Origin of the sequence: Bacillus sp. S14(2024), assembly GCF_050473785.1 — a bacterium.
GTDB classification, from domain to species: Bacteria; Bacillota; Bacilli; order Bacillales; family Bacillaceae_G; genus Bacillus_A; species Bacillus_A yunxiaonensis.
This window is the reverse complement of the sequence record NZ_JBFLUP010000006.1, coordinates 4,617,501-4,673,611: the sequence shown is the minus strand read 5'-3', so window position 1 is coordinate 4,673,611 and position 56,111 is coordinate 4,617,501. Positions and strand designations below refer to the sequence as shown.

At 39.4% G+C, this 56,111-nt stretch carries 70 protein-coding genes, 1 rRNA gene and 2 other annotated features (2 of these 73 cut by a window edge); of the genes, 69 read left to right on the top strand and 2 right to left on the bottom strand.

The window, feature by feature from the left end:
• The 66 genes from clpC to AB1279_RS23325 form a co-directional block, all read left to right on the top strand.
• On the top strand, window positions 1-1,929 hold the 3' portion of the coding sequence (clpC, locus tag AB1279_RS23650; RefSeq protein WP_429754393.1) for an ATP-dependent protease ATP-binding subunit ClpC. It extends 507 nt beyond the left edge of the window; 1,929 of the gene's 2,436 nt are visible here — the last part of the coding sequence; its start codon lies beyond the left edge, outside the window; it ends in the stop codon at window positions 1,927-1,929.
• Between the two features lie 99 nt (window positions 1,930-2,028).
• Window positions 2,029-3,405: a DNA repair protein RadA gene (gene radA / locus AB1279_RS23645; protein WP_253628354.1), complete on the top strand. Its 1,377-nt coding sequence runs from the start codon at window positions 2,029-2,031 to the stop codon at window positions 3,403-3,405.
• Window positions 3,406-3,408: 3 nt separating this feature from the next.
• Window positions 3,409-4,482, top strand: a complete 1,074-nt coding sequence (gene disA / locus AB1279_RS23640) for a DNA integrity scanning diadenylate cyclase DisA (RefSeq protein WP_336484550.1) — start codon at window positions 3,409-3,411, stop codon at window positions 4,480-4,482.
• A gap of 160 nt (window positions 4,483-4,642) precedes the next feature.
• Window positions 4,643-5,743 carry a PIN/TRAM domain-containing protein gene (locus AB1279_RS23635; RefSeq protein ID WP_429761212.1) on the top strand — a complete coding sequence of 367 codons (1,101 nt, stop codon included), beginning with the start codon at window positions 4,643-4,645 and terminating at the stop codon, window positions 5,741-5,743.
• Window positions 5,744-5,759: 16 nt separating this feature from the next.
• Window positions 5,760-6,443 carry a 2-C-methyl-D-erythritol 4-phosphate cytidylyltransferase gene (gene ispD, locus AB1279_RS23630; protein ID WP_429761210.1) on the top strand — a complete coding sequence of 228 codons (684 nt, stop codon included), beginning with the start codon at window positions 5,760-5,762 and terminating at the stop codon, window positions 6,441-6,443.
• Window positions 6,444-6,577: 134 nt separating this feature from the next.
• A complete protein-coding gene (gene ispF, locus AB1279_RS23625) occupies window positions 6,578-7,054 on the top strand; it encodes a 2-C-methyl-D-erythritol 2,4-cyclodiphosphate synthase (protein WP_429761208.1) in 477 nt (158 codons plus the stop codon).
• 89 nt (window positions 7,055-7,143) lie between these two features.
• Window positions 7,144-8,601, top strand: coding sequence for a glutamate--tRNA ligase (gene gltX, locus AB1279_RS23620; protein WP_429761207.1), 1,458 nt, complete (start codon window positions 7,144-7,146; stop codon window positions 8,599-8,601).
• A gap of 48 nt (window positions 8,602-8,649) precedes the next feature.
• Window positions 8,650-8,898 (top strand) — a binding site (T-box leader).
• 181 nt (window positions 8,899-9,079) lie between these two features.
• A complete protein-coding gene (gene cysE / locus AB1279_RS23615; protein ID WP_429761206.1) occupies window positions 9,080-9,745 on the top strand; it encodes a serine O-acetyltransferase in 666 nt (221 codons plus the stop codon).
• Window positions 9,726-11,123: a cysteine--tRNA ligase gene (gene cysS, locus AB1279_RS23610; RefSeq protein WP_429761205.1), complete on the top strand. Its 1,398-nt coding sequence runs from the start codon at window positions 9,726-9,728 to the stop codon at window positions 11,121-11,123. The genes cysE and cysS overlap by 20 nt, the downstream gene beginning before the upstream one ends.
• 2 nt (window positions 11,124-11,125) lie before the next feature.
• Entirely contained in the window at window positions 11,126-11,527 is a 402-nt protein-coding gene (locus AB1279_RS23605) for a Mini-ribonuclease 3 (protein ID WP_429752828.1), read from the top strand.
• Between the two features lie 2 nt (window positions 11,528-11,529).
• Window positions 11,530-12,273 carry a 23S rRNA (guanosine(2251)-2'-O)-methyltransferase RlmB gene (gene rlmB / locus AB1279_RS23600; protein WP_336484558.1) on the top strand — a complete coding sequence of 248 codons (744 nt, stop codon included), beginning with the start codon at window positions 11,530-11,532 and terminating at the stop codon, window positions 12,271-12,273.
• 2 nt (window positions 12,274-12,275) lie between these two features.
• On the top strand, window positions 12,276-12,788 hold the full coding sequence (locus AB1279_RS23595; protein WP_429761204.1) for an NYN domain-containing protein: 513 nt from the start codon (window positions 12,276-12,278) through the stop codon (window positions 12,786-12,788).
• Between the two features lie 67 nt (window positions 12,789-12,855).
• Complete coding sequence (locus tag AB1279_RS23590) at window positions 12,856-13,530, top strand: RNA polymerase factor sigma-70 (RefSeq protein ID WP_429752825.1); 675 nt, start codon at window positions 12,856-12,858, stop codon at window positions 13,528-13,530.
• A 167-nt stretch (window positions 13,531-13,697) separates the two neighbouring features.
• Complete coding sequence (gene rpmG, locus AB1279_RS23585) at window positions 13,698-13,844, top strand: 50S ribosomal protein L33 (RefSeq protein ID WP_429752824.1); 147 nt, start codon at window positions 13,698-13,700, stop codon at window positions 13,842-13,844.
• 32 nt (window positions 13,845-13,876) lie between these two features.
• Window positions 13,877-14,056 carry a preprotein translocase subunit SecE gene (secE, locus tag AB1279_RS23580; RefSeq protein WP_098309988.1) on the top strand — a complete coding sequence of 60 codons (180 nt, stop codon included), beginning with the start codon at window positions 13,877-13,879 and terminating at the stop codon, window positions 14,054-14,056.
• A 126-nt stretch (window positions 14,057-14,182) separates the two neighbouring features.
• A complete protein-coding gene (nusG, locus tag AB1279_RS23575; RefSeq protein ID WP_230576161.1) occupies window positions 14,183-14,716 on the top strand; it encodes a transcription termination/antitermination protein NusG in 534 nt (177 codons plus the stop codon).
• Window positions 14,717-14,885: 169 nt separating this feature from the next.
• A complete protein-coding gene (gene rplK, locus AB1279_RS23570) occupies window positions 14,886-15,311 on the top strand; it encodes a 50S ribosomal protein L11 (protein ID WP_001085872.1) in 426 nt (141 codons plus the stop codon).
• Between the two features lie 181 nt (window positions 15,312-15,492).
• Complete coding sequence (gene rplA, locus AB1279_RS23565; RefSeq protein ID WP_429752823.1) at window positions 15,493-16,185, top strand: 50S ribosomal protein L1; 693 nt, start codon at window positions 15,493-15,495, stop codon at window positions 16,183-16,185.
• Window positions 16,186-16,234: 49 nt separating this feature from the next.
• Window positions 16,235-16,378 (top strand) — a sequence feature (ribosomal protein L10 leader region).
• Between the two features lie 40 nt (window positions 16,379-16,418).
• Window positions 16,419-16,919: a 50S ribosomal protein L10 gene (rplJ, locus tag AB1279_RS23560; RefSeq protein ID WP_429761203.1), complete on the top strand. Its 501-nt coding sequence runs from the start codon at window positions 16,419-16,421 to the stop codon at window positions 16,917-16,919.
• A gap of 67 nt (window positions 16,920-16,986) precedes the next feature.
• Entirely contained in the window at window positions 16,987-17,346 is a 360-nt protein-coding gene (gene rplL / locus AB1279_RS23555; RefSeq protein ID WP_336484564.1) for a 50S ribosomal protein L7/L12, read from the top strand.
• A 76-nt stretch (window positions 17,347-17,422) separates the two neighbouring features.
• Window positions 17,423-18,022, top strand: a complete 600-nt coding sequence (locus AB1279_RS23550; protein ID WP_429752821.1) for a class I SAM-dependent methyltransferase — start codon at window positions 17,423-17,425, stop codon at window positions 18,020-18,022.
• 287 nt (window positions 18,023-18,309) lie between these two features.
• Window positions 18,310-21,843, top strand: coding sequence for a DNA-directed RNA polymerase subunit beta (gene rpoB, locus AB1279_RS23545; RefSeq protein ID WP_429761201.1), 3,534 nt, complete (start codon window positions 18,310-18,312; stop codon window positions 21,841-21,843).
• 37 nt (window positions 21,844-21,880) lie between these two features.
• A complete protein-coding gene (gene rpoC, locus AB1279_RS23540; protein ID WP_429752819.1) occupies window positions 21,881-25,492 on the top strand; it encodes a DNA-directed RNA polymerase subunit beta' in 3,612 nt (1,203 codons plus the stop codon).
• 352 nt (window positions 25,493-25,844) lie between these two features.
• Window positions 25,845-26,267: a 30S ribosomal protein S12 gene (gene rpsL, locus AB1279_RS23535; protein WP_098309996.1), complete on the top strand. Its 423-nt coding sequence runs from the start codon at window positions 25,845-25,847 to the stop codon at window positions 26,265-26,267.
• 29 nt (window positions 26,268-26,296) lie between these two features.
• The gene (gene rpsG, locus AB1279_RS23530) at window positions 26,297-26,767 is read left to right on the top strand and encodes a 30S ribosomal protein S7 (RefSeq protein ID WP_035433720.1); all 471 of its coding nucleotides are present in this window, start codon (window positions 26,297-26,299) and stop codon (window positions 26,765-26,767) included.
• A 208-nt stretch (window positions 26,768-26,975) separates the two neighbouring features.
• A complete protein-coding gene (fusA, locus tag AB1279_RS23525) occupies window positions 26,976-29,054 on the top strand; it encodes an elongation factor G (protein ID WP_429761199.1) in 2,079 nt (692 codons plus the stop codon).
• A gap of 121 nt (window positions 29,055-29,175) precedes the next feature.
• On the top strand, window positions 29,176-30,363 hold the full coding sequence (tuf, locus tag AB1279_RS23520; RefSeq protein ID WP_090918574.1) for an elongation factor Tu: 1,188 nt from the start codon (window positions 29,176-29,178) through the stop codon (window positions 30,361-30,363).
• Between the two features lie 486 nt (window positions 30,364-30,849).
• Window positions 30,850-31,158, top strand: coding sequence for a 30S ribosomal protein S10 (rpsJ, locus tag AB1279_RS23515; RefSeq protein ID WP_001040596.1), 309 nt, complete (start codon window positions 30,850-30,852; stop codon window positions 31,156-31,158).
• Between the two features lie 33 nt (window positions 31,159-31,191).
• On the top strand, window positions 31,192-31,824 hold the full coding sequence (gene rplC, locus AB1279_RS23510) for a 50S ribosomal protein L3 (RefSeq protein WP_230576168.1): 633 nt from the start codon (window positions 31,192-31,194) through the stop codon (window positions 31,822-31,824).
• Between the two features lie 26 nt (window positions 31,825-31,850).
• A complete protein-coding gene (gene rplD / locus AB1279_RS23505; protein WP_154710857.1) occupies window positions 31,851-32,474 on the top strand; it encodes a 50S ribosomal protein L4 in 624 nt (207 codons plus the stop codon).
• Entirely contained in the window at window positions 32,474-32,764 is a 291-nt protein-coding gene (gene rplW, locus AB1279_RS23500) for a 50S ribosomal protein L23 (protein ID WP_020062294.1), read from the top strand. Before rplD ends, rplW begins: the two co-directional genes overlap by 1 nt.
• A gap of 28 nt (window positions 32,765-32,792) precedes the next feature.
• A complete protein-coding gene (gene rplB / locus AB1279_RS23495) occupies window positions 32,793-33,623 on the top strand; it encodes a 50S ribosomal protein L2 (RefSeq protein ID WP_098310002.1) in 831 nt (276 codons plus the stop codon).
• A gap of 60 nt (window positions 33,624-33,683) precedes the next feature.
• Window positions 33,684-33,962: a 30S ribosomal protein S19 gene (gene rpsS, locus AB1279_RS23490; RefSeq protein WP_020062296.1), complete on the top strand. Its 279-nt coding sequence runs from the start codon at window positions 33,684-33,686 to the stop codon at window positions 33,960-33,962.
• Between the two features lie 17 nt (window positions 33,963-33,979).
• Window positions 33,980-34,321: a 50S ribosomal protein L22 gene (rplV, locus tag AB1279_RS23485; RefSeq protein WP_011983250.1), complete on the top strand. Its 342-nt coding sequence runs from the start codon at window positions 33,980-33,982 to the stop codon at window positions 34,319-34,321.
• 3 nt (window positions 34,322-34,324) lie between these two features.
• Window positions 34,325-34,984, top strand: coding sequence for a 30S ribosomal protein S3 (gene rpsC / locus AB1279_RS23480; RefSeq protein WP_429752817.1), 660 nt, complete (start codon window positions 34,325-34,327; stop codon window positions 34,982-34,984).
• Window position 34,985: 1 nt separating this feature from the next.
• On the top strand, window positions 34,986-35,420 hold the full coding sequence (gene rplP, locus AB1279_RS23475; protein WP_020062298.1) for a 50S ribosomal protein L16: 435 nt from the start codon (window positions 34,986-34,988) through the stop codon (window positions 35,418-35,420).
• Window positions 35,410-35,610, top strand: coding sequence for a 50S ribosomal protein L29 (gene rpmC, locus AB1279_RS23470; protein ID WP_000855718.1), 201 nt, complete (start codon window positions 35,410-35,412; stop codon window positions 35,608-35,610). Before rplP ends, rpmC begins: the two co-directional genes overlap by 11 nt.
• Before the next feature lie 20 nt (window positions 35,611-35,630).
• A complete protein-coding gene (gene rpsQ, locus AB1279_RS23465) occupies window positions 35,631-35,894 on the top strand; it encodes a 30S ribosomal protein S17 (protein WP_011983253.1) in 264 nt (87 codons plus the stop codon).
• Between the two features lie 43 nt (window positions 35,895-35,937).
• Entirely contained in the window at window positions 35,938-36,306 is a 369-nt protein-coding gene (rplN, locus tag AB1279_RS23460; RefSeq protein WP_035433708.1) for a 50S ribosomal protein L14, read from the top strand.
• 38 nt (window positions 36,307-36,344) lie between these two features.
• Window positions 36,345-36,656 (top strand): 50S ribosomal protein L24, encoded by a 312-nt coding sequence (gene rplX / locus AB1279_RS23455; protein WP_429761197.1) that lies wholly within the window; start codon window positions 36,345-36,347, stop codon window positions 36,654-36,656.
• A gap of 26 nt (window positions 36,657-36,682) precedes the next feature.
• A complete protein-coding gene (gene rplE / locus AB1279_RS23450; protein WP_020062301.1) occupies window positions 36,683-37,222 on the top strand; it encodes a 50S ribosomal protein L5 in 540 nt (179 codons plus the stop codon).
• Window positions 37,223-37,255: 33 nt separating this feature from the next.
• Entirely contained in the window at window positions 37,256-37,441 is a 186-nt protein-coding gene (rpsN, locus tag AB1279_RS23445) for a 30S ribosomal protein S14 (protein WP_001085700.1), read from the top strand.
• A gap of 29 nt (window positions 37,442-37,470) precedes the next feature.
• A complete protein-coding gene (gene rpsH, locus AB1279_RS23440) occupies window positions 37,471-37,869 on the top strand; it encodes a 30S ribosomal protein S8 (protein ID WP_020062303.1) in 399 nt (132 codons plus the stop codon).
• Between the two features lie 32 nt (window positions 37,870-37,901).
• Window positions 37,902-38,441 carry a 50S ribosomal protein L6 gene (gene rplF / locus AB1279_RS23435; RefSeq protein ID WP_336484570.1) on the top strand — a complete coding sequence of 180 codons (540 nt, stop codon included), beginning with the start codon at window positions 37,902-37,904 and terminating at the stop codon, window positions 38,439-38,441.
• A 31-nt stretch (window positions 38,442-38,472) separates the two neighbouring features.
• Entirely contained in the window at window positions 38,473-38,835 is a 363-nt protein-coding gene (gene rplR / locus AB1279_RS23430; protein WP_336484571.1) for a 50S ribosomal protein L18, read from the top strand.
• A gap of 21 nt (window positions 38,836-38,856) precedes the next feature.
• Window positions 38,857-39,357 (top strand): 30S ribosomal protein S5, encoded by a 501-nt coding sequence (gene rpsE / locus AB1279_RS23425; RefSeq protein ID WP_154710862.1) that lies wholly within the window; start codon window positions 38,857-38,859, stop codon window positions 39,355-39,357.
• A 17-nt stretch (window positions 39,358-39,374) separates the two neighbouring features.
• Window positions 39,375-39,557: a 50S ribosomal protein L30 gene (rpmD, locus tag AB1279_RS23420; protein ID WP_020062307.1), complete on the top strand. Its 183-nt coding sequence runs from the start codon at window positions 39,375-39,377 to the stop codon at window positions 39,555-39,557.
• A 33-nt stretch (window positions 39,558-39,590) separates the two neighbouring features.
• Window positions 39,591-40,031: a 50S ribosomal protein L15 gene (gene rplO, locus AB1279_RS23415; protein WP_098310007.1), complete on the top strand. Its 441-nt coding sequence runs from the start codon at window positions 39,591-39,593 to the stop codon at window positions 40,029-40,031.
• Window positions 40,031-41,329 (top strand): preprotein translocase subunit SecY, encoded by a 1,299-nt coding sequence (secY, locus tag AB1279_RS23410; RefSeq protein WP_336484573.1) that lies wholly within the window; start codon window positions 40,031-40,033, stop codon window positions 41,327-41,329. The genes rplO and secY overlap by 1 nt, the downstream gene beginning before the upstream one ends.
• A 53-nt stretch (window positions 41,330-41,382) precedes the next feature.
• Window positions 41,383-42,033 carry an adenylate kinase gene (locus AB1279_RS23405; protein WP_098310009.1) on the top strand — a complete coding sequence of 217 codons (651 nt, stop codon included), beginning with the start codon at window positions 41,383-41,385 and terminating at the stop codon, window positions 42,031-42,033.
• The gene (map, locus tag AB1279_RS23400) at window positions 42,033-42,779 is read left to right on the top strand and encodes a type I methionyl aminopeptidase (protein WP_336484574.1); all 747 of its coding nucleotides are present in this window, start codon (window positions 42,033-42,035) and stop codon (window positions 42,777-42,779) included. Before AB1279_RS23405 ends, map begins: the two co-directional genes overlap by 1 nt.
• Window positions 42,780-42,846: 67 nt before the next feature.
• Entirely contained in the window at window positions 42,847-43,065 is a 219-nt protein-coding gene (infA, locus tag AB1279_RS23395; RefSeq protein ID WP_020062312.1) for a translation initiation factor IF-1, read from the top strand.
• A 35-nt stretch (window positions 43,066-43,100) separates the two neighbouring features.
• Window positions 43,101-43,214, top strand: coding sequence for a 50S ribosomal protein L36 (rpmJ, locus tag AB1279_RS23390; RefSeq protein ID WP_000868344.1), 114 nt, complete (start codon window positions 43,101-43,103; stop codon window positions 43,212-43,214).
• 21 nt (window positions 43,215-43,235) lie between these two features.
• Window positions 43,236-43,601: a 30S ribosomal protein S13 gene (gene rpsM, locus AB1279_RS23385; RefSeq protein ID WP_035433696.1), complete on the top strand. Its 366-nt coding sequence runs from the start codon at window positions 43,236-43,238 to the stop codon at window positions 43,599-43,601.
• A 24-nt stretch (window positions 43,602-43,625) separates the two neighbouring features.
• Window positions 43,626-44,015, top strand: coding sequence for a 30S ribosomal protein S11 (rpsK, locus tag AB1279_RS23380; RefSeq protein ID WP_154710865.1), 390 nt, complete (start codon window positions 43,626-43,628; stop codon window positions 44,013-44,015).
• 181 nt (window positions 44,016-44,196) lie between these two features.
• Entirely contained in the window at window positions 44,197-45,141 is a 945-nt protein-coding gene (locus tag AB1279_RS23375; protein ID WP_000569645.1) for a DNA-directed RNA polymerase subunit alpha, read from the top strand.
• A gap of 35 nt (window positions 45,142-45,176) precedes the next feature.
• Window positions 45,177-45,539 (top strand): 50S ribosomal protein L17, encoded by a 363-nt coding sequence (gene rplQ, locus AB1279_RS23370; protein ID WP_098310011.1) that lies wholly within the window; start codon window positions 45,177-45,179, stop codon window positions 45,537-45,539.
• Window positions 45,540-45,800: 261 nt separating this feature from the next.
• A complete protein-coding gene (locus AB1279_RS23365; protein ID WP_336484576.1) occupies window positions 45,801-46,643 on the top strand; it encodes an energy-coupling factor ABC transporter ATP-binding protein in 843 nt (280 codons plus the stop codon).
• Complete coding sequence (locus AB1279_RS23360; RefSeq protein ID WP_429761194.1) at window positions 46,619-47,500, top strand: energy-coupling factor ABC transporter ATP-binding protein; 882 nt, start codon at window positions 46,619-46,621, stop codon at window positions 47,498-47,500. Before AB1279_RS23365 ends, AB1279_RS23360 begins: the two co-directional genes overlap by 25 nt.
• Window positions 47,488-48,282 carry an energy-coupling factor transporter transmembrane component T family protein gene (locus tag AB1279_RS23355; RefSeq protein WP_429761192.1) on the top strand — a complete coding sequence of 265 codons (795 nt, stop codon included), beginning with the start codon at window positions 47,488-47,490 and terminating at the stop codon, window positions 48,280-48,282. The genes AB1279_RS23360 and AB1279_RS23355 overlap by 13 nt, the downstream gene beginning before the upstream one ends.
• 14 nt (window positions 48,283-48,296) lie before the next feature.
• Entirely contained in the window at window positions 48,297-49,040 is a 744-nt protein-coding gene (gene truA / locus AB1279_RS23350; RefSeq protein WP_429752811.1) for a tRNA pseudouridine(38-40) synthase TruA, read from the top strand.
• Between the two features lie 155 nt (window positions 49,041-49,195).
• A complete protein-coding gene (gene rplM / locus AB1279_RS23345; protein ID WP_035434682.1) occupies window positions 49,196-49,633 on the top strand; it encodes a 50S ribosomal protein L13 in 438 nt (145 codons plus the stop codon).
• A gap of 21 nt (window positions 49,634-49,654) precedes the next feature.
• On the top strand, window positions 49,655-50,047 hold the full coding sequence (rpsI, locus tag AB1279_RS23340) for a 30S ribosomal protein S9 (protein ID WP_020063209.1): 393 nt from the start codon (window positions 49,655-49,657) through the stop codon (window positions 50,045-50,047).
• Between the two features lie 164 nt (window positions 50,048-50,211).
• A complete protein-coding gene (locus AB1279_RS23335) occupies window positions 50,212-50,640 on the top strand; it encodes a DUF2521 family protein (protein ID WP_429761190.1) in 429 nt (142 codons plus the stop codon).
• Window positions 50,641-50,706: 66 nt separating this feature from the next.
• Window positions 50,707-51,420 (top strand): N-acetylmuramoyl-L-alanine amidase CwlD, encoded by a 714-nt coding sequence (gene cwlD / locus AB1279_RS23330; RefSeq protein ID WP_336484582.1) that lies wholly within the window; start codon window positions 50,707-50,709, stop codon window positions 51,418-51,420.
• A 150-nt stretch (window positions 51,421-51,570) separates the two neighbouring features.
• Window positions 51,571-52,632: a P-loop NTPase gene (locus tag AB1279_RS23325; protein ID WP_429761188.1), complete on the top strand. Its 1,062-nt coding sequence runs from the start codon at window positions 51,571-51,573 to the stop codon at window positions 52,630-52,632.
• A gap of 15 nt (window positions 52,633-52,647) precedes the next feature.
• On the opposite strand, the gene gerD is transcribed toward AB1279_RS23325, so the two are convergent.
• A complete protein-coding gene (gerD, locus tag AB1279_RS23320; RefSeq protein ID WP_336484584.1) occupies window positions 52,648-53,256 on the bottom strand; it encodes a spore germination lipoprotein GerD in 609 nt (202 codons plus the stop codon).
• 135 nt (window positions 53,257-53,391) lie between these two features.
• On the opposite strand from gerD, the gene AB1279_RS23315 reads away from it, so the two are divergent.
• Entirely contained in the window at window positions 53,392-53,994 is a 603-nt protein-coding gene (locus AB1279_RS23315) for a KinB-signaling pathway activation protein (protein WP_429761186.1), read from the top strand.
• Window positions 53,995-54,053: 59 nt separating this feature from the next.
• Here the strand turns inward: AB1279_RS23315 and pdaB are convergent, their stop codons facing one another.
• A complete protein-coding gene (gene pdaB, locus AB1279_RS23310) occupies window positions 54,054-54,818 on the bottom strand; it encodes a polysaccharide deacetylase family sporulation protein PdaB (RefSeq protein ID WP_429761184.1) in 765 nt (254 codons plus the stop codon).
• Window positions 54,819-55,229: 411 nt separating this feature from the next.
• Here pdaB and AB1279_RS23305 point away from each other — a divergent pair, with 411 nt between their 5' ends.
• Window positions 55,230-55,448, top strand: coding sequence for a hypothetical protein (locus AB1279_RS23305; RefSeq protein WP_429761183.1), 219 nt, complete (start codon window positions 55,230-55,232; stop codon window positions 55,446-55,448).
• 217 nt (window positions 55,449-55,665) lie between these two features.
• Window positions 55,666-56,111, top strand: a 16S ribosomal RNA gene (locus AB1279_RS23300) (it continues 1,105 nt past the right edge of the window).

Here is a 56,111-nt window from a genome sequence, read left to right as displayed (position 1 = left end):
GATTTAACAGCTGTAGCACGTGAAGGGCGTTTAGATCCAGTAATTGGTCGTAGCAAAGAGATTCAACGTGTAATTGAAGTATTAAGTAGAAGAACAAAAAATAATCCTGTGTTAATTGGAGAACCCGGTGTTGGTAAAACGGCAATTGCTGAAGGATTAGCACAACAAATTGTAAACAACGAAGTTCCAGAGACTTTACGCGATAAGCGTGTTATGACATTAGATATGGGGACTGTAGTTGCTGGTACGAAATATCGCGGTGAGTTTGAAGACCGTTTAAAGAAAGTCATGGATGAAATTCGTCAAGCTGGTAATATTATTTTATTCATTGATGAGCTTCATACACTAATTGGTGCAGGCGGTGCAGAAGGGGCGATTGACGCATCGAATATTTTAAAGCCATCATTAGCGCGTGGAGAACTACAATGTATTGGGGCGACAACGCTAGATGAGTATCGTAAATATATTGAAAAAGATGCGGCATTAGAGCGACGTTTTCAACCAATTCACGTTGATGAACCGAGCTTAGAAGAATCGATTCAAATTTTAAAAGGATTACGTGACCGTTATGAAGCGCATCACCGTGTTTCTATCTCAGACGATGCAATTGACGCCGCTGTAAAATTATCTGATCGTTACATTACAGATCGTTTCTTACCTGATAAAGCGATTGACTTAATTGATGAAGCAGCTTCAAAGGTTCGTTTACGTTCTTATACAACACCACCAAATTTAAAAGAACTTGAATCGAAGCTAGAAGAAGTAAGAAAAGAAAAAGATGCGGCAGTACAAAGCCAAGAATTTGAGAAAGCAGCTTCTTTACGTGATATGGAACAGCGCCTACGTGAAAAATTAGAAGATACGAAGCGTCAATGGAAAGAGCAGCAAGGTAAAGAGAATTCAGAAGTAACAGTAGAGGATATTGCAAATGTTGTTTCAACATGGACGCGTATTCCGGTTTCTAAGCTAGCTCAAACAGAAACAGACAAACTATTGAACTTAGAAAATATTTTACATGATCGTTTAATTGGGCAAGATGAAGCAGTTATTGCAGTTGCAAAAGCAGTTCGCCGTGCAAGAGCAGGTTTGAAAGATCCAAAACGTCCAATCGGTTCTTTTATTTTCTTAGGACCAACTGGTGTTGGTAAAACGGAACTTGCACGCGCATTAGCAGAATCCATGTTTGGTGACGAAGATGCAATGATTCGTATTGATATGTCGGAGTACATGGAGAAACACTCTACTTCTCGTCTAGTTGGTTCTCCTCCAGGATATGTTGGATATGAAGAAGGCGGCCAGTTAACGGAAAAAGTTCGTCGCAAACCATACTCTGTTGTCTTACTTGACGAGGTGGAAAAGGCGCATCCAGATGTATTCAATATTTTACTGCAAGTGTTAGAAGATGGTCGTTTAACAGATTCAAAGGGTCGTACAGTTGATTTCCGTAATACAATTGTTATTATGACTTCTAACGTAGGTGCAGATGCATTAAAACGAAACAAACATCTTGGATTTAATGTGCAAGATGAAAGTCGTGATTATGCAGATATGAAGGGCAAAGTAATGGATGAGTTGAAAAAAGCATTCCGCCCTGAGTTCTTAAATCGCATTGACGAAATTATTGTTTTCCATACATTAGAGAAGAAACATATTAAAGAAATTGTTACTCTTATGGTAGAGCAGTTGGTTAAACGTTTAAAAGAACAAGATATTGATTTAGAGTTAACGGATGGAGCAATTGAAGCGATTGCTGATAAAGGATTTGATCCAGAATATGGTGCTCGTCCACTACGCCGTGCAATTCAAAAACATGTAGAAGATCGATTATCAGAAGAACTTCTTAAAGGAGTTATTGAGAAAGGTCAAAAAGTTGTTTTTGATGCAGAAGGGGAATCATTTGTCATTCGTAGTGCAGAAAAGGTAAAATAAGTATAGACAAACAAAAGGGGGCTAAACAATAGCCCTCTTTCTTGTACAAAAAAGAAATATTTTTGTTACATATGAAAGCGAAGTGAAGTATAAAAAACGATGGCTAAAAAGAAAACAAAATTTACATGTCAAGAATGTGGTTATCAGTCACCAAAGTATATGGGAAAGTGTCCGGGGTGCGGACAATGGAATACACTGGTGGAAGAGATGGAACCAGTTGTATCATCACGCCGCCTGAACTATGCAAGTGCAATCCAAACTGAATTAACGAAGCCTCGCCGCCTGAAAGAAGTGGAAACGAAAACAGAGGCGCGTATTGAAACAAGTTTTCAAGAATTTAACCGGGTGCTTGGTGGTGGAATTGTAGATGGCTCTCTCGTGCTCATAGGAGGAGATCCTGGTATTGGGAAATCAACATTATTACTGCAAATATCATCACAACTAGCAGATCGTGCGTATGATGTTTTATACATATCAGGGGAGGAATCTGCAAAACAAATTAAACTTAGAGCAGATCGTCTTCATGTAAATGGAGATAATTTATTTGTTGTATCAGAAACAGATTTACAACGAATTGCAGCATATATAGATGAAATGAATCCATCATTTGTAGTAATTGATTCTATTCAAACCATTCATTTACCGGAAGTAACTTCAGCGCCAGGAAGTGTAGCGCAAGTACGTGAATGCACAGCAGAACTTATGAAGCTTGCAAAAACGAAAGGAATCCCTATTTTTATTGTAGGGCATGTAACGAAAGAAGGAGCTATAGCAGGTCCACGTATGTTAGAGCATATGGTGGATGCCGTTCTTTATTTTGAAGGAGATCGTCATCATACATATCGAATTTTACGAGCGGTGAAAAACCGTTTTGGTTCAACTAATGAGATGGGGATTTTTGAGATGAAGGAGCTTGGCCTTTCAGAGGTGTTAAATCCTTCTGAAATTTTTCTGGAAGAAAGACCCGTGGGTGCTGCTGGTTCAACGGTTGTTGCTTCTATGGAAGGAACAAGGCCCGTTTTAGTAGAAATACAAGCATTAATTTCTCCTACAAGTTTTGGGAATCCAAGAAGAATGGCAACAGGAATTGACCATAATCGTGTTTCTCTTATTATGGCGGTACTAGAAAAAAGAGCAGGATTATTGCTTCAAAATCAAGATGCTTATTTAAAAGTTGCCGGGGGAATTAAACTAGATGAACCGGCAGTTGATTTGGCGGTTGCTTTAAGTATTGCATCAAGTTTTCGTGATAAACCGACGTTTCCAGGTGATGCAGTCATTGGTGAAGTTGGTTTAACGGGAGAAGTTCGTCGTGTTTCTCGCATTGAACAGCGTGTACAAGAAGCGGCAAAATTAGGATTTCAGCGTGTTATTATCCCGAGAAAGAATTTAGGTGGATGGACGATTCCAGAAGGAATTGAAGTAGTTGGAGTATCGAATATAGGAGAGGCTCTTCGATTTGCACTAGGAGGATAAGATATGGAAGAAAACAAGCAACGTTCCAAAAGTATTATTAATATTTTACAGCTTGTTGCACCGGGGACACCATTAAGAGAAGGAATTGATAATGTGCTCCGGGCACAAACGGGTGGTCTTATTGTACTCGGATACAACGAACAAATTAAAAGTATTGTTGATGGAGGATTTCATATTAATTGTGCTTTTTCTCCTGCTAGTCTGTATGAACTAGCAAAAATGGATGGGGCTCTTATTTTAAATGAAACGGGAAGTAAAATTTTAATCGCTAATGGACAGCTGGTTCCTGATTCATCTATTGACTCTATTGAAACAGGTATGCGCCATCGAACAGCAGAGCGAGTGGCAAAGCAGACGGGTAGCCTTGTTGTTGCCATTTCACAAAGACGAAATGTAATTACGTTATATCAAGGAAACTTACGTTATACATTAAAAGATATTGGGGTTATTTTAACAAAGGCAAACCAAGCGATTCAAACATTAGAAAAATATAAGGCTGTATGGAATGACGGTATAACAAACCTTGGTATTTTAGAATTTGAAGAAGTGGTTACAATGTCTGAAGTTGTGCATGTACTACATAGCGTTGAAATGATGCTGCGGATTAAAAATGAAATCTTCAGTTACATTCATGAATTAGGAACAGAAGGAAGGCTCATTCGTTTACAATTGACAGAATTGCTTGCTGACGTGGAAGCAGAGGCTGCACTATTAATTAAAGATTACTATCATGAAAAAACCCAAGATCACTATCAAATTTTAAAAAAATTACAAGAGCTTGCGAATGCGCAACTCCTAGAAGATAGCGATTTAGTGAAATTACTTGGATACTCCGGACAAATGAAATTAGAAGAAAGCATTACACCAAGAGGCTATCGAATAGCGAGTAAAATTTCTAGAGTTCCACCTCTTATTATTGAGAACTTAATTAATCGTTTTAAGAACTTACAAGGAATTTGCCGTGCAACTATTGCGGATTTGGATGATGTGGAAGGAATTGGAGAAGTACGGGCGAAAAAGATACGAGAGGGTTTAAAACGAATTCAAGAACACTTGTATATGAGCAGACACAATTAAGAATATTACATTGATTTCACAATATAGCTACACTCAAAGATTTTTTATATATGATATGATATATTGGTAAATAAAACAAATTATAAAAAAACACGTCCACTTTTTCACTCGACGTTTTGAGTGGCGAAGTAATGGTTAATAATGAGTAGGAGGTGGTTGAATGTTAAAACGAATCGTACAGCTTTTCTTTTTAGTTATTGGAGGAGCATTAGGAATTTTTCTCATTCCAAAAGTGATTAATGTTTTGGATATAGGTGCAGTTCCTTGGCTTGAAGGTTCTTATATTCGTGCAATTATTGGTGCAATCATTTTATTTTTAACAACTTTTTGGCTTGTAGATTATATTGTTCAGCTTATTAAACATATTGAGGAAGCGCTTGTAAAAGCACCTGTTACAGATGTGTTATTTGGAACATTAGGATTAATCTCAGGACTAATTGTTGCGTATTTAATTTTGATTCCGATTCGCGAATTTACCATTCCAGTCATTAGTACAGTATTGCAAATCTTTTTCACGCTATTACTTGGTTACTTAGGGTTCCAAGTAGGGTTTAAAAAGAGGAATGAATTGTTAGGGTTGTTTACATTGGCGCAACGCGGAGGAAAGAAAAAAAATACGAATAATGAAAACGAGGAAGTAGAACCGTTAACTTCCGGATGGAAAATACTAGATACCAGTGTTATTATTGATGGACGTATCGCGGATATTTGTCAAACGAAGTTTTTGGAAGGTACAATTGTCATTCCGCAATTTGTGTTAGAGGAACTACAGCATATTGCTGATTCTTCGGATGCATTAAAGCGTAATCGCGGACGAAGAGGCTTGGATATTTTAAATCGTATTCAAAAAGAGTTATCTATTCCAGTAGAAATTTATGAAGGTGATTTTGAAGATATTCAAGAAGTCGATAGTAAGCTTGTGAAGTTAGCAAAATTAACAGGCGGCACTGTTGTTACGAATGATTTTAACTTAAATAAAGTTTCTGAATTGCAAGGTGTGACAGTTTTAAACATTAATGATTTAGCAAATGCTATTAAGCCTGTTGTACTTCCGGGTGAAGAGTTAAGCGTATACGTTGTGAAGGATGGAAAAGAGCAGAATCAAGGCGTTGCTTATTTAGATGACGGTACAATGATCGTAGTCGAAGATGGTAGAGAGCATGTTGGTTCACAGCTTGATGTACTTGTTACAAGTGTACTGCAAACATCTGCGGGCCGAATGATTTTTGCTAAGCGCAAACTGCTAGAGAAAGCGTTATAAGTAGGGGACTATGGTGATGTATACATTAATTATTCCTGCAGCAGGACAAGGTAAGCGTATGGGAGCGGGGAAAAATAAATTATTTTTACAAATTGATTCTGTTCCCATTATCATTCATACATTACGAGCTTTTGAAAAAGATGAGCAATGTAAGCATGTTATTTTAGCGATTAACGAAGAAGAGCGTTCTTACTTTGAGGGACTTCTCCAAACTTATCATATTCAAAAAGACATCCAACTTATTCAAGGTGGATGTGAGCGTCAGGATAGTGTATACAATGCTCTTATGTATGTAAGAGATGTAGAGTATGTACTTATTCACGACGGGGCACGTCCGTTTGTAACGAAAAAGATGATTGAAGATGTATTGCAAATGGCGAAAGAAAAAGGTGCGTCCATTTGTGCAGTACCTGTGAAAGATACAATTAAAAAAGTGACACATGATATTGTTGTTGAAACCGTAGAACGTTCTCATCTGCAAGCAGTTCAAACACCGCAAGGATTTCGTGTTCCCATTCTGTTAGAGGCACATGAAAGTGCAAAACAAGCGGGTTTTCTAGGAACTGACGATGCCAGTCTGGTGGAACGCCTTCCTAAAGAGGTGGGAGTTGTAGGAGGAAGCTATCATAATATAAAGGTGACAACACCTGAAGATTTAGTAATTGCTGAAAGCTTTCTGCGAGTTTTGAAAATACAGTAGCAATGTTATAATAGAAAAGCCCGGTGGCTACCGGGCTTTTCTATATATAGAGCAAAAACTTCAACGGGTGGAGCCTTTATATGCCCGTAAGAATGATATAAGGTTTACTAGTGTAGTTTGAGGAGGAATTGGAAATGTTTCGAATTGGACAAGGTTTTGATGTACATGCATTTGCAGAAGGAAGACCGCTAATTATTGGTGGAATTACAATTCCATATGAAAAAGGATTACTTGGGCATTCTGATGCTGATGTCCTTTTGCATACTATTGCTGATGCTTGTTTAGGGGCGATTGCTGCTGGTGATATCGGTAAACATTTTCCAGATACAGATCCTGCATTTAAAGATGCAGATTCAGCTGTCCTTTTGCAGAAAGTGTGGGAGTTTGTGACAGAGCAAGGGTATGTACTTGGAAACTTAGATTGTACAATTATTGCTCAAAAGCCGAAAATGGCACCGCATATTGAAAGTATGCGTAAGAGAATTAGCGAGCTATTACAAACGAGCATCGAGAATGTCAATGTAAAAGCAACGACGACAGAAAAATTAGGATTTACAGGGCGAGAAGAAGGAATTGCTTCGCAGGCTATTGTATTATTACAGAAAAAATAGTTGTTTTTGATTCGCAAGATGGATAATCGTAATTTTTTGGTGTACAATTAAAGAATCTGTTGACATTAGGAATGGAAGGTGTACCAACTATGGAAAAGCAAGTGAGAGTGCGCTATGCGCCAAGTCCAACAGGACACTTACATATCGGAAATGCACGTACGGCATTATTTAACTATTTATTCGCTCGTAGTCAAAACGGTAAATTTATTATCCGTATTGAAGATACAGACGTAAAGCGTAATATTGCTGGCGGTGAAGAAAGCCAATTAACGTATTTAAAATGGCTTGGCATGGACTGGGATGAAAGCATCGACGTTGGTGGTGAATATGGTCCGTACCGTCAAATGGAGCGTTTAGATATTTATAAAAAGTTATATGAAGATTTATTAGAGCGTGGCTTAGCGTATAAGTGCTATATGACAGAAGAAGAGTTAGAAGCAGAACGTGAAGGACAAATCGCTCGTGGTGAAACACCTCGTTATGCGGGTTGTCACCGTGATTTAACAGATGAGCAAGTAAAACAATTCGAGGCAGAAGGACGCATTCCAAGTATTCGTTTCCGTGTACCTGAAAACCGTGAATATGTATTTAATGATATTGTAAAAGGAGACGTATCTTTCAACTCAAACGATTTCGGTGATTTCGTTATCGTGAAGAAAGATGGCATCCCAACTTACAACTTTGCAGTAGCGGCAGATGATCATTTCATGGAAATCTCACACGTTCTTCGTGGTGATGACCATATTTCTAATACACCAAAACAAATGATGATTTATGAAGCATTTGGTTGGGATATACCACAATTTGGTCATATGACGTTAATTGTAAATGAAAGCCGTAAAAAGTTAAGTAAACGTGATGAATCTATTATTCAATTTATTGAACAATATGAAGCGCTGGGATATCTTCCAGAAGCAATCTTTAACTTTATCGCATTACTAGGTTGGTCACCAGTAGGGGAAGAAGAAATCTTCTCTAAAGATGAGTTTATTGAAATGTTTGATGCAGCTCGTTTATCGAAATCACCAGCATTATTCGATTCTCAAAAATTAAAATGGATGAACAACCAATATATGAAAAAGCAAGACTTAGATCGCGTTGTTGAATTAAGCTTACCGCATTTAGTGAAAGCTGGTCGCGTAAGTGAAAATCCAAGTGAACAAGAGTTAGCTTGGATTCGCGATGTGATTGCTTTATATCATGATCAAATGAGCTTCGGGGCTGAGATTGTTGAGCTATCTGATATGTTCTTTAAAGATCATGTGGATTATGAAGAAGAAGGACAAGAAGTATTAAAAGGCGAACAAGTACCAGAAGTTCTTCGTGCGTTTGCAGCAGAGCTAGAGGCATTAGAGGAAGTAGAACCTGCAGCAATTAAGGCAGCAATTAAAGCTGTTCAAAAACAAACAGGTCAAAAAGGGAAAAATTTATTTATGCCAATTCGCGTTGCGACAACTGGCCAAACACACGGACCAGAACTTCCAAATGCAATTGCACTTCTTGGAAAAGAAAAAGTTTTAAATCGTGTTCGTAAAGTAATTGGTTAACATTTTACGGATTTAGAAATATAATAAGAATACTTTAAAATGAAATAAAAGAAAGCGACGAGAAGGAGAAGTAGAAAATCATGCTTTTCACAGAGAAAACCACCATTTGGCTGGAAGTGGTTTAAAAGCAGGTTTTTGAAGTGCCCCTTTGAGTCTTCTGCTGAACAACGAATATATTTCGAGAAATGTCATGTTGACGCAAAGTAAGCAGAAGCGGTATAAACCGTTATCATGTTTGAGTTTGAGGCTTTTTTAGGCCTAAACAGAGTGGAACCGCGCTAGTAAGGCGTCTCTGTCTATAGACAGAGACGCCTTTTTCTATACCTACAGGTATGGGGGAGAGTTTTTTGGATAAATAATAGTCGGAAAAGCTTTGGAAGGAAGTAGAAATTAAGAACCGGATTGGTTCAACTCACTATTAGTGGTAAAGAGGTCCACTGATGGAAATTTCACTTTAAACAAAAGAGGGGGAACGAAAATGTTTAAGAGGCTTCGGGAGGATATTGAAGTCGTCTTTGAACAGGATCCAGCAGCGAGAAGTTACATCGAAGTAATTTTAACTTACTCTGGATTGCACGCAATTTGGGCGCATCGGATGGCACATGCTTTTTATAAACGAAAATTTTTCTTTTTTGCTCGTATTATCTCACAAATGAGTCGTTTTTTTACGGGTATTGAAATTCATCCAGGGGCAACGATTGGTCGTAAGTTTTTTATTGATCATGGTATGGGAGTTGTAATTGGAGAAACGTGTGAAATTGGAGATAACGTAACAATTTATCAAGGTGTCACGTTAGGCGGTACGGGAAAAGAAAAAGGGAAACGTCATCCAACGATTAAAGATAATGTGTTGATTGCAACAGGTGCGAAAGTGCTTGGATCAATTACGGTTGGAGAAAATTCTAAAATTGGTGCTGGTTCGGTTGTGTTAAAAGAAGTACCTGCACATTCTACAGTTGTAGGTATTCCTGGTCGTGTCGTGATCCAAAATGGGGTGAAAGTAGGTCAAGACTTAAATCATTGTGATCTTCCGGATCCGATTTTTGATAAGTTAAAAGCATTAGAAGGGGAACTTGAACAATTGAAAACAAAAATGGTAGTGAAAACAGAAAGGAAGGATAAAAATGACTATTCACATTTATAATACGTTAACGCGTCAAAAGGAAGCGTTTGTTCCACTAGAAGAAAATAAGGTAAAAATGTATGTGTGCGGTCCTACAGTATACAACTACATCCATATTGGGAATGCAAGACCACCTATGGTATTCGATACAGTACGTCGTTATTTAGAACATAAAGGGTACGATGTACAATATGTTTCTAACTTTACTGATGTAGATGATAAATTAATTAAAGCGGCGAATGAGCTAGGAGAAGACGTTCCAACAATTGCAGATCGCTTTGTTGAAGCATACTTTGAAGATGTAACGGCACTAGGCTGCAAACATGCGACAGTTCACCCTCGTGTAACAGAAAATATGGATATCATTATTGAGTTTATTCAGGAACTTGTAAATAAAGGATATGCATATGAATCTGAAGGCGATGTGTATTACAGAACAAAGGAATTTGAGGGTTACGGTAAATTATCACATCAGCCAATTGCAGACCTGCGTCATGGGGCACGTATTGAAGTTGGAGAAAAGAAACATGATCCACTTGATTTTGCATTATGGAAAGCAGCAAAAGAAGGAGAAATCTTCTGGGAGAGCCCTTGGGGGAAAGGTCGTCCGGGTTGGCATATCGAATGCTCTGCAATGGCACGTAAATATTTAGGTGATACAATTGATATTCATGCTGGTGGTCAAGATTTAACATTCCCGCATCATGAAAATGAGATTGCACAATCAGAGGCTTTGACTGGAAAAACATTTGCACGTTACTGGATGCATAATGGATATATTAATATTAACAATGAAAAGATGTCTAAGTCGTTAGGAAACTTTATTTTAGTTCACGATATTATTAAACAGTATGATCCACAGTTAATCCGATTCTTTATGTTATCTGTACACTATCGTCATCCAATCAACTTTAGTGAAGAGTTACTGCAAAGTACGAATAATGGATTAGAGAGAATTAAAACGGCTTATGGAAACTTAAAACATCGCATGGAAAGCAGTACGGATTTAACGGACCATAATGAGAAATGGTTAACTGAAATGGATAAATTCCAAGCGGCATTTGAAGAAGCGATGGATGATGACTTCAATACAGCAAATGCAATAACTGAGTTATATAATTTAGCAAATCATGCGAATCAATATTTATTAGAAGAGCATACGTCAAAAGTTGTCATTGAAGCGTATGTAAAACAACTTGAAACATTGTTTGGCATTTTAGGATTAGAATTAACAAAAGAAGAATTGCTTGATGAAGAAATTGAAGCACTAATCCAAAAGCGTATTGAGGCTCGTAAAAATCGTGATTTTGCACTGTCTGATCAAATTCGCGATGAATTGAAAGAGCGTAACATTATTTTAGAAGATACACCACAAGGTACAAGATGGAAAAGAGGCTAAACATGATTGATGCAAAGCAATTGAATAGCTTAGCGTTAGCATATATGGGTGATGCGGTATACGAACAATATATCCGCTATCACCTGCTTCAAAAAGGAACAGTTCGTCCAAATCAATTACATCGTTTGGGGACAAGCTTTGTTTCTGCAAAAGCGCAAGCGAAAGTTGTTCATCATTTACTAGAGACAGCATTTCTTAGTGAAGAAGAGGAAGCAGTATTAAGAAGAGGGCGCAATGCAAAATCAGGTTCTGTTCCGAAAAATACAGATGTACAAACATATCGATATAGTACTGCTTTTGAGGCACTGATTGGATATCATTATTTATTGAATGAACAAACACGAATAGAAGAGATTGTATTTGAAGCAATTCGTGTATTAGAGGATAAGGAAGGAGGCGCGTGAGCGTGAACAGTGAATATATTATTGGACGTAACCCTGTAATTGAAGCGTTGAGAGCAGGTCGTGATATTAATAAAATTTGGATTGCAGAAGGTGCTGCGAAAGGGCAAGTGCAAATTGTACTAGCATTAGCGAAAGAAAATAAAATTTTAGTGCAGAATTCACCGAAGAAAAAATTAGATCAACTTGTAGAGGGGAATCATCAAGGTGTAATCGCACAAGTGGCGGCATATGAATATGCGGACTTAGAGGATTTATTTGCGTTGGCAGCTAAGCGCAATGAGGATCCATTTTTCTTAATTCTGGATGAGATTGAAGATCCGCACAATCTAGGCTCTATTATGCGTACGGCAGATGCAGTAGGGGCGCATGGTATTATTATTCCAAAGCGCAGAGCGGTTGGTTTAACAGCGGCAGTTGCAAAGGCTTCTACGGGCGCGATTGAGTATGTTCCTGTAGCTCGCGTTACAAATCTATCAAGAACGATTGATGAATTGAAAGAGCGCGGGCTTTGGATTGCCGGTACAGATGCAAAAGGGAAAGATGACTATCGTAATTTAGATGGAAAGATGCCAATTGGTTTAGTGATTGGAAGTGAAGGGAAAGGCATGAGCCGCCTTATCGGCGAGAAATGTGACTTCTTGATTCATTTACCGATGGCTGGTAAAGTTACCTCCTTAAATGCTTCAGTTGCTGCTAGCTTGTTAATGTATGAAGTGTATCGGAAACGTCACCCAATCGGTGAATAAAAATGAATGATATTTTAATCGTTGACGGTTACAATATTATTGGAGCTTGGGCAGACTTGAAAAAGCTAAGGGATGTAGACTTACAAGCTTCACGAGATTTGCTTATTGACAAAATGGCAGATTATCAAGGATATACAGGCACGAAAGTAATGATTGTTTTTGATGCATATTCTGTTTATGGAATTGAAAAGAAGATGAAGCAAGCGCGTGTAGATGTAATCTTTACAAGGAAAAACCAAACGGCGGATGAAAAAATTGAGCAGCTCGCAATTGAGCTGCGTAATATTAATACACGGATTTATGTTGCGACGTCTGATTACACAGAGCAGTGGGCCATTTTTGGGCAGGGTGCTCTGCGTAAATCAGCGCGTGAGTTAGAGATAGAAGTTCAGGCGATGGAACGAAGAGTGCGTCGTGAAACGAAGAAAACAAAAGAAGAACAACCGGCGATGCGGACGATATTTAGTGAAGAAGTTACAGAAAAGTTAGAAAAATTAAGACGAGGAGGGCGTTGAAACATTGACGCTCTTCAAGTGCTTACTGTATAATATTGCTAAATAACTAGCGGTCGGAGGGATCAGATTGGAAACAGACTTCGTAAGCGGCAACAATGTTACATTTAGTAGTTTAGAGGATGAAGAGATAGTTGAATTAGTACGACAAGGTAATGTTGATGCGCTAGAGTATTTAATTCATAAGTACAAAAATTTTGTTCGTGCAAAATCAAGATCTTACTTTTTGGTTGGCGCTGATCGTGAAGATATTATCCAAGAAGGTATGATTGGATTATTTAAGGCGATTCGTGATTATAAAGAGGACAAGCTGTCTTCCTTTAAAGCTTTTGCGGAATTGTGTATTACACGTCAAATTATCACCGCGATTAAAACAGCGACAAGACAAAAACATATCCCTTTAAATTCATATGTTTCTTTAGATAAACCAATTTATGATGAAGAATCCGATCGAACTCTGTTAGATGTTATATCTGAAGCGAAGATGACGGATCCTGAAGAAATGATTATTAGTCAGGAAGAGTATGTTGACATAGAATTAAAAATATCTGAATTATTAAGCGATTTAGAAAGAAAGGTGCTTTCTTTATATTTAGACGGAAGATCGTATCAAGAGATTTCAGAGCAATTGAATCGTCATGTGAAATCCATTGATAATGCCCTGCAGCGAGTGAAACGGAAGCTTGAGCGTTATATGGAAATGAGAGAAACAGCAGCTGTTCACTCACCTTCACTTAAACGTTAAGGTGTTTAAGTTTGAGAGTTAAAAATATATTAGGTTAATAGAGAAATATAAAAGAGAGGTTTTTTCCTCTCCTTTTCTTTTTGCAGTAGGGGGGAAGCGTCATTGACATTGCCTTTTATTGTATGATACATTTTTAAGGAAATAATGTTACAAGGCTGGTGTAACAGGTGAGAAAAAAAGTTGTACTTGCATGTGAAAAATGCAATAATCGAAACTATTCAACAATGAAAGATACAAGCTCAGTAGAGCGTCTTGAGATAAAGAAATTTTGTAAAATGTGTAATGCGCATATGGTTCATAAGGAAACAAAATAAATAATTGTAATTATGCACTGGAGGTCCCGGAAATGCGTTTGACGAACTTTTTTGGCGATGTAGGTCGCGAAATGAAAAAAGTAAGCTGGCCGAAAAAAGATGAATTAATCCGTTCGACACTTACTGTAATTGCAACAGTTGCTTTCTGTGCAATTTTCTTTGCGGTAGTGGATATGGGGATTTCTTCTTTAATTCGTTTAATTCTTGAATAAGAAGCGCTTATACATGATATAATGTTAATGTTATTTATACGAACTGTGTAAAAGCCCGGTGAACGGGTTTTTTCATTTGCACAAAAAAATGTACGTCAGGGAGGGAAGGACGGTCGTCCTAAATTAATGGAAAAACGTTGGTATGTTGTCCATACTTATTCTGGATATGAAAATAAAGTAAAAACAAACTTAGAGAAACGCGTAGAATCAATGGCTATGCAAGATAAAATTTTCCGTGTTATTGTTCCAGAGGAAACAGAAGTAGAAATGAAAAACGGAAAAGAAAAAATAACAAAGAGGAAAGTGTTTCCTGGCTATGTGTTGGTAGAAATCATCATGACAGATGATTCTTGGTATGTTGTTCGTAATACACCAGGTGTAACAGGATTTGTTGGATCTTCTGGGTCAGGTTCGAAGCCATCTCCGTTATTAGAAGAAGAAGTAGTTACAATCTTAAAACACATGGGAATGGAAAATGAAGTAGTTGACTTTGACTTTGAACTTCATGAGACTGTACGTGTGAACGAAGGCCCATTTGCGAATTACACAGGTGCTATTAATGAAATTGATCTAGAAAAACAAAGAGTAACAGTACTTGTTGATATGTTTGGTCGTGAAACTTCAGTTGAACTAGATTTCCACCAAATTGAAAAATTATAAAATGAAACTTGAAATGAATTGTAAAAAGTGATAATATCTTTTAAGTCAGTACGTCTTCGGAAACGGAGACGTTTTTTGAGAAAGATTTTATCGCTAAAGATAAAATATGAAGTGGGAGGGCAAATCACTGCCCAATTGACCACATCACGGACTTAAGGAGGTGTGTCTCGTGGCTAAAAAGGTAATTAAAATGGTAAAACTTCAAATTCCTGCAGGTAAAGCTAACCCAGCTCCACCAGTTGGTCCAGCATTAGGACAAGCGGGTGTTAACATTATGGGCTTCTGTAAAGAGTTCAACGCTCGTACAGCAGATCAAGCTGGTCTAATCATTCCTGTTGAAATTACAGTATTTGAAGACCGTTCATTCACTTTCATTACTAAAACTCCTCCTGCTGCTGTTCTTCTTAAGAAAGTAGCTGGTATCGAGTCTGGTTCTGGTGAACCAAACCGTAATAAAGTGGCAACTGTTAAGCGTGATAAAGTTCGCGAAATCGCTGAAACTAAAATGCCTGACCTAAACGCTGCTAGCGTAGAAGCTGCAATGCGTATGGTTGAAGGTACTGCACGCAGTATGGGCATTGTTATCGAAGACTAATTCGATTTGTTTTTTTTGTAAAAGAGGTTGCGGGTCTGGAATTCCAATTCGCAACCTTTATTATCGTAAATGAATGTTGTTTTTTAAATAAAGGGATGGGCGCACATCCTCGATTGTATCGGAAAGAAGGCGTAAACGTGGGAGGTTATTCCGCTAAAACCACATTGAGGAGGAAATAAAAATGGCTAAAAGAGGTAAAAAGTACGTAGAAGCTGCGAAGCTTGTTGATCGTACAACTGCTTACTCTGCAACAGAGGCAGTAGAATTAGTAAAGAAAACAAACACAGCTAAATTTGATGCGACTGTAGAAGCTGCATTTCGTTTAGGTGTTGACCCTAAGAAAGCTGACCAACAAATTCGTGGTGCAGTTGTTCTTCCACACGGTACTGGTAAAGTACAACGTGTATTAGTATTCGCTAAAGGCGAAAAACTAAAAGAAGCTGAAGCTGCTGGAGCAGACTTCGTAGGTGATGCAGACTACATCAACAAAATCCAACAAGGTTGGTTTGACTTTGACGTAGTAGTAGCAACTCCTGACATGATGGGTGAAGTTGGTAAACTTGGTCGTGTATTAGGACCTAAAGGTTTAATGCCAAACCCTAAAACTGGAACAGTTACTTTCGACGTAACAAAAGCAGTTAACGAAATCAAAGCTGGTAAAGTAGAATACCGCGTTGATAAAGCTGGTAACATTCATGTGCCAATCGGTAAAGTATCTTTCGAAGATGCTAAATTAGTTGAAAACTTAGAGACAGTTGCTGATGCTCTTCTAAAAGCTAAGCCAGCTGCTGCAAAAGGTACTTACATGAAGAACGTAACAGTTGCTTCTACAATGGGACCTGGCGTACGCGTTGAAGTTTCTACTATCGCGTAAAATTTGGAAGTTGACTTCGTGAAGAAGTTTTAATATAATCATTTATGTTGTGAATTTAAATAGTGTACCGTAGACAGTAGGCGCCAATGTGGCTTAATTTCCTACCTAGGTGTGAATATACGAAACGGAATTTTTTTCTGTGACTATATGCCTCCATGTCTACAATTGGGCATGGAGGTTTTTTAGTGCACTTTCGGTACATCTTCTATATAATCTACAGGAGGTGTAATAACATGACTAAAGCAATCGAAGCAAAACAACATGTTGTAACTGAAATCGCTGCTAAACTTAGCGAAAGTAAATCAACAATCGTTGTTGACTACCGTGGTTTAACAGTATCTGAAGTAACAGAATTACGTAAAGCATTACGTGAAGCTGGCGTTGAGTTCAAAGTTTACAAAAACTCTTTAACTCGTCGTGCTGCAGAAGCTGCTGAACTAGCTGAGTTAAACGAATTCTTAACAGGACCAAACGCAATCGCGTTCAGTAACGAGGATGTAATTGCTCCTGCGAAAGTATTAAACGACTTCGCTAAAGATCATGAAGCTTTAGAAATTAAAGCAGGCGTAATCGAAGGTAAACTTGTATCACTTGATGAGGTTAAAGCTATCGCTACTCTTCCATCACGTGAAGGCTTACTTTCTATGCTTCTTAGCGTTCTTCAAGCTCCAATGCGCGGTCTTGCAATCGCTACTAAAGCAGTTGCAGATCAAAAAGAAGAGCAAGGCGCTTAATTTTTTAAAAGATAATTATGTGTTATCGATAAAACAATACAAACCTATTTAAGGGAGGATATTTACAATGACTAAAGAACAAATCATTGAAGCAGTTAAATCTATGACTGTATTAGAACTTAACGACTTAGTAAAAGCTATCGAGGAAGAATTCGGCGTAACTGCTGCTGCTCCTGTAGCTGTAGCTGGTGGCGCTGCTGAAGCTGCTGCTGAGAAAACTGAATTTGATGTAGTACTTGCTAATGCAGGCGCTCAAAAAATCAAAGTTATCAAAGTTGTTCGTGAAATCACTGGTCTTGGCTTAAAAGAAGCTAAAGAATTAGCTGACAACACTCCAAAAGCAGTTAAAGAAGGCGTTTCTAAAGAAGAAGCTGAAGAAATCAAAGCTAAACTTGAAGAAGTTGGCGCTGCTGTAGAAGTTAAGTAATTAACTTTTGAAGCTTTAAAAAAAGCTCGCTCTCATGCGGGCTTTTTTTTTAACTGTAAAGAAAAGAGGTGGCCATATGGCAGACCATTATTTTTCTAACGATCCCTCTAGCAAAAGTGATCGTAAACGTTGGGAATATAAGTTGAGAGGATCTCAATTTGTTTTCTTATCTGACCACGGGGTGTTTTCGAAAAATGAAGTGGACTTTGGTTCTCGTCTTTTAATCGAAGCATTTCAGATGCCGGATGTCCAAGGGGATGTGTTAGATGTCGGGTGCGGATATGGTCCAATTGGTTTATCTTTAGCAAAGGAGTTTCAAGAGCGTACAGTTCATATGGTGGATGTGAATGAAAGAGCACTTGAGCTTGCGAAAGAAAATGCCGCTAATAATAGAATTGGGAATGTCCAGATTTATCAAAGTAGTGTATATGAAAATGTAAGTGGGCAATATGCTGCTATTTTATCTAATCCGCCAATTCGTGCAGGGAAACAAGTAGTACATGAGATTCTAGAAAAAGCCGTGGATTATCTTGTGCCAGGCGGTGAGCTTTGGATTGTGATTCAAAAGAAACAAGGTGCACCATCCGCGATGAAAAAGTTAGAAGAAGCGTTCGACTTTGTGGAAGTTGTAGAAAAGAAAAAAGGATATTATATCATAAAATCAAAAAAACGTTGACGGTTTTTTTGGTTTGTGTTAGCATTATAAGATGCCAATATATGATTTTCTGCGTTGAGAACGATGTATATTTTTGCTTCTCTTGGAAAAGATAGTAAAATCAGCAGATTATGAAACAGAATGATGGTTTTCTTATAGAAGCCATTTTTCTTTTTGAGCAGTTAGAAATACTCAACGTGTCTATCTTTGTAGAGAAAAAGGCTACGCAATTTGTGTTAGCCGTATTTAGTTGTGATTTTGCACATTTTTGTGCATTTATAATACTCATGATTTGAGGGGTGAAGCAGTTGACAGGTCAACTAGTTCAATACGGACGCCACCGCCAACGAAGAAGTTATGCCCGTATTAGTGAGGTATTAGAATTACCAAATCTTATCGAAATTCAAACCTCTTCTTATCAGTGGTTTCTTGATGAGGGTTTGCGAGAAATGTTCCAAGACATTTCTCCGATTGAAGACTTTACGGGAAATCTATCGCTTGAGTTTATCGACTACAGTTTAGGCGAACCGAAATATTCTGTAGAAGAATGTAAAGAGCGTGATGTGACGTATGCAGCACCACTTCGTGTAAAAGTGCGTCTAATCAATAAAGAAACTGGCGAAGTGAAAGAACAAGATGTGTTCATGGGGGATTTCCCACTCATGACAGAGACAGGAACATTCGTAATTAACGGTGCAGAACGCGTTATTGTTTCTCAGTTAGTTCGTTCACCAAGTGTATACTACAGCGGCAAGGTGGACAAAAACGGAAAACGCGGATTTACTGCTACTGTAATTCCAAACCGCGGAGCTTGGTTAGAGTATGAAACAGACGCTAAGGATGTTGTTTATGTGCGTATCGACCGTACGCGCAAACTACCTGTAACTGTTTTGTTACGCGCATTAGGGTTTGGCTCTGATCAAGAAATCACCGAGCTTATAGGTGATAACGAGTACTTAAGCAATACGCTAGAAAAAGATAACACGGATAGCACAGAAAAAGCATTGCTTGAAATTTATGAGCGTCTACGTCCAGGTGAACCACCAACAGTAGAAAATGCGAAGAGCTTGCTTGTTTCTCGCTTCTTTGATCCAAAGCGTTATGATCTAGCAAATGTAGGTCGTTACAAAATTAATAAGAAGTTACACATTAAAAACAGATTGTTTAACCAACGCTTAGCTGAAACATTGGTGGATCCTGAAACAGGCGAAATTTTAGCGGCAGAAGGAACAATCTTAGATCGTCGTACATTAGATCGTATTTTACCTTACTTAGAAAAGAACATTGGCTTTAAAACTGCGAAGCCGATAGGCGGAGTGGTAGAAGGCAATGTTGAATTGCAATCTATTAAGATTTATGCTCCGGATGCAGATGGAGAGCGTTCTATCAATATTATTGGTAATGCGAACATTGATCGCGATGTAAAACATATTACACCAGGCGATATTATTGCATCTATTAGCTATTTCTTTAACCTTCTATATAAAGTAGGAGACACGGATGATATTGACCATTTAGGAAACCGTCGTCTACGTTCTGTAGGGGAATTGTTACAAAACCAATTCCGTATCGGTCTTTCTCGTATGGAGCGTGTTGTTCGTGAGAGAATGTCGATTCAAGATACAAATGCAATTACGCCGCAAGCATTAATTAATATTCGTCCGGTTATTGCATCTATTAAAGAGTTCTTCGGCAGCTCGCAGTTATCTCAGTTTATGGATCAAACAAACCCATTAGCGGAGTTAACGCATAAACGAAGACTATCTGCTTTAGGACCTGGTGGTTTAACGCGTGAGCGCGCAGGCTTTGAAGTGCGTGACGTTCACTACTCTCACTATGGTCGTATGTGTCCGATTGAAACGCCAGAGGGACCAAACATTGGTTTGATTAACTCTTTATCTTCATTTGCAAAAGTAAATGAATTTGGTTTCATTGAAACACCATACCGTCGTGTTGATCCAGAAACTGGACGTGTAACAACGCGTGTGGATTATTTAACAGCTGATGAACAAGACAACTATGTTGTTGCCCAAGCAAATGCACGTTTATCTGAAGAAGGGGACTTCCTTGATGAAGATGTTGTAGCGCGTTTCCGTGACGAGAACGTTGTAGTAAAACGCGAACGCATAGACTACATGGATATCTCTCCAAAACAGGTTGTGTCTGCTGCGACAGCTTGTATTCCGTTCTTAGAAAACGATGACTCGAACCGTGCGCTAATGGGTGCGAACATGCAACGTCAAGCAGTTCCACTTATGAACCCAGAATCTCCAATTGTAGGTACTGGTATGGAGTACGTATCAGCGAAAGACTCAGGAGCTGCAGTGATCTGTAAACACCCTGGTATCGTTGAACGCGTAGAAGCTCGCGAAGTTTGGGTACGTCGTTACATCGAAGTAGACGGCCAAAAAGTAAAAGGTGATTTAGATCGCTATAAAATGTTAAAATTCGTCCGTTCTAACCAAGGAACTTGTTACAACCAGCGCCCAATCGTAAGTGTTGGAGATGAAGTTGTAAAAGGTGAAATTCTTGCAGACGGTCCTTCTATGGAAAAAGGTGAACTTGCACTTGGTCGTAACGTGCTTGTTGGCTTTATGACATGGGATGGTTATAACTACGAGGATGCGATCATTATGAGTGAGCGCCTTGTAAAAGATGACGTGTATACTTCTATTCATATTGAAGAATATGAATCTGAAGCTCGTGATACAAAACTAGGACCAGAAGAAATTACACGAGACATTCCAAACGTAGGGGAAGATGCGCTTCGCAATCTTGATGAGCGCGGTATTATTCGCATCGGTGCAGAAGTAAAAGACGGAGACCTTCTTGTTGGTAAAGTAACGCCAAAAGGTGTAACGGAATTAACAGCAGAAGAGCGTCTATTACATGCAATCTTCGGTGAGAAAGCTCGTGAAGTACGTGATACATCACTACGTGTACCACACGGCGGCGGCGGTATTATCTTAGACGTAAAAGTATTCAACCGTGAAGATGGCGATGAATTACCACCAGGCGTGAATCAACTTGTACGTGCATATATCGTTCAAAAACGTAAAATTTCTGAAGGTGACAAGATGGCCGGTCGTCACGGTAACAAAGGTGTTATCTCCCGTATTTTACCGGAAGAAGATATGCCTTACTTACCAGATGGCACACCAATCGATATCATGTTAAACCCATTAGGGGTACCATCTCGTATGAATATCGGTCAGGTGCTAGAGCTTCATCTTGGTATGGCAGCAAGATATCTTGGTATCCACGTTGCAACACCAGTATTCGATGGCGCTCGCGAGGAAGATGTGTGGGGAACAATCGAAGAAGCTGGTATGGCACGTGATGCAAAGACAATTCTATACGATGGACGCACTGGTGAACCATTCGACAACCGTGTATCTGTTGGTGTCATGTACATGATTAAACTTGCACACATGGTTGATGATAAACTTCATGCTCGTTCTACTGGACCATACTCACTTGTAACGCAACAGCCTCTTGGAGGTAAAGCACAGTTCGGTGGACAACGTTTCGGTGAGATGGAGGTTTGGGCACTTGAAGCTTACGGTGCTGCTTATACTCTTCAAGAAATCTTAACAGTTAAGTCGGATGATGTTGTTGGTCGTGTGAAAACGTATGAATCGATTGTAAAAGGCGAAAACGTTCCAGAACCAGGTGTTCCTGAATCATTCAAAGTATTGATTAAGGAATTACAAAGCTTAGGTATGGATGTTAAGATGATGTCTAGCGACGATACTGAAATTGAAATGCGTGATACTGATGACGATGATGATCATCAATCTGCAGATAAATTAAATGTCGAAGTTGAGACAACGAAGGAATAATTGGGATAACCTGTAGACTAAAAGGGAGGTAGGCCCCTTGATAGATGTAAACAACTTTGAATATATGAAGATTGGACTTGCATCACCAGACAAAATTCGCTCTTGGTCATATGGGGAAGTAAAAAAACCCGAGACGATTAACTATCGTACATTGAAACCAGAGAAAGACGGTTTGTTCTGTGAGCGTATTTTCGGTCCAACAAAAGACTGGGAATGTCATTGTGGTAAATATAAACGTGTCCGTTATAAAGGTGTAGTTTGTGATCGATGCGGCGTTGAAGTAACGCGTGCGAAAGTTCGTCGTGAACGTATGGGTCATATCGAATTAGCTGCTCCTGTATCTCATATTTGGTATTTCAAAGGTATCCCAAGCCGCATGGGACTTGTCTTAGACATGTCCCCTCGCGCGCTTGAAGAAGTAATTTATTTCGCTTCTTATGTAGTAACAGAAAGCGGTGATACACCGCTTGATAAGAAGCAACTTCTTTCGGAGAAGGAATACCGTGCGTATCGCGATAGATACGGAAACTCTTTCCAAGCTTCTATGGGCGCAGAGGCAATTAAGAAGTTATTACAAGATATCGATTTAGATAAAGAAGTAGACTTCTTAAAGGAAGAGTTAAAAACAGCACAAGGACAACGTCGTACTCGTGCTATTAAACGTCTAGAAGTATTAGAAGCATTCCGTAACTCTGGAAACGAACCATCTTGGATGATTCTAGATGTTCTTCCAGTTATCCCACCAGAGCTTCGTCCAATGGTACAGCTAGATGGTGGGCGTTTTGCAACTTCTGACTTAAACGACTTATACCGTCGTGTAATTAACCGTAACAATCGTTTAAAACGTTTATTAGACTTAGGTGCACCAAGCATCATCGTCCAAAACGAAAAGCGTATGTTACAAGAAGCAGTAGATGCTTTAATCGATAATGGTCGTCGTGGCCGTCCAGTTACTGGACCTGGTAACCGTCCATTAAAATCTCTTTCTCATATGTTAAAAGGTAAGCAAGGACGCTTCCGTCAAAACTTATTAGGTAAACGTGTTGACTACTCTGGTCGTTCCGTTATCGTTGTAGGACCGAACTTAAAAATGTACCAATGCGGTCTGCCAAAAGAAATGGCGCTTGAATTGTTCAAACCTTTTGTAATGAAAGAGTTGGTAGGAAAAGGATTAGCACACAACATTAAGAGTGCTAAACGTAAAATTGAGCGAGTACAGCCTGAAGTTTGGGATGTTTTAGAGTCTGTAATTAAAGAACACCCTGTACTTCTAAACCGTGCTCCAACGCTTCACCGTCTTGGTATTCAAGCGTTTGAACCTACATTAGTAGAAGGTCGTGCAATTCGTCTTCATCCACTTGTATGTACTGCATACAACGCGGACTTTGACGGTGACCAAATGGCGGTTCACGTTCCGTTATCATCAGAAGCGCAAGCAGAAGCTCGTCTTCTTATGTTAGCTGCACAAAATATCTTGAACCCGAAAGACGGAAAACCAGTTGTTACACCATCTCAGGATATGGTATTAGGTAACTACTACCTAACGCTTGAACGTGCAGGTGCAATTGGTGAAGGTATGATTTTCAAAGATACGAACGAAGCATTAATTGCATACCAAAACGGATATGTACACTTGCATACTCGTGTTGCTGTTGCAGCAAGCTCTGTAAACAACGAAACGTTTACAGAAGAGCAAAACAGCAAACTGTTGTTAACAACAGTTGGTAAGTTAATATTCAATGAAATCTTACCGAAATCTTTCCCTTACATTAACGAACCAACAAGAACAAACTTGGAGAAAGAAACTCCAGTGGAATACTTTGTTGAAAAAGGCGCTAACGTAAGAGAAATTATTGCTAGTCGCGAAGAAGTGGCACCATTTAGCAAGAAAATTCTTGGTAATATCATTGCTGAAGTATTTAAACGTTTCAAAATTACTGAAACATCTCGCATGCTTGACCGCATGAAAAATCTAGGATTTAAATACTCTACAAAAGCTGGTATTACAGTTGGTGTGGCGGATATCCTTGTATTAGGTGAAAAAGAAGAAATCTTGCATGAGGCGCAAGCAAAAGTAGATACAGTAATTAAGCAATTCCGTCGCGGTTTAATTACAGAGGAAGAACGTTATGATCGTGTTATCTCTATTTGGAGTAATGCAAAAGATGTTATCCAAGGAAAACTGATGAAAACCTTAGATAAGCGCAACCCGATCTTCATGATGAGTGACTCTGGTGCCCGTGGTAACGCATCGAACTTCACTCAGCTTGCTGGTATGCGTGGTTTGATGGCTAACCCATCTGGTCGTATTATCGAACTTCCAATCAAATCAAGTTTCCGCGAAGGTTTAACGGTACTCGAGTACTTCATCTCTACACATGGTGCGCGTAAAGGTCTTGCCGATACAGCACTTAAGACTGCGGATTCTGGTTACTTAACTCGTCGTCTTGTTGACGTTGCACAAGATGTTATCGTTCGTGAAGACGATTGTGGAACAGACCGCGGCTTATTAATTGGCGCAATTAAAGAAGGAAACGAAATTATCGAGTCCTTATACGATCGTCTTGTAGGACGTTTCGCAAGAAAAACTGTGAAGCATCCAGAAACAGGCGAAGTGTTAGTTCGCGAAAATGAATTAATTACAGAAGATATCGCTCATATCATTGAAAAAGCAGGCGTTGAACAATTGTACATCCGTTCTGCATTTACATGTAACACACGCCACGGCGTATGTAAGAAATGTTACGGTCGCAACTTAGCTACTGGTACAGATGTAGAAGTAGGCGAAGCGGTTGGTATTATCGCAGCTCAATCTATCGGTGAGCCAGGTACACAGTTAACGATGCGTACATTCCATACAGGTGGGGTTGCTGGAGACGATATCACACAAGGTTTACCGCGTATTCAAGAGATTTTCGAAGCGCGTAATCCGAAAGGTCAAGCGGTTATCAGTGAAATCGACGGTGTCGTTGCAGCGATTAACGATGTGAAAGATCGCCAAGAGGTTGTTGTACAAGGTGATGTAGAAGCTCGTACGTATGTAATTCCTTATGGCGCTCGTCTAAAAGTAGCTCCAGGACACCGCATTGAACACGGTAAAGAACTTACAGAAGGTTCTATCGATCCGAAAGAATTACTGAAAGTAACAGATATTACAGCAGTCCAAGAATACCTGCTTCGTGAAGTACAAAAGGTATACCGTATGCAAGGGGTAGAAATTGGAGATAAACACGTTGAAGTAATGGTTCGTCAAATGCTTCGCAAAGTTCGTGTAATCGATGCTGGTGAAACAGATGTATTACCAGGAACATTACTGGATATTCATCAGTTCACAGATGCAAATGCGAAAGTGTTGCTTAAAGGTAAACAACCAGCAACAGCACGTCCAATCCTTCTTGGTATTACAAAGGCTTCACTTGAAACAGATTCATTCTTATCTGCAGCATCATTCCAGGAAACAACTCGTGTGTTAACTGATGCGGCAATTAAAGGTAAGCGCGATGAACTTCTTGGTCTGAAAGAAAATGTTATTATTGGTAAACTTGTTCCGGCTGGTACAGGTATGAATCGTTACCGCAGAGTAGATCTTGTAAAAACAGCAAAAGAAGAAATAAATGTAGAAAATGACGAGGTTTACGTAGAAAACTAAAATTTTCCGTCGTAAATTTTGTATAAAAACAGATAATCCTAGTTGACATTATGCAATGCGAAATGTTAATATAAGCAAGGTTGCTCCTAAATAAACGTTGAATGTAATTCAACACGGTATAGTTAGAACGTTGCGATAGCTTTTGCAGTGCAACATAACGTACTTTTTAAAAACTGGATCTCAGCATGAAAATGAATGAGATGCGGTAGGAGCTTCAGCGATAGGAATAACAAGTTAAAACTGTTTTTGTGAGGAGAGAGCATTCGCTCTCCCTTGCAAAAACTTTGTTTTCAACTAATAATGAACCACCTGGATATGTGGTCATACAAACGTGCGAAGGGAGGATAAAATAATGCCTACTATTAACCAATTAGTGAGAAATGGACGTACTGATAAAGTATGGAAATCTAAATCACCTGCGTTAAACAAAGGTTTCAACTCTTTAAAGAAAAAAGCAACTGATATCTCTGCACCTCAAAAACGTGGTGTATGTACTCGTGTTGGTACAATGACTCCAAAGAAACCGAACTCAGCGTTACGTAAATACGCTCGTGTACGTTTAACAAATGGTATCGAGGTTACTGCTTACATCCCAGGTATCGGTCATAACCTACAAGAACACAGCGTAGTATTAATTCGCGGTGGTCGTGTAAAAGACTTACCAGGGGTACGTTACCACATCGTTCGTGGTGCGCTTGACACTGCTGGTGTTGACAAACGTATGCAAGGACGTTCTAAATATGGTACTAAGAGACCAAAAGCTGCTAAGAAATAATAAAACTGAACTGAAAGGAGGAACTCAATATGCCTCGTAAAGGACCTGTTGCGAAACGTGACGTGTTACCAGATCCAATGTACAATTCTAAACTTGTAACACGCCTAATCAACAAAATGATGGTTGACGGTAAAAAAGGTAAATCTCAAACAATTCTTTATAATGCGTTCGATATCGTTCGTGAACGTACTGGTAACGAACCAATGGAAGTATTCGAGCAAGCTCTTAAGAACATCATGCCTGTTCTTGAAGTACGCGCTCGTCGTGTTGGTGGTGCTAACTACCAAGTTCCAGTTGAGGTTCGTCCAGAACGCCGTACAACTTTAGGTCTTCGTTGGTTAGTAAACTATGCTCGTCTTCGTGGTGAAAAAACTATGGAAGAGCGTTTAGCTTACGAAATCTTAGATGCTGCTAACAACAGTGGTGCATCTGTTAAGAAACGTGAAGACACTCACAAAATGGCAGAAGCTAACAAAGCATTTGCTCATTACCGTTGGTAGGATTCAACGAAAAATAGCTATAAGCATAAACCGCTTTATTTGTCGCTTATGGAAGTGTGGAGAGGGAGAGTACCTCTCCCTTTCAATGGGCGCTCGTTTTACATAATGAGGGTACTAGACATACTGACATATGTAACAAAATAAAGTGGCTTTTTTGCTACTTAAAATAAAAAAATCCAATCCGTATTAGGAAGGAGAAAGACACCAAATGACTAGAGAGTTCTCCTTAGAAAACACTCGTAATATTGGTATCATGGCTCACATCGATGCTGGTAAAACAACAGCAACTGAGCGTATCCTGTACTACACAGGCCGCATTCACAAAATCGGTGAAACTCACGAAGGTGCATCTCAGATGGACTGGATGGAGCAAGAGCAAGAGCGTGGTATCACAATTACTTCTGCAGCAACTACTGCTCAATGGAAGGGTCACCGTGTAAACATCATTGACACTCCAGGACACGTAGACTTCACTGTAGAAGTAGAACGTTCTTTACGCGTACTTGACGGTGCTGTAGCAGTACTTGACGCGCAATCTGGTGTAGAACCACAAACAGAAACTGTTTGGCGTCAGGCTACTACTTACGGTGTACCACGTATCGTGTTCGTTAACAAAATGGACAAGATCGGTGCAGACTTCTTATACTCTGTAGGAACAATTCATGACCGTTTACAAGCAAACGCTCATCCAATTCAGTTACCAATCGGTGCTGAAGATCAATTTACGGGAATTATCGACCTAGTAGAAGAGTGTGCATACATGTACACAAACGACTTAGGAACAGATATCCAACGTGTTGAAATTCCTGCAGAACATAAAGAATTAGCTGATGAATACCGCGGAAAACTTATCGAAGCGGTAGCAGAGCTTGATGAAGAAATGATGATGAAGTACCTAGAAGGTGAAGAAATCACTGTAGAAGAGCTTAAAGCTGGTATCCGTAAGGCTACAACTTCTGTTGAATTCTTCCCAGTAATCTGTGGTTCTGCATTCAAAAACAAAGGTGTTCAAATTCTGTTAGATGCAGTTATCGACTACCTTCCATCTCCACTTGACGTACCTGCTATTAAAGGTATTGTTCCGGATACAGATGAAGAAGTAGAACGTAAATCTAGCGATGAAGAGCCATTCGCAGCTCTAGCGTTCAAAATTATGACTGACCCTTATGTTGGTAAATTAACGTTCTTCCGTGTGTACTCTGGTACATTAAACTCTGGATCTTACGTGAAAAACTCAACTAAAGGTAAGCGTGAGCGTGTAGGTCGTATCCTACAAATGCACGCAAACAGCCGTGAAGAGATTTCAACAGTTTATGCTGGTGACATCGCTGCTGCTGTAGGGTTAAAAGATACTACAACTGGTGATACTCTTTGTGACGAGAAGAGCCTTGTTATCCTTGAGTCTATGGAATTCCCAGAGCCAGTTATCTCTGTAGCTATCGAACCAAAATCTAAAGCTGACCAAGATAAAATGGGTACAGCATTATCTAAGCTTTCTGAAGAAGATCCAACATTCCGTGCTCACACTGACCAAGAAACTGGCCAAACAATCATCGCTGGTATGGGTGAACTTCACCTTGATATCATCGTTGACCGTATGCGCCGTGAATTCAAAGTGGAAGCAAACGTTGGTGCTCCTCAGGTAGCATACCGTGAGACTTTCCGCGCTTCTGCGAAAGTTGAAGGTAAGTTCGCTCGTCAATCTGGTGGTCGTGGACAATTCGGTCACGTTTGGATTGAGTTTGAACCTAACGAAGAAGGTAAAGGATTCGAATTCCAAAACAAGATCGTCGGTGGTGTAGTTCCACGTGAATACATCCCAGCTGTAGGAGCAGGTCTTGAAGATGCGCTTAAAAATGGTGTACTTGCAGGATATCCTGTAGTAGACATTAAAGCTGCATTAGTTGACGGATCTTACCATGATGTTGACTCCTCTGAGATGGCGTTCAAAATCGCTGCATCTATGGCCCTTAAAGCTGCGGTTTCTAAATGTAGCCCAGTAATTCTTGAGCCAATGATGAAAGTTGAAGTTGTAATTCCTGAAGAGTACATGGGTGACATTATGGGTGACGTTACATCTCGTCGTGGACGTGTAGAAGGTATGGAAGCTCGCGGTAACGCACAAGTTGTTCGCGCTATGGTTCCACTTTCTGAAATGTTCGGTTATGCAACGGCATTACGTTCTAACACTCAAGGACGCGGAACATTCTCAATGACATTTGATCATTATGAAGAAGTACCGAAGTCTGTTTCAGAAGAAATTATTAAAAAAAATAAAGGTGAATAATTGATTTTTATCGATTGTTCAAGTATAACTACTTATGTAAGCTTAGAAAGCAGCGGGGCTTAGGCCCCTTACTTTCTAGTCTGAATATAAAATAACCTATATAACTAAGGAGGAATTTAGAATGGGAAAAGCTAAATTCGAACGTTCTAAACCACATGTTAACATTGGTACAATCGGCCACGTTGACCATGGTAAAACTACATTAACTGCTGCTATCACTACAGTTCTTGCAAAAGCTGGTGGTGCTGAAGCGAAAGGTTACGACCAAATCGATGCTGCTCCAGAAGAAAGAGAGCGCGGTATCACAATCTCAACTGCACACGTTGAGTACGAAACTGAAACTCGTCACTATGCACACGTTGACTGCCCAGGTCACGCTGACTATGTTAAAAACATGATCACTGGTGCTGCTCAAATGGACGGCGGTATCTTAGTAGTATCTGCTGCTGATGGCCCAATGCCTCAAACTCGTGAGCACATCCTTCTTTCTCGTCAAGTAGGTGTTCCTTACATCGTTGTATTCTTAAACAAATGCGACATGGTTGACGACGAAGAGTTATTAGAATTAGTAGAAATGGAAGTTCGCGATCTATTATCTGAATACGACTTCCCAGGCGATGACATCCCTGTAATTAAAGGTTCTGCTCTTAAAGCTCTTCAAGGAGATGCTGAGTGGGAAGCAAAAATCATTGAATTAATGAACGAAGTTGATGCTTACATCCCAACTCCAGAACGTGACACTGAAAAAGCATTCTTAATGCCTGTTGAGGACGTATTCTCTATCACAGGTCGTGGTACAGTTGCTACTGGTCGCGTAGAGCGCGGTATCGTTAAAGTTGGTGACGTAGTAGAAATCATCGGTTTCACTGAAGAAAACAAATCTACAACTGTAACTGGTGTAGAAATGTTCCGTAAGCTTCTTGACCAAGCTCAAGCTGGAGACAACATCGGTGCTCTACTTCGTGGGGTTGCTCGTGAAGAGATCCAACGTGGACAAGTTCTTGCTAAAACTGGCTCTGTAAAAGCTCACGCTAAATTCAAAGCTGAAGTTTTCGTTTTATCTAAAGAAGAAGGTGGACGTCACACTCCATTCTTCGCTAACTACCGCCCACAATTCTATTTCCGTACAACTGACGTAACTGGTATCATCCAATTACCAGAAGGTACTGAAATGGTAATGCCTGGTGACAACATCGAAATGACTATCGAACTTATCGCTCCAATCGCGATCGAAGAGGGAACTAAGTTCTCTATTCGTGAAGGTGGACGTACTGTAGGTTACGGTGTAGTTGCAACTATCGTTGAGTAATCTTAACTGATATATGAAACCCAAGGGATTTTCCCTTGGGTTTTTTATTTATCCGGCTATTTGTGAGTAGTAAGCCCTCACCTCAAAATTGAGAGAGAAGTGAGGAAGACGGGCAGAGGAAGAAAGCCTACTGATGGAAGTTTCAATTTATAATAGATAAAGATCTATTTTTAAGCTTTGACGAGTTTCTTCTATAATATATAAACCACAAAATCATTCAACCAAAAACTGTAAAAAGAATTACAACAGATGAAAACTTGAAATTCTTTAAAGTGCCATGTATAATAGCAAAAGTAGAGAAAAGCAGATGCAAACAAAAAATGCTTGCATCTGGACGAATAACATTGTATAATAAACAATGTTGGTCTTTGACTGCGATGAAGTGGAAGGTTGCTGACACACCCGGCCGCTTTGCCATGGCGAGTGTGTGGAAATTTCCATGGAGAATGTCTATTTTTAAAATAGGCGAACGAAGGAGGGAAAATAATGGCAAAAGAAAAAATTCGTATTCGTTTAAAAGCTTACGATCACCGTATTCTTGATCAGTCAGCTGAGAAAATTGTAGAAACAGCTAAGCGTTCTGGGGCGACAGTTTCTGGTCCAATCCCATTACCAACTGAAAAAACTGTTTACACGATTCTTCGTGCGGTTCATAAATACAAAGATTCTCGTGAGCAATTCGAAATGCGCACGCACAAACGTCTAATCGACATCGTGAGCCCTACTCCACAAACAGTAGACTCTTTAATGCGTTTAGACTTACCATCTGGTGTAGATATCGAAATCAAACTATAATTTATATAAGTTAAAATGTAGGAGGTGTAACTCATGACCAAAGGAATCTTAGGAAAAAAGATCGGTATGACTCAAGTATTTGCTGAAAACGGCGAGCTAATTCCTGTAACTGTTATCGAAGCAACTCCAAACGTTGTTCTTCAAAAGAAAACTGTTGAAACTGATGGCTACAATGCAATTCAGTTAGGTTTTGCTGACAAGCGCGAAAAATTAGCTAACAAACCTGAACAAGGTCACGTTGCTAAAGCAACTACTGCTCCTAAGCGCTTCATTCGCGAACTTCGCGATGCGGACGTGGAAGGACAAGAAGTTGGTCAAGAGGTAAAAGTAGAAGTTTTCGCTGCAGGTGAAACTGTAGATGTAACAGGTATTTCTAAAGGTAAAGGTTTCCAAGGTGCTATCAAACGCCACGGACAATCTCGCGGACCTATGTCTCACGGATCTCGTTATCACCGTCGTCCTGGTTCAATGGGCCCTGTTGCTCCGAACCGTGTATTTAAAGGCAAAAAGCTTGCTGGACGTATGGGTGGAGACCAAGTCACTATTCAAAATTTAGAAATCGTTCAAGTTGACGTAGAACGCAACTTACTGTTAGTAAAAGGCAACGTTCCTGGCGCTAAGAAATCTCTTGTAGTTGTTCGTAGTGCTGTTAAGGCTAGCAAATAATTTTCTATAAGAAAGGAGGAACCCCAATGCCAAAAGTAAAGTTATTTAACCAAACTGGTTCTGAAGTTGGTGAAATCCAATTAGCTGAAACTGTTTTCGGTATCGAACCAAATGAAGCTGTACTTTTTGAAGCAGTAATGATGCAACGTGCATCTTTACGTCAAGGTACACATAAAGTAAAAACTCGCTCTGAAGTGCGCGGTGGAGGTCGCAAACCATGGCGTCAAAAAGGAACTGGACGTGCTCGTCAAGGTTCTATCCGCTCTCCTCAATGGCGTGGTGGTGGTACGGTATTCGGACCTACACCAAGAAGCTATGCATACAAACTACCTAAAAAAGTTCGTCGCTTAGCTATTAAATCTGCATTAGCTACTAAAGTAGTTGAGAACAACATCGTAGTTCTTGAAGACTTAGTGTTAAATGCACCAAAAACAAAAGACATGGTAGCAGTTCTTAAAGGATTAACTGTTGAGAAGAAAGCTCTTATCGTAACTGCTGATGTAAACGAAGCTGTTGAGTTATCTGCTCGCAATATTCCTGGAGTAACAGTAATCACTGCTGATGGCGTAAACGTTTTAGACGTGCTTCATCATGATAAGCTAATCATGACAAAAGCGGCAGTGGAAAAAGTAGAGGAGGTGCTTGCATAATGAAAGATCCTCGTGATATCATTAAGCGCCCAGTTATCACTGAACGTTCTATGGAAATGATGGCTGAAAAAAAATACACGTTCGATGTGGACGTTAAAGCTAATAAAACGGAAGTTAAAGATGCTGTAGAAGCTATCTTTGGTGTTGAAGTTGATAAAGTAAATATCATGAACTACAAACCAAAAGCAAAACGTGTTGGTCGTCACGCTGGTTTCACTAACCGTCGTCGTAAAGCAATCGTTAAGCTTACTGCTGACAGCAAAGAAATCGAGATCTTCCAAGGAGTTTAATTCTTACTAAAGAAGGAGGGAAAATCAGATGGCAATCAAAAAGTATAATCCAACTACTAACGGTCGTCGTAACATGACTACGAATGATTTCGCTGAAATCACGACTGATAGACCGGAAAAATCATTACTTGCGCCTTTAAGCAAAAAGGCTGGACGTAATAACCAAGGTAAAATCACTGTACGTCACCAAGGTGGCGGACACAAGCGTCAATACCGTATCATCGACTTCAAACGTAACAAAGATGGAATTCCTGGACGCGTTGCTACGATCGAATACGATCCAAACCGCTCTGCGAATATCGCATTAATTAACTACGTTGACGGTGAAAAACGTTACATCCTTGCTCCTAAAAACTTAGAAGTAGGTATGGAAATCATGTCTGGCCCAGAAGCAGACATTAAAATCGGTAATGCATTACCATTAATCAACATTCCAGTAGGTACAGTTGTTCATAACATCGAGCTTAAACCAGGCCGTGGTGGACAATTAGTTCGTTCTGCTGGTACATCTGCTCAAGTACTTGGTAAAGAAGGTAAATACGTACTTGTACGTTTAACTTCTGGTGAAGTACGCTTAGTGCTAGCTACTTGCCGCGCTACAGTAGGTCAAGTAGGTAACGAGCACCATGAGCTTATTAAAATCGGTAAAGCGGGTCGTTCTCGCTGGTTAGGCAAGCGCCCAACTGTTCGTGGTTCTGTAATGAACCCAGTTGATCACCCACACGGTGGTGGTGAAGGTCGCTCACCAATCGGACGTAAGTCTCCAATGTCTCCATGGGGTAAACCAACTCTTGGATTCAAAACTCGTAAGAAAAATAAAGCGTCTGACAAATTCATCGTTCGTCGTCGTAAAAAATAATGGGGTTGTAGTACGGTTCATCTCTAGAACCGTACGGCAATCACGAAGGGAGGCACCAAAATGGCTCGTAGCTTGAAAAAAGGACCATTTGTTGATGATCATTTAATGAACAAAATTGCAAAGTTAAATGAAACTGAGCAAAAGCAAGTTGTAAAAACTTGGTCTCGTCGTTCAACGATCTTCCCACAGTTTATTGGTCATACAATCGCTGTATATGACGGTCGTAAACACGTTCCTGTATACGTAACTGAAGATATGGTAGGTCACAAATTAGGTGAGTTCGCACCAACTCGTACGTACAAAGGTCATGATGCTGACGATAAGAAAACTAGAAGATAATGAGAGGAGGCACTTCAATGCAAGCTAAAGCAGTAGCGAGAACAGTTCGTATTGCTCCTCGTAAAGTTCGTTTAGTAGTAGACTTAATCCGAGGTAAGCAAGTGGGTGAAGCGATTGCTATCCTTAACCACACACCAAAAACTGCTTCTCCAGTTGTAGAGAAAGTTTTAAAATCTGCAATTGCAAATGCAGAACATAACTATGAAATGGATGTAAACAACTTAGTTGTTGAAAAAGTTTTCGTTGACGAAGGTCCAACGTTAAAACGTTTCCGTCCACGTGCAATGGGTCGTGCAAGCCAAATTAACAAACGCACAAGCCACATCACAGTTGTGGTATCAGAAAAGAAGGAGGGATAATCGATGGGTCAAAAGGTTAGTCCAGTTGGTCTTCGTGTCGGTGTCATTCGTGATTGGGAATCTCGCTGGTACGCTGAAAAAGATTATGCTACATTCTTACATGAAGACATCAAAATTCGTGAATACATCAACGTTCGCTTAAAAGATTCTGCTGTTTCTAAAGTAGAAATCGAGCGTGCAGCAAATCGTGTAAATGTTACAATTCACACTGCAAAGCCTGGTATGGTAATTGGTAAAGGTGGTACAGAAGTTGAAGCACTTCGTAAAGCTCTTAACCAATTAACAGGTAAACGTGTACACATCAACATTTTAGAAGTTAAGAGAGCTGATCTTGACGCTAAATTAGTAGGCGAAAACATCGCTCGTCAATTAGAAAACCGTGTATCTTTCCGTCGTGCACAAAAGCAAGCAATTCAACGTGCTATGCGTGCAGGAGCTAAAGGTATTAAAACACAGGTTTCTGGTCGTCTTGGCGGAGCTGATATCGCTCGTGCAGAATCTTACAGTGAAGGAACTGTTCCACTTCATACACTTCGCGCTGATATTGACTATGCAACAGCTGAAGCTGATACAACGTACGGTAAATTAGGCGTAAAAGTATGGATCTACCGTGGAGAAGTCCTTCCTACAAAAAAGAAAGCTTCTGAGGAAGGAGGAAAATAATATGTTAATGCCTAAACGCGTAAAATATCGTAGAGAGCATCGTGGTAAAATGCGTGGTCGTGCAAAAGGTGGCGCTGAAGTACATTTTGGTGAGTTTGGTTTACAATCTCAAGAGGCTTCTTGGATTACAAACCGTCAAATCGAAGCAGCTCGTCGTGCAATGACTCGTTATATGAAACGTGGCGGTAAAGTTTGGATTAAAATTTTCCCTTCTAAACCTTACACTGCTAAACCTCTAGAAGTACGTATGGGTTCCGGTAAAGGGGCTCCAGAAGGTTGGGTAGCAGTAGTAAAACCTGGAAAGGTTATGTTTGAAATCGCGGGTGTATCTGAAGAGGTAGCACGCGAAGCATTACGTCTTGCAGCTCACAAGTTACCAGTGAAATGTAAATTCGTAAAACGTGAAGAAAATGGTGGTGAATCTAATGAAAACTAATGATATTCGTGAATTAACCACTGCCGAAATCGAAACAAAAGTTAAAGCGTTAAAGGAAGAGTTGTTTAATCTTCGCTTCCAGCTTGCTACAGGACAATTAGAGAATCCAACACGCATCCGTGAAGTGCGTAAAGCGATTGCTCGTATGAAAACTGTAGTTCGTGAAAGAGAGATCGGAATTAATCGATAAATTGAGGGGAGGTTTGCAAAGTGAGCGAACGTAACCAACGCAAAGTTTATACTGGTCGTGTTGTTTCTGACAAAATGGACAAAACGATTACAGTTTTAGTTGAAACTTACAAAACTCATTCCTTGTACGGAAAACGCGTTAAGTATTCTAAGAAGTACAAAGCGCATGATGAGCAAAACCAAGCAAAAGTTGGCGATATCGTAAAAATCATGGAAACTCGCCCGCTTTCTGCTACTAAGCGTTTCCGTTTAGTTGAAATCGTTGAAGAAGCGGTTATTATCTAAATAGACGAATCGGAATTTTAAGTCCGAAGGGAGGTTTCATAACATGATCCAACAAGAATCTCGTTTGAAAGTAGCTGACAACTCTGGCGCACGTGAACTTTTAACAATTAAAGTATTAGGCGGCTCTGGTCGTAAATACGCAAACATCGGTGATATTATCGTTGCTACGGTAAAACAAGCAACACCAGGTGGCGTTGTTAAAAAAGGTGACGTTGTTAAAGCAGTAGTAGTACGTACGAAGAGCGGTGCTCGTCGTCCAGACGGTTCTTATATCAAATTTGATGAAAACGCAGCGGTTATCATTAAAGACGATAAGAGCCCACGTGGTACTCGTATCTTCGGACCAGTAGCTCGTGAATTACGTGATAACAACTTCATGAAGATCGTTTCTTTAGCTCCAGAAGTTCTATAATTTAAGGTCTTGCCTTGCTAAGGAGGTGCAGAAGTAAGATGCATGTAAAAAAAGGTGATAAAGTACAGGTAATCAGTGGTAAAGACAAAGGAAAACAAGGTGTTATCCTTGCAGCTTTCCCAAAAGAAAACCGTGTTATCGTTGAGGGTGTTAACGTTGTTAAGAAGCACTCTAAGCCATCTCAGTTAAATCCACAAGGTGGAATTATCACGAAAGAAGCACCTATCCACGTATCTAATGTTATGCCATTAGATCCTAAAACAGGTGTACCTACTCGCGTAGGTTACAAAGTGGAAGATGGTAAAAAAGTTCGTGTTGCAAAAAAATCTGGTGAATTATTAGATAAATAAGTTCTATATGAAAGGAGGTCCCTTCATTGAATCGCCTTAAAGAGAAATTCCAAAAAGAAATTACTCCTGCTCTTATGAGCAAGTTTAACTATAAATCTGTAATGGAAGTACCGAAAATCGAAAAGATCGTAATCAACACTGGTGTTGGTGACGCGGTATCCAATTCTAAAGCATTAGACAGTGCTGTAGAAGAATTAACACAAATCGCAGGTCAAAAGCCTGTTGTAACTCGCGCTAAAAAATCTATCGCAGGTTTCCGTCTTCGTGAGGGTATGCCTATCGGTGCAAAGGTTACTTTACGCGGCGAGCAAATGTATGAGTTCTTCGACAAATTAGTATCAGTTTCTTTACCACGTGTACGTGATTTCCGTGGTGTTTCTAAGAAATCTTTCGATGGTCGTGGTAACTACACATTAGGTGTTAAAGAGCAATTAATTTTCCCTGAGATTGATTATGATAAAGTAAGCAAAGTTCGTGGTATGGACATCGTAATCGTTACTACAGCGAAAACTGATGAAGAAGCTCGTGAACTTTTAACACAATTCGGTATGCCATTCCAAAAATAATGGAAGCCAACGCTAAGTAGAGGAGGCGAAAACGTGGCTAAAAAATCTATGATTGCGAAACAAAAGCGTACTCCTAAGTTTAAAGTGCAAGAATATACACGTTGCGAGCGCTGCGGTCGTCCGCATTCTGTATACCGCAAATTTAAACTTTGCCGTATTTGTTTCCGTGAACTTGCATATAAAGGTCAAATTCCTGGTGTTAAAAAAGCTAGTTGGTAATACCCACAAATGGGAAGGAGGTAAAACACATGGTGATGACAGATCCAATTGCAGATATGCTTACTCGCATCCGTAATGCGAACATGGTACGTCATGAGAAATTAGAAGTTCCTGCTTCTAAAATCAAAAAAGAAATCGCTGAAATCCTAAAGCGTGAAGGTTTCATTCGTGATGTGGAATACATCGAGGATAACAAACAAGGTATCCTTCGTATTTTCCTAAAATACGGTGTAAACAATGAGCGTGTAATCACTGGATTAAAGCGTATCAGTAAGCCTGGCTTACGCGTTTATGCAAAAGCTGATGAAGTACCACGTGTACTTAACGGATTAGGTATTGCACTTGTTTCTACATCTAAGGGCGTAATGACTGACAAAGATGCTCGTCAATTACAAACTGGTGGAGAAGTAGTAGCATACGTTTGGTAATATAATATTTAAACGAACGGAGGTGTGACCACATGTCTCGTATTGGTAAAAAGATTCTTGAAATCCCTGCAGGTGTTACAGTTACAGTAGCAGAAAATAATACTGTAACTGTAAAAGGCCCTAAAGGTGAATTAACTCGTACTTTCAATGCTGATATGGTTATCAAAATTGAAGAAAATATCTTAACAGTAGAACGTCCTTCTGAACAGAAGGAACACCGTGCATTACACGGAACAACTCGTGCTCTTCTTGGAAACATGGTTGAAGGTGTAACAGCAGGTTTCGCTCGCGGACTTGAATTAATCGGTGTAGGTTACCGTGCACAAAAACAAGGTGACAAACTTGTATTAAACGTAGGTTACTCTCACCCAGTTGAGATGACTCCAGAAGCTGGTCTTGAAGTTGAAGTTCCTGCTCCTACAAAGATCGTAATCAAAGGTATCGACAAGCAACGTGTTGGCGAATTCGCTGCTAACGTTCGCGCTGTACGTGCTCCAGAGCCATATAAAGGCAAAGGTATTCGTTACGAAGGCGAAGTTGTACGTCGTAAAGAAGGTAAAACTGCTAAGTAAACCCGTTAGGTGAAAGAAAGGAGTGACAAGAATGATCACTAAACCTGATAAAAATGCGGTTCGTAAGAAAAGACACGCACGTGTACGTGCAAAGCTTGCTGGTACTGCTGAGCGTCCACGTTTAAACGTGTTCCGTTCTAATCAACACATTTACGCTCAAGTAATTGATGATGTAAACGGTGTAACATTAGCAAGCGCGTCTACTCTTGATAAAGAACTTACTCTTAACGGTACAGGCAACACTGATGCTGCTACTAAAGTTGGCGAATTAGTTGCTAAACGTGCTGTAGAGAAAGGCGTTAAAGAAGTAGTATTTGATCGCGGCGGTTACTTATACCATGGTCGTGTTAAAGCTTTAGCTGAAGCTGCTCGTGAGGCTGGCTTACAATTTTAATGGTCAAAGGAGGGAAAATAGATGCGTCGCATTGACCCAAGTAAATTTGAACTTGAAGAGCGTGTAGTTACGATAAATCGTGTTGCGAAAGTTGTTAAGGGTGGTCGTCGTTTCCGCTTCGCTGCACTGGTTGTAGTTGGTGATAAAAACGGTCATGTTGGATTCGGTACTGGTAAAGCGCAAGAGGTACCAGATGCAATCCGCAAGGCTATCGAAGATGCTAAGAAAAACTTAATCGAAGTACCATTAGTTGGTACAACAATTCCACACGAAATCATCGGTCAATTTGGAGCGGGTGAAGTATTCTTAAAACCTGCTGCAGAAGGTACTGGAGTTATCGCTGGTGGTCCAGTTCGTGCGGTTCTTGAATTAGCTGGTGTACAAGATATTCTTTCTAAATCTCTTGGTTCTAACACACCAATTAACATGATCCGTGCTACTGTAAATGGATTAAAAGATCTTAAGCGTGCTGAAGATGTTGCAAAATTACGCGGTAAATCTGTAGAAGAGCTACTAGGTTAAGAAGGAGGGAAAACATAATGGCGAAAAAGTTAGAAATTACCCTCACTCGTAGTGTAATTGGTCGTCCACAAGATCAACGTGCGACTGTAGAAGCTTTAGGTCTTAAAAAGTTGAATTCAACTGTAGTTAAGGAAGAAACTCCTGCTATTCGCGGTATGATCAACAAAGTTTCTCACCTTGTAACTGTAAAAGAAGCTTAATGATAACTCATTAATATAAGGAGGTGCCTGGGAATGAAACTTCATGAATTACAACCTGCAGAAGGTTCTCGTAAAGTTCGTAACCGTGTAGGTCGTGGTATCGGTTCTGGTAATGGTAAAACTGCTGGAAAAGGCCATAAGGGACAAAACGCACGTTCTGGTGGCGGTGTTCGTCTTGGTTTTGAAGGTGGTCAAACTCCATTATTCCGTCGTTTACCAAAACGCGGCTTCACAAACATTAACCGTAAAGAGTTTGCTATCGTTAACTTAACAACGTTAAATCGTTTTGAAGACGGTACAGAAGTAACACCTGAATTATTGCTTGAGACTGGCGTTATCAGCAAATTAAATGACGGTGTTAAAATTCTTGCAAACGGTGCAGTAGAGAAAAAGCTTACTGTTAAAGCTCACAAGTTCTCTTCAACTGCAAAAGAAGCGATTGAAGCGGCTGGCGGAACAGTTGAGGTGATCTAATGTTTCGCACAATCTCCAACTTTATGCGCGTTGCTGAGATAAGAAATAAAATATTGTTCACTTTAGCGATGTTAATCGTGTTTCGGATTGGCACGTTCATCCCAGTGCCTCATACAAATGCAGATGTACTGAGAGCGCAAGACCAGTTGAATGTATTGGGTATTCTGAATACATTTGGCGGCGGAGCCTTGAAAAAATTCTCCATCTTTGCGATGGGAATCATGCCGTACATTACAGCATCCATCATCGTGCAATTATTGCAGATGGATGTTGTTCCTAAATTTACGGAATGGTCAAAACAAGGGGAAATGGGCCGTCGTAAGTTAAATCAGTTTACCCGCTACTTTACAATTGTTCTTGCTTTTATTCAAGCACTTGGTATGTCAATCGGTTTTAACGGTATGGCAGGTGGACAGTTAATTACGGATCCTAGCTGGTCAACATACTTATATATTGCTACGGTGCTGACTGCCGGAACTGCATTTCTAATGTGGTTAGGTGAGCAGATTACTGCAAAGGGAGTAGGAAACGGTATTTCTATTATTATCTTTGCAGGTATTACCGCAGCTATCCCAAATACTATAAGTCAAGTGTATGCACAGCAGTTCCAAAATGCCGGAGAAGACTTGTTCATCCGTATCGTAAAAGTTGGTTTAATTTTGTTAGCTGTGTTAGCGGTTATTGTTGGTGTTATTTACATTCAACAAGCTGTTAGAAAAATCCCGATTCAATATGCGAAGCGCGTAACTGGAAATGGTGGTTATACTGGAGCACAAAACACTCATTTACCACTTAAGGTAAATAGTGCTGGTGTTATTCCAGTAATTTTTGCTGTTTCATTCTTGATTACGCCTCCGACTATTGCACAGTTTTTCCCGAAATATGAAATATCGCAGTGGATTATTAAGAACTTTAACTATACTCATCCAGTGGGTATGATCATATATGTTACACTAATTATTGCCTTTGCATATTTCTATGCATTTGTTCAAGTGAATCCTGAACAGATGGCTGAAAACTTAAATAAACAAGGTGGATATGTTCCTGGTATTCGTCCGGGTAAGAATACAGAACAATATCTAACAAAGATCTTGTATCGTTTGACCTTTGTAGGTGCAATTTTCTTAGCGGCAATTGCAATTCTACCTGTTTTATTTATTCAAATTGCAAATCTGCCACAATCTGCTCAGATTGGTGGAACGAGTTTACTGATTGTTGTCGGTGTTGCTTTAGAGACAATGAAACAGCTCGAAAGTCAATTAGTAAAACGCCATTACAAAGGGTTTATCAAACAGTGAGTAAGTGGGAAGAGGCATCTTCCCTACATGCTCATTGATGAGGGGGAATACAGATGAACTTAATTCTAATGGGGCTTCCAGGTGCTGGTAAAGGCACACAAGCCGAAAAGATTGTTGCCAAGTATGACATCCCTCACATTTCAACAGGAGATATGTTCCGTGCTGCTATGAAAGATGAAACTGAACTTGGTTTACAAGCGAAGTCCTTTATTGATAAAGGAGCACTTGTACCAGATGAAGTTACAATCGGAATCGTGCGTGAGCGTTTAAGCCAAGAAGACTGCGTAAAAGGCTTCTTATTAGATGGCTTTCCACGAACAGTTGCACAAGCGTCAGCTCTTGAAGAAATCATGAAAGATCTTGGCAAAAAGATCAATTATGTTTTAAACATTAATGTGGATTCAGGATTGCTGTTAAAACGTTTAACAGGCCGTCGCATTTGTAAAGAGTGCGGTGCGACTTACCACTTAGAATTCAATCCGCCAGCAAAAGAGGGCGTATGTGATAAATGTGGTGGCGAGTTATATCAGCGTTCTGATGACAACGAAGAAACTGTAGCAAATCGTTTAGAAGTGAATATTAAGCAAACAAAGCCGTTGCTTGATTTCTACGAAGAGCTTGGTTACTTAAAAAGCATTAATGGTGAGCAAGATATCGATAAAGTATTTGCTGATGTCGATCTTCTCATCGGAGGCTTAGCGTAATGATTATTTGCAAAACTCCTCGCGAAATCGAGATTATGCGAGAAGCTGGCAAGATTGTTGCTTTAACTCATCAAGAGTTAAAAAAGCATATTGCCCCAGGAATTACAACGAAAGAGCTCGATCAAATAGCGGAAAAAACGATTCTAAAATATGGCGCCACGCCATCTTTTAAAGGATACAACGGATTTCCGGGAAGCATTTGTGCTTCGGTAAACGAAGAGCTTGTACACGGGATTCCAGGAAAGCGCAAGCTCCAAGAAGGCGATATTATTAGTATCGATATTGGTGCGAAATATAATGGATACCATGGAGATTCTGCATGGACGTATCCAGTAGGAAACATTTCCGAATCTGTTCAAAAGCTACTTGATGTCACAGAAAAATCGTTGTATCTTGGTCTAGAACACGCAAAACCGGGCGAACGATTATCTAATGTTTCACATGCGATTCAAACGTATGTTGAAGATAATGGATTCTCGATCGTTAGGGAGTATGTCGGTCACGGAATCGGGCAAGACTTACATGAAGACCCACAAATCCCACACTATGGTCCACCGAATCAAGGCCCTAGATTAAAACCGGGAATGGTCATTTGTGTTGAGCCGATGGTGAACCAAGGAAGACGATATGTAAAAACACTATCTGATGACTGGACAGTGGTAACGGTAGATGGTAAATGGTGTGCACATTTTGAGCACACGATTGCTCTTACAGAAGCAGGATACGAAATCCTTACCACTTTATAGGTAGCTGGCTCTCCGGAATTTCAGAACAGTGTAGAATGTTACTGATTTGAAGAAGGGAGAACATTGAATGGCTAAAGATGATGTAATTGAAGTCGAAGGTACCGTTATTGAAACGTTGCCAAATGCTATGTTCAAAGTAGAATTAGAGAATGGGCATGTTGTATTGGCTCACGTTTCTGGTAAAATCCGTATGAACTTCATTCGTATTTTACCAGGAGATAAAGTTACGGTAGAATTATCTCCGTATGATTTAAATCGTGGTCGTATCACGTACCGCTTTAAATAATATAGCACTCCGTAATCTTTAAGGAGGTTCGAGACATGAAAGTAAGACCGTCAGTTAAGCCGATCTGCGAAAAATGTAAAGTTATTCGTAGACGTGGAAAAGTAATGGTTATTTGTGAAAACCCTAAACATAAACAAAAACAAGGTTAATCAGAAGGAGGTGCATTCGGAATGGCACGTATCGCAGGTGTAGATATTCCTCGTGACAAACGCGTTGTTATTTCTTTAACTTACGTATTCGGCATTGGTCGCACAACTGCTGAAAAAATTCTTGCTGAAGCTGGTGTTTCTGAAGAAACACGAGTTCGCGATTTAACTGAAGACGAATTAGGACGTATCCGTGATATCGTCGATCGTATCAAAGTTGAAGGAGACCTTCGTCGTGAAGTTTCTCTTAACATTAAACGTCTAATGGAGATCGGTTCTTACCGTGGTCTTCGTCACCGTCGTGGTTTACCAGTTCGTGGTCAAAACTCTAAAAACAATGCTCGTACACGTAAAGGTCCACGTCGTACAGTAGCAAATAAAAAGAAATAATAAGTAAAGGAGGTTGAACTAACAATGGCACGTAAAACAAACACTCGTAAAAAACGTGTGAAAAAGAATATTGAAGCTGGTATCGCTCATATTCGTTCTACTTTCAACAACACAATCGTAACTCTTACAGATACTCATGGTAACGCGCTTTCTTGGTCTAGTGCTGGTGCACTTGGTTTCCGTGGGTCTCGTAAATCTACTCCATTCGCTGCACAAATGGCTGCTGAAACTGCTGCTAAAGTTGCAATGGAGCATGGTTTAAAAACTTTAGAGGTTACTGTAAAAGGCCCTGGTGCTGGTCGTGAGGCTGCAATTCGTGCGCTTCAAGCTGCAGGTCTAGAAGTAACAGCAATTAAAGATGTTACTCCAGTACCTCATAATGGATGTCGTCCGCCAAAACGTCGTCGTGTATAATTTTTCTGTATAGATTTTTCCCTATTGTCTATAATGGATATGATGCATTATCGAGAAATTTCGTACAGAAACATCGCTTGTTGTGCACAATCGGGAACTGCCTAAGGGGGACTTTCGGTTAGATAGAGGTGATTTCCTATGTCTAACCGAGGTTTCGACGTTTTGAAGGAGGGTTTAATAAATGATTGAAATTGAAAAACCAAAAATCGAAACGGTTGAGCTTAACGAAGATGCTAAGTATGGTAAATTCGTTATTGAACCGCTTGAGCGTGGATATGGTACTACTTTGGGTAACTCCTTACGTCGTATCCTTTTATCCTCACTCCCTGGTGCCGCTGTTACTGCCATCCAAATCGATGGCGTATTACACGAGTTTTCGACAGTTGAGGGTGTAGTAGAAGACGTTACAACGATCATCTTAAACTTGAAAAAGTTAGCTCTCAAAATCTACTCTGAAGAAGAGAAGACGCTCGAAATCGATGTACAGGGCGAAGGTATTGTCACAGCTGCTGATATTACTCATGATAGTGATGTTGAAATCTTAAATCCGGATTTATACATTGCAACGTTAGCAAAGGATGCGCATTTCCGCGTGCGTTTAACTGCAAAGCGTGGCCGTGGGTATACGCCAGCTGATGCAAATAAGAGCGAGGATCAACCAATAGGTGTAATTCCTATTGATTCTATTTATACTCCAGTATCACGTGTGACTTACCAAGTGGAAAAGACGCGTGTTGGACAAGTGGCAAATTATGATAAGCTTACGCTTGATGTATGGACGGATGGAAGCATCGGGCCAAAAGAAGCTATCTCTTTAGGTGCCAAAATCTTAACAGAGCATTTAAACATCTTTGTTGGTTTAACTGATGAAGCGCAAAATGCTGAGATTATGGTCGAAAAGGAAGAAGATCAAAAAGAAAAAGTTCTAGAAATGACAATTGAAGAACTTGATCTTTCTGTTCGTTCTTATAATTGCTTAAAACGTGCAGGTATTAACACTGTACAAGAGCTTGCGAACAAAACAGAAGAAGATATGATGAAAGTTCGTAACTTAGGACGTAAATCCTTAGAAGAAGTTAAGCATAAACTAGAAGAACTAGGTTTAGGCTTACGTAAAGACGACTGAGGATTTAAACTCATCAACAAAGGAGGGAACTACGAATGGCATACAGAAAATTAGGCCGTACAAGTGCGCAACGTAAAGCTATGTTACGTGACTTAGCTACTGATTTAATTATCAACGAGCGCATCCAAACGACAGAAACTCGTGCAAAAGAACTTCGTTCTGTAGTGGAAAAAATGATCACTTTAGGTAAACGCGGAGATCTTCATGCTCGTCGTCAAGCAGCTTCTTACATTCGTAATGAAGTTGCTAATGCTGAGACTGGTCAAGATGCATTACAAAAATTATTCGCTGATGTAGCTCCACGCTATGCTGAGCGTCAAGGCGGATACACTCGTATTGCAAAAATTGGTCCACGTCGCGGTGACGCTGCACCAATGGTAATTATCGAGTTAGTATAATGACAAGCAAAAGGGCAGGACAGTACTTTTTAAGTAACTGGTCATGGCCCTTTTTTTTTAAGTATAGAAGAAAACGTTTATGCCGCTATTTGCGGGCAGTTAGACTCCCACTTCAAGATTCAGAGAGAAGCGGGGAAGTTAGGTGGGAGATAACTGCCCGTAAAAGTCCGATTGGTGAGAGCTTTCCATCAGTGCGGGATGAAAAAACACTGATGGAAGTTTTATTTTATTTGGCTGAATAATGGAAGAGGGTGCCCACGAGTGAAAAAAGAGAAGCTTCGTGCTGAGAACATATCATTTCAATATCCTCAAGCTGCTTCTTACGCCCTGCGTGACGTTTCATTCTCTTTATATGAAGGAGAATGGGTATCTGTTATTGGGCAAAACGGGTCAGGAAAATCCACGCTTGCAAAGTTATTAAATGGCTTGTTCTTACCATCAGCAGGAACAATTACTGTAAATGAAACTCTTGTTTTATCTGAAGAAACTGTATGGGATATTCGGAAACAGATTGGAATGGTCTTTCAAAATCCAGATAATCAATTTGTTGGAACAACTGTACAGGATGACGTTGTCTTTGGACTTGAAAATATAGGAATGCCCAGGGAACTGATGATAGAGCGTATGAAGCACGCTTTGGAGCTCGTTCGAATGGAAGAGTTTCAAAATGAAGAACCTCATTATTTATCAGGTGGGCAAAAGCAACGCGTTGCAATTGCGGGCGTATTGGCACTTCAGCCGTCTATTTTAGTATTAGATGAAGCAACATCTATGCTTGACCCACAAGGCCGTAGAGAAGTGGTAGAAACAGTAAGAGATCTTGTTCGTACGAAAGGGGTTACAGTTCTTTCAATTACTCACGATTTAGAGGAAGCAGCGCAGTCGGATCGTATTATTATTTTAAATCGTGGAGAAATATTAGAAGAAGGAACGCCTGAGCATATTTTTCGATCACCGAAAATGCTGAAAGAAATCGGTTTAGACGTACCATTTTCTGTGAAAATGGCAGAATTGTTGAAAAGCAATGAAATTCCTTTACAATCAATGCATCTTACAATGGAAAGTTTGGTGAACGAACTTTGGAGATTACATTCCAAAAAGTAGAGCATCGTTATCAATATAAAACCCCATTTGAAAAACGAGCCCTTTACGACATAGATATTGCGTTTCCTAGTGGTGGATATTATGCGATTATCGGTCATACGGGTTCGGGTAAGTCAACGATGATCCAACATTTAAATGGTTTATTACAACCAACGAGTGGAACTGTTCGCATTGGAGAGTATACAATATCTTCTCAAAAGAAAGTAAAAAAATTAAAACCTCTTCGAAAAAAAGTTGGGGTTGTTTTTCAATTTCCAGAGCATCAGTTATTTGAAGAAACAGTGGAAAAAGATATCTGTTTTGGTCCTTTAAATTTTGGTGTGTCTAAGTATGAAGCGAAACAAAAGGCAAAAGATGCTATTCGATTGGTTGGGCTATCAGAAGAACTATTAGAACGATCTCCGTTTGAATTAAGCGGAGGACAAATGAGACGTGTTGCTATAGCCGGTGTATTAGCGATGGAGCCTGAGGTATTAGTATTAGATGAACCAACGGCAGGACTTGATCCAAAGGGCCAGAATGAGCTTATGGAGATGTTTTATCATCTTCACCAGCAAAAAGACCTTACGGTGATTCTTGTGACACATAATATGGAGGATGCTGCAAAATATGCAGAAAGCATTGTTGTCATGCATAAAGGAACGGTCTTTTTGCAAGGAACATCAGAGGAAGTCTTTACGCATGCAGACGAACTTGAACAAATTGGTGTGTCTCTTCCGATGTCGCTGAAGTATAAGCGGGAAATTGAAGAGAAATTTGGCATTTCTATACCAAAAGCCACCTTGTCTTTAGAAGATTTAGCAGATGAAGTCATACAACTGTTTAGAAAAGGTGGGGATTCATTATGCAGCAGCTGATTATCGGAAGATATATTCCGGGAGAATCTGCTATTCATAGACTGGATCCTCGTGCAAAACTGTTAATTGTTTTTTTATATGTATTTGTTGTATTTTTAGCAAATAATGCAATTTCATATGGCTTGCTATTTTTGTATGCACTCATTGCTTTGTTTTTTGCAAAAGTGCCGATTCGTTATATTCTGTCTGGATTAAAGCCTATTTTATGGATTTTTTTATTCACATTCTTTCTGCATATTTTTACAACAAAAGAAGGTGCTGTACTCGTTCAATTTGGATGGTTTTCTATATATGAAAAAGGGTTGGAGCAGGGAATTTATATTTCCATTCGTTTTTTGGTCATTATTTTACTGACCACTCTCTTAACATTAACAACAACACCAATTGAAATTACAGATGGCATGGAGACACTATTGCATCCTTTAAAACGTTTAAAAGTCCCTGTTCATGAAATTGCACTTATGATGTCTATTTCGTTGCGCTTTATTCCGACTTTGATGGATGAAACGAGTAAAATTATGAAAGCACAAGCTTCTCGTGGTATAGACTTTGCAGGTGGTCCAATAAAAGATAGGTTGAAAGCGATTATCTCGTTACTTGTACCACTATTTATTAGTGCGTTTAAACGTGCAGAGGACTTAGCGATTGCTATGGAAGCACGAGGTTATCAAAGTAATGGATACCGTACGAAATTCCGGCAATTAGAATGGAAATGGCTTGATACATTAACACTCTTGAGTCTATGTGGTTTAGCTTGTATTTTAATTTTAGTTCGATCGTAATGGAGAGTATGAATATGCAAAGAATAAAATGCACAGTCGCGTATGATGGAATGAATTTTTGTGGATACCAAATTCAACCGAATCACCGTACTGTTCAACAAGAAATAGAGAAAGCCTTGCAAAAGGTGCATAAAGGAGAGCCTGTTCGTGTACAAGCGTCAGGAAGAACAGATTCCACTGTCCATGCCAAAGGGCAAGTCATTCATTTTGATACACCGTTATCATTAACAGGAGAGCAATGGATGGCTGCTTTAAATACAATGCTTCCAGATGATATTGTTGTGCAGCAGGCTGAGAAAAAAACTTTAGACTTTCATGCACGATATGGTGTTGTAAAAAAAGAATATCGCTATCGTGTATTGTTATCTAAAAAAGCAGATGTATTTCGTAGACATTATGTATATCAATATCCATATGCATTACAAATAGAATCCATTCGAAAAGCGATTCCTTATTTTATTGGAACGCATGATTTTACTTCATTTTGTTCGGCAAAAACTGATAAAAAGGATAAAGTGCGAACAATTTATGAAATAGATTTAATAGAACAAGGTGATGAGCTAGTCTTTCGCTTTGTTGGAAATGGTTTTTTGTATAACATGGTTCGAATTATTGTCGGTACGCTGCTTAGCGTTGGTCAAGGAAAAATTTCTCCTGAAAGTATTCCTGATATTTTAAAAAAACAAGACCGTCGTTTTGCAGGGAAGATGGTACCGGGGCAAGGCCTGTATTTATGGGAGGTAAACTATAACAACTAATCCTGGTGTAACATTTGCTTGACATTAGAAACTCAAAAGGATATCATAACATATGGTATTGTTTCTAAAACCACGATTAGCCCCGGAAGGAAATCGTGTTTAAGATAAACAATAGATTTTTTCTATGGAAAAGATAACGAGTAGGAGGGAAACAAATGCGTACGACTTTTATGGCAAAAGCTAACGAAGTTGAGCGTAAATGGTATGTGATTGACGCTGAAGGTCAAACTTTAGGTCGTCTTTCTAGTGAAGTAGCATCCATTTTACGTGGTAAAAACAAACCAACATTTACACCACACGTTGACACTGGTGATCATGTAATTATTATTAACGCAGAGAAAATTCACTTAACAGGTAATAAATTAAACGATAAAATTTACTACCGTCACACTAACCACCCAGGTGGACTTAAGCAAAGAACAGCTCTAGAAATGCGTACAAACTACCCTGTACAAATGTTAGAGCTTGCTATTAAAGGCATGCTTCCAAAAGGACGTTTAGGACGTCAAATGTCTAAAAAATTAAATGTGTATGCTGGATCTGAGCATCCACACCAAGCACAAAAACCAGAAGTTTACGAACTTCGCGGATAATTAATTAAAGGAGGGCTTACTTTGGCACAGGTACAATACAATGGTACTGGACGTCGTAAGAGTTCAGTAGCACGCGTACGCCTAGTTCCAGGCGAAGGACGCGTTATCATTAACGGTCGTGATTTTGAAAACTATATCCCATTTGCTGCATTACGTGAAGTAGTGAAACAACCTCTAGTTGCAACAGAAACTTTAGGTAACTACGATGTACTTGTAAACGTACATGGCGGTGGATACACTGGTCAAGCTGGTGCTATCCGTCACGGTATTTCTCGCGCTTTATTAAAAGCTGATCCAGAATACCGTTTAACATTAAAACGTGCAGGTCTATTAACTCGTGACGCACGTATGAAAGAGCGTAAAAAATACGGTCTTAAAGGTGCTCGTCGTGCACCTCAGTTCTCAAAACGTTAATTTTTGCGAACTTCAAACCTCAGCCTTTTGGCTGGGGTTTTTTTATGTTCTTAAACATCTTCTGTTAGCATCTCCTTCTTTGGAATATTTTAGTGCTATCTTCTTGTGTATGCTTCCTACTGAGAAGTTTAGACTAATACGTACATAGGGAGGTTTTAAGTACTATGAATGTTATTGTGAGCCTGAAAGAAAAACAAAGAGAAAAGCAGCTGAAGTATGAACGTAACATACTGCGTGAATTATCATTACAAAAACTCAGAGAAAATATTCGGGATTGCTTTTGTATGGATACATTTCATCGTCATTATGAAGATTATTGTATAGAGTTAGGTATTGAATCTTATCTATTAGGAGCCAGGTATAGTAAGTTTGGCTATTATGGAGAATCACTTTTAGATGTGAAAAATAGATCGTCTCATGAGGAAATTCAATTAACAGAAATGCTATTTTATTTTTTAACAAGCGTTCCTTTGCATACTTTAGAAGAAAACGAAGATGATCACTTATATACATTATGTCAGCACTTTATTAGTGCTTGGTGGCAACAAGGATATGAAAAGGGTGAGAAAAGATATCGCATGAAGCTGCATTAAGAAAATCATAAACTTTCCTCTTGTCCCATATAAGTAAGTAGAGGGACTAGCTAGAGGGGGAAAGGTATGAAAAGAATTCGAATTATTTCTTTTATGTTAGCGGCGGTTGTACTCTTTTTCTTGGCGAAGCAGGATTTTCAAATTACAAAATCATGGAGAGCTTGGAATTTGCCTTTGTCTGGAAAAATTATTGTACTAGATGCTGGTCATGGTGGCCCGGATGGAGGGGCGGTTGGCGGAGAAGATATTGTTGAAAAAGATATTACATTGGAAATTACAAAAAAAGTACGAGATTATTTACAAGAACAAGGAGCGCTCGTTATTTTAACGCGCAATGGAGATTATGATTTAGCAGACAAAAGTACAAAGGGATATAGTCGCCGCAAAGCGGAGGACTTAAAAAAACGTGTTGATATCATTAATAAGTCTGATATTGACTTTTTTGTCAGTGTGCATTTGAATGCCCTCCCAAGTGGCGATTCGAAAGGGGCACAAACATTTTATTATCGTTCTTTAGTAGAAAATGAGCGGGCAGCAAAATTTATTCAAGCTGAACTACGAACAAGTCTCGAAAATACGAAACGTTCTGCAAAGACAATTTCTCATGTGTATTTATTAAAGCATGCAAAAACACCTGGTGCGTTAGTTGAAGCTGGCTTTTTATCTAATGTAAATGAAAGATATTTATTAAACTCAGAGAAATATCAGCAAAAAGTTGCTGCTGCTATTTATCGCGGGGTCCTGCGATATTTTACTGAGAAAGGAAACCCTCCCGATTAAGGAGGGTTCTTCTTTGTAACGGAGTTTTCCGAAAATATGCTATACTTACAATGAAAACGCATTTATTTCGTTCGGCTGAGCTATTACATGCTCGTAAGAACTTAGTTTGAATTATTTCATCTTATTTTTGTACAGGGGGCGGGACAGATTATGGTAACGAAAGAACAAGTAGTGGAAGCACTTGAAGGGATTGTAGATCCTTTTCTAAATAAAACATTAAAAGAAACAAATGCTATTAAAGAAGTCGCTGTGAAATCGGAGAAAGAACATGTGAGCATTAAAATTGCGATTGTGAAAACAGGAACAGCGGAACAAATGCAGTTGCAAGGGACAATTGTGAAATTAGTGAAAGAATTAGGAGCAGCAACAGTTGGTCTGCGTTTTACAGAATTTACGGAAGAAGAACAATTACAATTTGCTCCACAAGAAGAGCAGGGTGAATCTTTGTTATCACCGCATTCAAAAACAACTTTCCTAGCAGTAGCAAGTGGAAAAGGAGGCGTTGGAAAATCGACGGTTTCTGTAAATTTAGCGATTTCTCTTGCTAGATTAGGGAAAAAAGTTGGAATCGTTGATGCTGATATATATGGATTTAGTGTACCGGATATGATGGGAATTGAAAAACGTCCTATTGTACGAGGTGATAAAATTATCCCAGTGGAGCGTTTGGGTGTGAAAGTTATTTCTATGGGCTTTTTCGTAGAAGACAATGCGCCTGTTATTTGGAGAGGACCAATGCTTGGGAAAATGTTAAATCATTTCTTCACAGAAGTAGAGTGGGGTGATTTAGATTACTTAGTATTGGACTTACCTCCTGGTACAGGTGATGTAGCATTGGATGTACATTCTATGCTTCCATCTTGTAAGGAAATCATTGTGACAACGCCTCATCCAACAGCAGCTTTTGTAGCAGCTAGAGCTGGTGCAATGGCACTTCGAACAGAGCATGAGATTATTGGTGTTGTGGAAAATATGTCTTATTTCGAAAGTAAAGTAACTGGTGAAAAAGAATATGTTTTTGGAAAAGGTGGAGGAGAAAAGCTAGCAGAAGAACTTCGTACAGTAGTACTTGGACAAATCCCTCTCCAGCAGCCAGATTGGAATACAGAAGAATTTGCTCCATCTGTATACGATGAGGAGCATCGAGTTGGCGTAATTTATAAACAAATTGCTAAGCAAGTAATTGAGAGAGCGGCGATTGAACAAAAATAACCCTCAGTACGAGGGTTATTTTTGTGCTTTTTTTCCTTCGCCTGCTCCGCCTTCTTTTTTCTGCTCACCGCCACTTTTCTGAGCCTTTTCAACACCTTTACTAATAATATCAATCATTTTTGTTTGAAATAGTGGGCTTTCGGCAGTTTCGGTTATGACTTGCTGTAAATATTGACGATACTCTTTACTTTTCATTGTTTGCATCATGATTTTCCCAACTTCTGGATTTTTCATGATTTCTATAACACCTGCTTGATACTCAGGATCTTTTAATAATGTTTTCATTAAATTTGTTTGCTCTTTCTCAATGCTTTTTGCAAATTTAGCGGCGAACTCAGGATCTTTAAATGCTTTTTCCCAAAATTGTTGCCCTTTGTCTGATACCATAGTATCTTCGATCGTTTTTTTTACTACAGATTCATCTAAAATAAGAGCTTGTTTCATTTTTTCATCGGTTAGTACATCTTGGATTGCTTTTTTCCCCTGATCCGTTTTTAAAATATCAATAATCATTTTTTTCGTTTGATCATAGTCTAATTGGGATTTTGCTTCTTTTTGTGGTGCACATGCAACTATTCCGATAAAAAGGATGAAAGAGACCAAAATGAGCAGATTCCGTTTCATCAGCCGGGGCTCCTTTCACATATTTCTCTTTTTAATATAAATATCTTGAAGGAATTTATACATATTGATGGCTAGCTTTTTAAAAATGACATTGTTACAATTTAATTAGAAATATATATATTGGGGGATATGTATGTGAATAGCCGAAAATGGGTACGACTTTTTGGGACGACGTTGATTCTTGGGGGAAGCAGTACAATTTTTATCGGTTTTCTTTTAGAGTGGGACAAGTACAATAAGTTTTTTCAAAATTTCGACGGAAAAGAAATTTTAATAGTTTCTTTTTGGTTGCTTGGGGTAGGGTTTATTTTTAGTGTCATTAGTCAAATGGGTTTCTTTGCGTATTTAACAATTCATCGATTTGGACTAGGGATGTTCCGCTCCCCATCTCTTTGGAATGCAATACAAATTTTCTTAATTGCATTTGTATTATTTGATTTTGTATACTTGCGCTCTGTATTGATTGCAAATGGGAATGCATCACTTGGTGTGAATATTTTTGTTGCTGGGGCTCTGTTTGTATTTGGGGCAATTGTCGCCTACATAAAAAGTAAAGAAACGAATAAGAAAGCTTTTGTCCCGGCCCTGTTCTTTATGATTGTTGTGACTGTTATTGAATGGGTTCCAGCGCTGCGGATCAATGATACAAATTGGTTATACTTAATGGTTGTTCCGCTGTTGCTGTGCAATGCATATCAGGTCCTAATGTTACATCGTTTAATAGGACAAAAAAGCTGATTCCTATATTGGAATCAGCTTTTGTTTTATCCTGCTATTCGCGGACAGTAGGTGCAAGCTCAATCTATGTCTTTGCTTTTAGCTTTTGTATTAGAGATGAGCTGAGAGACAGGGATGTTTTCCAATCCATCCGTTTTTAATTTTTGAAGCAGCATTGGTAATGCTTGATTTGTCTGTAGTGCTGAGTCAGAAGCGTGAAGTAGAATGATATCTCCTTCGCGTAGATTTTTTGAAACGGTGGTAACAATTTTATTGACGCCAGGATTTTTCCAGTCGTTTGAATTATTACTCCAGTGTACAACCGTATATCCTAGAGAATCCGCAATTTTTAATACCGTTTTGTTAAAGTTGCCATTAGGAGGACGTAGGAGTTGAACTTGTTTCACTTGAAGTTTGGTAAATACGTCCTGTGCCTTTAAGAGATCCCTTCGGATTTCATTTGCTTCTAATGAAGTGTAGTCTTTGTAATTGTATCCCATACTTCCAATTTCATGACCATCTTTTATAATACGCTCTACAATATCAGGGTGGCGTTCTGCCCATGCTGCCGAAAGAAAGAATGTGGCGTTTGTAATCTTTTTTTCTTTTAATGTATCTAGTATAGGTAATGCTTTCTCATCCCCCCAACTAATATCGAACGTTAAAGCAACTTGTTTTTTGGTCGTATCTCCTTTATAAATTGCCTTCGGACCAGTAGTTGTTGAAAAAACTGATTGATGAGAATATGTCTTTAAAAAGAGCAGCCATGCTGTAAAAAGGGAAAGCACAATAATAAGACTAATTTGTTTAAACTTATGTTTACTTGTTATAAAGAAGAAGAACATCGTTTCTCCGCCCCTTTGTCCAATCCTTTTCAGTTACTTATATGCAGAAGAAGAAGAAAAGAGAACTAAACGATTAACATCATAAGAAAAGGATATACTGAACTATAATGATTTATATAATTTATCCCGCTACTTTTGGGCAATAAGGTCTCTACCTCGGGATTTGGAGAAAGCGAAGAAGGTAGATGGTGGATAACTCCCGATTGGTAAGAGCCTTTCGTCAGTGGGGAGGAAAAAACCAAATGATAGAAGTTTCATTTTATCCTGTCTTGATATTTAGAGAAATAGATTGATGAGATTAGTGTATGAAGTAGAACAAGATACTTGATTCCAAGTATAAAAAATAACTTTAGTTAATTTTACATATATTAGGGAAGTGCTATGTGGATAAGAAATGGCTGAGGTGACAGAATGATTGGGTTATTGATTACGGAGCAGGAACAAAAAGAATTAGAATATGTATTAAAAAGAGAGTTAGATGAATTGTTATTTGATTTTGCGGATAAGAGAATCCATCTTGTTGTAAAAAAGACGATGGAAGAGAGATATAAATTGTTATTTACCTTATTTACAAGAATTGCTCCACCTGAAGATTGTACAAAGTATATGAGAAAAAGAATTTTTTATTAAAAAGTATTGACGGTATAGTTTTATATATGATAAATTAATATTCGTCGCTGATGAACAAATTCATCAAGCGGAAAAAGAAATAAAAAACATTGTTGACATTGAATAACTGAGATGTTAACATAAGGAAGTCGCAATTGAGCGACGGATAAGTTCTTTGAAAACTGAACGAAACAAACAACGTGAAACGTCAATTTTTATTTATGATGCTAGACAAACTTTATTGGAGAGTTTGATCCTGGCTCAGGATGAACGCTGGCGGCGTGCCTAATACATGCAAGTCGAGCGAACCGATTAAGAGCTTGCTCTTAAGAAGTTAGCGGCGGACGGGTGAGTAACACGTAGGTAACCTGCCTATAAGACTGGGATAACTCCGGGAAACCGGGGCTAATACCGGATAACATTTTGCACCGCATGGTGCGAAATTGAAAGGCGGCTTCGGCTGTCACTTATAGATGGACCTGCGGCGCATTAGCTAGTTGGTGAGGTAACGGCTCACCAAGGCGACGATGCGTAGCCGACCTGAGAGGGTGATCGGCCACACTGGGACTGAGACACGGCCCAGACTCCTACGGGAGGCAGCAGTAGGGAATCTTCCGCAATGGACGAAAGTCTGACGGAGCAACGCCGCGTGAGCGATGAAGGCCTTCGGGTCGTAAAGCTCTG

Coding starts and splice junctions, on each gene's coding strand:
- radA (WP_253628354.1), top strand. CDS start 2,029: ATGGCTAAAAAGAAAACAAAATTTACATGTCAAGAATGTGGTTATCAG.
- disA (WP_336484550.1), top strand. CDS start 3,409: ATGGAAGAAAACAAGCAACGTTCCAAAAGTATTATTAATATTTTACAG.
- AB1279_RS23635 (WP_429761212.1), top strand. CDS start 4,643: ATGTTAAAACGAATCGTACAGCTTTTCTTTTTAGTTATTGGAGGAGCA.
- ispD (WP_429761210.1), top strand. CDS start 5,760: ATGTATACATTAATTATTCCTGCAGCAGGACAAGGTAAGCGTATGGGA.
- ispF (WP_429761208.1), top strand. CDS start 6,578: ATGTTTCGAATTGGACAAGGTTTTGATGTACATGCATTTGCAGAAGGA.
- gltX (WP_429761207.1), top strand. CDS start 7,144: ATGGAAAAGCAAGTGAGAGTGCGCTATGCGCCAAGTCCAACAGGACAC.
- cysE (WP_429761206.1), top strand. CDS start 9,080: ATGTTTAAGAGGCTTCGGGAGGATATTGAAGTCGTCTTTGAACAGGAT.
- cysS (WP_429761205.1), top strand. CDS start 9,726: ATGACTATTCACATTTATAATACGTTAACGCGTCAAAAGGAAGCGTTT.
- AB1279_RS23605 (WP_429752828.1), top strand. CDS start 11,126: ATGATTGATGCAAAGCAATTGAATAGCTTAGCGTTAGCATATATGGGT.
- AB1279_RS23595 (WP_429761204.1), top strand. CDS start 12,276: ATGAATGATATTTTAATCGTTGACGGTTACAATATTATTGGAGCTTGG.
- secE (WP_098309988.1), top strand. CDS start 13,877: ATGCGTTTGACGAACTTTTTTGGCGATGTAGGTCGCGAAATGAAAAAA.
- nusG (WP_230576161.1), top strand. CDS start 14,183: ATGGAAAAACGTTGGTATGTTGTCCATACTTATTCTGGATATGAAAAT.
- rplA (WP_429752823.1), top strand. CDS start 15,493: ATGGCTAAAAGAGGTAAAAAGTACGTAGAAGCTGCGAAGCTTGTTGAT.
- rplJ (WP_429761203.1), top strand. CDS start 16,419: ATGACTAAAGCAATCGAAGCAAAACAACATGTTGTAACTGAAATCGCT.
- rplL (WP_336484564.1), top strand. CDS start 16,987: ATGACTAAAGAACAAATCATTGAAGCAGTTAAATCTATGACTGTATTA.
- AB1279_RS23550 (WP_429752821.1), top strand. CDS start 17,423: ATGGCAGACCATTATTTTTCTAACGATCCCTCTAGCAAAAGTGATCGT.
- rpsL (WP_098309996.1), top strand. CDS start 25,845: ATGCCTACTATTAACCAATTAGTGAGAAATGGACGTACTGATAAAGTA.
- rpsG (WP_035433720.1), top strand. CDS start 26,297: ATGCCTCGTAAAGGACCTGTTGCGAAACGTGACGTGTTACCAGATCCA.
- fusA (WP_429761199.1), top strand. CDS start 26,976: ATGACTAGAGAGTTCTCCTTAGAAAACACTCGTAATATTGGTATCATG.
- tuf (WP_090918574.1), top strand. CDS start 29,176: ATGGGAAAAGCTAAATTCGAACGTTCTAAACCACATGTTAACATTGGT.
- rpsJ (WP_001040596.1), top strand. CDS start 30,850: ATGGCAAAAGAAAAAATTCGTATTCGTTTAAAAGCTTACGATCACCGT.
- rplC (WP_230576168.1), top strand. CDS start 31,192: ATGACCAAAGGAATCTTAGGAAAAAAGATCGGTATGACTCAAGTATTT.
- rplD (WP_154710857.1), top strand. CDS start 31,851: ATGCCAAAAGTAAAGTTATTTAACCAAACTGGTTCTGAAGTTGGTGAA.
- rplW (WP_020062294.1), top strand. CDS start 32,474: ATGAAAGATCCTCGTGATATCATTAAGCGCCCAGTTATCACTGAACGT.
- rplB (WP_098310002.1), top strand. CDS start 32,793: ATGGCAATCAAAAAGTATAATCCAACTACTAACGGTCGTCGTAACATG.
- rpsS (WP_020062296.1), top strand. CDS start 33,684: ATGGCTCGTAGCTTGAAAAAAGGACCATTTGTTGATGATCATTTAATG.
- rplV (WP_011983250.1), top strand. CDS start 33,980: ATGCAAGCTAAAGCAGTAGCGAGAACAGTTCGTATTGCTCCTCGTAAA.
- rpsC (WP_429752817.1), top strand. CDS start 34,325: ATGGGTCAAAAGGTTAGTCCAGTTGGTCTTCGTGTCGGTGTCATTCGT.
- rplP (WP_020062298.1), top strand. CDS start 34,986: ATGTTAATGCCTAAACGCGTAAAATATCGTAGAGAGCATCGTGGTAAA.
- rpmC (WP_000855718.1), top strand. CDS start 35,410: ATGAAAACTAATGATATTCGTGAATTAACCACTGCCGAAATCGAAACA.
- rplN (WP_035433708.1), top strand. CDS start 35,938: ATGATCCAACAAGAATCTCGTTTGAAAGTAGCTGACAACTCTGGCGCA.
- rplX (WP_429761197.1), top strand. CDS start 36,345: ATGCATGTAAAAAAAGGTGATAAAGTACAGGTAATCAGTGGTAAAGAC.
- rpsH (WP_020062303.1), top strand. CDS start 37,471: ATGGTGATGACAGATCCAATTGCAGATATGCTTACTCGCATCCGTAAT.
- rplF (WP_336484570.1), top strand. CDS start 37,902: ATGTCTCGTATTGGTAAAAAGATTCTTGAAATCCCTGCAGGTGTTACA.
- rplR (WP_336484571.1), top strand. CDS start 38,473: ATGATCACTAAACCTGATAAAAATGCGGTTCGTAAGAAAAGACACGCA.
- rpsE (WP_154710862.1), top strand. CDS start 38,857: ATGCGTCGCATTGACCCAAGTAAATTTGAACTTGAAGAGCGTGTAGTT.
- rpmD (WP_020062307.1), top strand. CDS start 39,375: ATGGCGAAAAAGTTAGAAATTACCCTCACTCGTAGTGTAATTGGTCGT.
- rplO (WP_098310007.1), top strand. CDS start 39,591: ATGAAACTTCATGAATTACAACCTGCAGAAGGTTCTCGTAAAGTTCGT.
- secY (WP_336484573.1), top strand. CDS start 40,031: ATGTTTCGCACAATCTCCAACTTTATGCGCGTTGCTGAGATAAGAAAT.
- AB1279_RS23405 (WP_098310009.1), top strand. CDS start 41,383: ATGAACTTAATTCTAATGGGGCTTCCAGGTGCTGGTAAAGGCACACAA.
- map (WP_336484574.1), top strand. CDS start 42,033: ATGATTATTTGCAAAACTCCTCGCGAAATCGAGATTATGCGAGAAGCT.
- infA (WP_020062312.1), top strand. CDS start 42,847: ATGGCTAAAGATGATGTAATTGAAGTCGAAGGTACCGTTATTGAAACG.
- rpmJ (WP_000868344.1), top strand. CDS start 43,101: ATGAAAGTAAGACCGTCAGTTAAGCCGATCTGCGAAAAATGTAAAGTT.
- rpsM (WP_035433696.1), top strand. CDS start 43,236: ATGGCACGTATCGCAGGTGTAGATATTCCTCGTGACAAACGCGTTGTT.
- rpsK (WP_154710865.1), top strand. CDS start 43,626: ATGGCACGTAAAACAAACACTCGTAAAAAACGTGTGAAAAAGAATATT.
- AB1279_RS23375 (WP_000569645.1), top strand. CDS start 44,197: ATGATTGAAATTGAAAAACCAAAAATCGAAACGGTTGAGCTTAACGAA.
- rplQ (WP_098310011.1), top strand. CDS start 45,177: ATGGCATACAGAAAATTAGGCCGTACAAGTGCGCAACGTAAAGCTATG.
- AB1279_RS23355 (WP_429761192.1), top strand. CDS start 47,488: ATGCAGCAGCTGATTATCGGAAGATATATTCCGGGAGAATCTGCTATT.
- truA (WP_429752811.1), top strand. CDS start 48,297: ATGCAAAGAATAAAATGCACAGTCGCGTATGATGGAATGAATTTTTGT.
- rplM (WP_035434682.1), top strand. CDS start 49,196: ATGCGTACGACTTTTATGGCAAAAGCTAACGAAGTTGAGCGTAAATGG.
- AB1279_RS23335 (WP_429761190.1), top strand. CDS start 50,212: ATGAATGTTATTGTGAGCCTGAAAGAAAAACAAAGAGAAAAGCAGCTG.
- cwlD (WP_336484582.1), top strand. CDS start 50,707: ATGAAAAGAATTCGAATTATTTCTTTTATGTTAGCGGCGGTTGTACTC.
- AB1279_RS23325 (WP_429761188.1), top strand. CDS start 51,571: ATGGTAACGAAAGAACAAGTAGTGGAAGCACTTGAAGGGATTGTAGAT.
- gerD (WP_336484584.1), bottom strand. CDS start 53,256: ATGAAACGGAATCTGCTCATTTTGGTCTCTTTCATCCTTTTTATCGGA.
- pdaB (WP_429761184.1), bottom strand. CDS start 54,818: ATGTTCTTCTTCTTTATAACAAGTAAACATAAGTTTAAACAAATTAGT.
- AB1279_RS23305 (WP_429761183.1), top strand. CDS start 55,230: ATGATTGGGTTATTGATTACGGAGCAGGAACAAAAAGAATTAGAATAT.